Raw genomic sequence first — 56,228 nt, forward strand, 5'->3', positions numbered from 1 at the left:
GTTCCTCCAATGCGAAACCAACATTAGCCGCGTCCCGCGGTCGCGCACCGGGCGGGGCAGTCCTTAGAGACGGCGGAGCCTACGCGCCCTTGGTCTCCGGGCGGTCCATGATGCGCAGCCACGTGCCGTCGGGCTGGCGGCGCGCCACCTGCACGCGGCCGCCGGTGCCGTCGGCCGGGCGGGTCGAAGTCAGCGCAAGGTCGCCGTAGCGCAGCGTCGGCAGGGGTTCCTCCTCTTCGAACCGCGGTGGCTGTTCGAGCATCCGCTCGAACACGGCGAGGATCGCCTCGCGGCCGACCGTGGTCGAGCCGGGCGGGAAGGCGAGGACGGCGTCGGGCGCGTACAGCTCGGCGAGTCCCTTCGCGTCGGCGGCGTTCGCCCGCTCGACGAAGAGGCGGGCCAGGTCTTCGGGTTCGTATGCGGTCATGGCTCCAGCTTGCGACCGGACAGCCCATAAGTCCAAGACCTAGTTGTGCTGCCAGCTAGAATCATTGGTTATGGAACTGCGGCAGCTCGAGTACTTCGTGGCGGTGGCCGAGGAAGGCAGCTTCACGCGCGCGGCCGAGCAGGTGCACGTGGCCCAGCCCGGGGTCAGCGCCCAGATCCGGCGGCTGGAACGAGAGCTCGGGCAGGACCTCCTCGACCGGACCGGACGGTCGGTGCGGCTGACCGAGGTCGGGTCCGCGGTCCTGCCGTACGCCCGCGCCGCGCTCGCGGCCGTCGCCGGTGCGCGCCTCGCCGTGGGCGAGCTGACCGGCTTGCTGCGCGGGCATGTCGCGGTGGGCATGGTGACCTCCCACAACGTCGATCTGCCCGGGCTGCTGGCGCGGTTCCACCGCGATCATCCGGCCGTGGAGATCACGCTCGACGAGGGCGACTCCGAAGACCTGGCCACCGCGCTGCGCGACGGGCGGCTCGACGCGGCGATCATCTCGCTCGGCCCTACTCCCCCGGCCGGTCTGGACCATGTCGTGGTCGCCGACGAGGCGATCACCGCCGCGGTCGCGGTGGACCACGAATTGGCGCGGCACAAGGAGATCACGCTCGCCGGGCTGCGCGAGCACCCGCTGATCTGCCTGCCGGTGGGGTCCGGCATCCGGTCGCATGTGGACACCGCGTTCGCGAAGGCGGGGTTCGCCCCGGCGATCGCGTTCGAGGCGAGCCACCCGCTCACCCTGGCGCAGCTCGCCGCGCGCGGGCTCGGCGTCGCGATGCTGCCGGATTCCGTTGCCCGCAGCCAGGAAGGCCTGCATCCGCTGACCATCGTCAAGCCCCGGCTGCGCGGGCAGCTCGTCTTCGCCTGGCGCGCGGACGGGCCGGCGAGCCCGGCCGCGCGCGTACTACTCGATCTCGCGCGGCGCCACCTCGGTCAGAACTTGATGTAGTCGGTCAGCGGCGGCAGGGTCTGGTTGAGCACCACCGAGCCGACGAAGGCGCTGGTGGCCTCCCGCGGATGGTGCGATCCGGAAGTCCGGGCATTACGCCAGAAGCGATCCAGGCCGTGCGAAGCCGCTGTGCTGCGGGCCCCGGTGAGATCGAACAAATCGGCGGTCACCTGCAGGGCCGCCTGAGTCGCGACGATGTCGGTCTGGACGGCGGTGACGAGGAGTTCCGGGAAGTCGAGCGTTTCCGGGTCCGCGTCCAGGCGCCGGGCGACCGAGAGGGTGAATTCGCGAGCCGCGGTGAGCCGGGCCGCCATCTCACCGATGCGCCGGTGCATGACCGGGTCGGTGGCCGCCGACTCGAACATCGGCATACTCGCCCGGTCGATTCCGCGCAGGTATTCCACTGCGGCGTCGAGGGCACCGGCGCCGATGCCCTGCAGCAGGCTGGCGTTGCCGAACATGGCGGTGACGAGGTACGCGGGGTGGGGCGCCCCCGCCTCGTAGTGCCAGCCGTCCGGTACGAACGTGTTCCGGAAGTGGATCGTCTGGCTGTTGGTCGCGCGCTGCCCCATGTTGTTCCAGTCGCCAGCGGGCTCGACGCCCGGTGCGTCCAGGCGGATCAGGGCCACCCGCGGAGTGATCCGGGTCGGATCGTCATCGTCGATCAAGCCCACGGAAACGTTGGCCAGGTCGCGCCCGCCTCCCGCGGTGTTGGTTCCGAACGTCTTCGTGCCGTCGACGACGATGCCGCCCGCAACGCGCCTGGCCACGGTCGGGGTGGCCGTACCGCGCTCCGAGAAGACATTCGCCAGCCTGCGACCCTCGTGCAGGATCTCGTGCGCCAGCTGGGCACGGGTCTCCTCCGGCAGTCCTTCTTCTCGCAGCAGGACCCGGCTGAGGAAGGCACCGGTCCCCCACATCTGGCCGACCGACCCGTCCCCCGCCGCGATCTCGTGCCACGCTTCGATGAAGGGGGCGACCCCGCCCCACTGCCACTGGGTCAGCAGGCCGCCGTACTCGGCCGGCACGTTGATCGCCTGCACTCCCGAGGCGGACAGCGCGGCCATGATGTCGGCCGGATCGGCTCCGGTCGCGTCGTACTCGGCGCCGCGTGAAGCGATCCACGGCCGAAGGGCCTTGGCCCGGCCCAGCGCTTCGTCGAGCGTCGCCGGCGGCTCGGTCCAGGACGGAGCCACCGAGGCCGGCTCGGTAACAGATGCGGTCGCAGAACTCATGTTTCACCTTCATCGACGGAATCTATGTATGTAGCATTCCGTACAGAAGGCTCGCCACGTCACTCTTCGACACTTCCGGAGGACTTCGGGGCAGTCTTCATGCACTGAAGAGTCAATGGAGAGCGAACCCTGCCGCACCTCGGTCCCGAGCTCGGAAACGGGCTGGCCAAATCGTCGTGCTCAACAACAACTCGACCGGGTCGGCGCGCGGCGCGCTGGCGGCGCCTCCGCGCGAATGCTCGACCTTTCCGAGCCGGACCTGGATTTCGTCGCCCTCAGCCACAGGATGGGAGCTGCCGCGACCCCGGAACCGGGGCCACATCTGATCTTGTCTTGAGAGCCGGTGCGCTCAGCCGCCGGATCGAGGTGTGTCGAGGAGGGTGTGCAGCCGGTCCGGCAGATCCGAGAGCGGCCCGGCGAGCGCGGTGAGGACGCCTTCGCGCAGCGCGGCCATCCGGGCCGAGACGGAGTCCCGCTCGCGGGCGGCCTCGGTGGCGTTCGCTCGGGCCGCGTCCGCGGTGGTCTCCGCGCGGACCTGGGCGCCGGCGAGATCGGCGGTCTCCTGGCGGGCGGCGGCGAGCGCCGCTTCGTGCTCGCGCCGGAGGTCGGTGAGCCGCTGATCGTGTTCGACCTGCAACTGGGCGCGCAGCCGCTCACGGTCGTCGTGGTCGCGGGCCCGGAGGTCGGTGAGCGCCTGGTCGTGGCGGTCGCGTAGCTGGACGACCTCGCTCATGTGGCGCTCCGACAGTTCGCGCAGATCGTTCTCCACATCGCGGGCGCGGGCGTGCGCTGCCTCGGCTTCGCCGGTGCGGGCGGACACGTGGGCGGTCAGTTCCTCGATCCGCTCGGCGGCACGCTCGGCGGCCTCGGTACGCCGCTCGATCTGCTCCTGCAAGGCCTCGGCCTTGCCGAGCGCGGCGATGCGGTCGGCGTGGGCCTGCTGGGCCTGCTGCCGGTCGGCGGCGGCTCGACGCTCGGCCTCAGCGGCGCGAGCGTCGGCGTGCTCGGCACGGTCGGCGGCTTCGTCGGCGGCGGCGCGGGCCGCCTCCGCTCGCACCTCGGCCGCGGTCGCCCGGGTTTCGGCTTCCTCGCGGGCGTGCTCGGCCGTTTCCGCACGGTCGTGAGCCGCCGCGACCTCGTCGTCGAGCCGCTTGTCCAGTGCGATCAGGCTGCGCTGAAGTGGGGTCACCTCGGCAAGCGCGCGCCCGATGTCGCGGCCCAGACCCGCGAGGTCGAAGCCCGGGACCGCGCCGCCGTACGCGGCGTGCGTGACCTGGTCGGCCTCGTCGAGGCGGGCGCAGGTGACGTCGCGTCCCTTTTCGTCGACGGCCCAGACCTGGTCGCAGAAGTCAGCCGTACGTCCCCGGCCGCCCAGACCCCGTCGCGGGTGGCGCCGGCAGTACCCGCACACCCCCGGGTCGAGCGATGGCTCGCGACGCCCGTCGGCATCCCGCCGCGGCGCCGCCGGTACCCGCTCCCCCACTACCCCAGCGCTCTGACCTGCGGTTTCTTTCTGAATCTCCAGCACATCCACAGTCTATCTCATTCCATTTATGATTGATAATGAGCTATTCATATTCATCAATCCATAAGAGCTATCCACCGCGATAATCGCGGTTATCGCGGGTGTAGGATCGGCGGCATGGACTCAGCGCTCGCGCCGTACGAGGCCCGGCCGATGCCCGCTCGACAGCCGGACGAGCCGGAGTTGCGGACGCTGCTCGCGGAACTGGTCGCCGAACTGCCCGCGCTCCCCCGCGAAGACACGGCGGACCGATACGGCGCCCGCGCGGTGACCCGCTCCTGGTTGCAGGGCATGAGCAGCCACCAGACCCGCCGCTCCTACTGGCGCGGGCTGACGCTGTGGCTGTCCTACTGCGACTGGCAGCGTGTCGACCCGCTCGCCGCCCGGCTGGCCGACGTCAAGGACTGGATCGCCGAGCTCGACCCGGCCAGCCCGGTCACCTACAACGCCCGCCTCGCCGCGGTCAGCTCCTGGTACACCGAGCTGATCGACAACCGCGCGCACGACGACAACCCCGCCCGCCTGGTCACCCGGCACAAGCGCACCAAGGAATCCCGGACCCGCGCGCTGGGCTACGAAGAACTGGTCGCGCTGCTGGGCCACGCCCGGGCGAGGGCCGAGCGGCCCGGTACCGAGTCCGCGCTCCGGAACCTCGCGATCCTCGAGATCATGGCCACCACCGGAGTGCGATCCGGCGCCATCCTGCACGCCCGGCTCGGCCACGACCTCGCACTGGACCAGGGGCACTGGATCCTGCGCTACATCAACAAAGGCGGGCATCGCAAGACCGCGGACGTCCTCGGCTTCGCCGAGCGCGCGCTCGCGGACTACCTCGCCGCCCGGGCGGAGCGCGAAGGCAAGCCGGTCCGTGACCTGGAGGGATGGCTGTTCGCCACCCGGACGGGTACCGCGCTCACGTCGCGCGATCTCGGGAACCTGTTCCACGCCACCGCCCGGGCAGCCGGCATCGCCGATCCCGGTGACGTGGTGCCGCACTCGATGCGGCACACGGTGCTGACGCTCGGCTACGAAAACGGTGTCGCCATCGAGGATCTCGCCGACCTCGCCGGGCACGAGAGCACCGCGACGACGCTGCTGTATGTGCGGAGGAGCCGTCGCCGGCAGACCACGCAACTGCTGGCCGACCTCGTCGGCAACGGCCCGGCGCCCGAAACCGCGCCCGCGCGGCATCTCCGCGTGGTCCGCTCCGGCTGACTAGCCTCCGACGAATGCGGATTCTGTTCACCTTCGTCGGCGGCAGCGGGCATTTCCATCCCCTGCTGCCCATCGCGCGGGCGGCCGCCGCGCACACCGTCGCCTTCGCGTGCCCGGGACGGATGACGCCGTCCGTCGAGGCGGCGGGCTTTCCGGTGATGGCGACGAGCAAGCCCCGCAGCCGGCCGGGCGGGCGCTCGCCCCTGTTGGCGCTCGACCCGCGGCGGGAGGAACGGGATCTGCGGGAGCATTTCGCGCGCACCGGTGCGCGGACGCAGGCGGAAGCGCTGCTCGGCATCCTTGCCGAGTGGAAACCCGACGTCGTGGTGCGTGACGAGATGGACTTCGGCGCCGCGATCGCCACCGAGCGCCTCGGCATCCCCTGCGCGACCGTGATCTGTCTCGCCGCGGGCGGGTTCCTGCGGCCGGACGTCGTCGCCGAGCCGCTGCACGAGTTGCGCACGGAGCACGGCCTGCCACCCGATCCGGACCTGGCGATGCTCACGAGCGACCTCGTGTTCGCGCCGTTCCCGCCGAGCTTCCGCGACCCGGGATTTCCCTTGCCCGCCAACGTTTTCTCATTCCGCCCGAACGAGCCCGTGACCGGGTCGGGCGGTGACGCGGTCTATTTCACGCTCGGCACGGAGTTCAACACCGAGTCCGGCGACCTCTTCACGCGAGTGCTGACCGGGTTGCGCGACCTGCCCAACGAGGTCGTCGCGACCGTCGGCGCATCGCTGGACCCGGCCGAGTTCGGCCCGCAGCCGCCGCACGTGCGGGTCGAACGGTATGTGCCGCAAGGGGAACTGCTGCCGCGCTGCGCGGCCGTCGTGTCACACGGCGGCTCCGGGAGCGTCCTCGGGGCGCTCGCGCACGGGGTGCCGTCGGTGCTCCTGCCGATGGGCGCCGACCAGCCGCACAATGCCCGCCGGGTCGCCGCGCTCGGCGCGGGTCTCGCGCTGGACCCGACGACGGTCACCCCCGCGGACATCCGCGCAGCGGTCACCGAGGTGATCGGGTGCCGGCAGGCCGCCGCGTGGATCCGCGACGAGAACAACGCCCTGCCCGGGCCCGAAGCGACCGTGCCGCTGCTGGAAAGTCTCGCTTGATCAGGCCCAGAACCAGGCCAGGTCCGTGGCCTCGCGCAGGCCCTGCTCGTACCCGGCCTTCGCCGCGGGGCCGCGCACTTCGGGATCCAGCAGGTTCGGCCCGAGCGCGGTCTTCGCGGCCTCGTCCGGCCGGACCACCGTCACCTGGGCGCCCCCGGCCCGCAGCCCGGCGAGCTGGTCACCGAGGTCGGGCGAATCGGGAATCTCCATGACCTGGAAGACGAGCACGCGGTCGCTGCCCGCGGCGAGGTCGGCGTTCTCGGCGGAGCGGACGCCACCGTCGATGTAGCGGCGCTCGCCGATCGCGACCGGCGGCCACGTGGCCGGCACGGCACAGCTGGCCGCCACCGCGTCCACCAGGCCGACACCGGAATCCCGGTCGAAGACCCGTTCCTCACCGCTGTGCGCGTCGACGGCCACCACACGCAGGTCGACCGAGGGCCACGTGTGGCGCGGCAGACGGGCGGCGATCACCTCGCGCCGCTGCGGCTCGGGCACAGTCAGGGCCTCCAGCGCGAGCGCGCCGATCCGGCGGCGCATGTCGAGCGGGCTCGTCGCCTCCGCGTACGCCGAACCGAACAGGGCGCCCATCGCCTCGGCGTCCAGGATCGCGGCCAGTTCGGGCGTCTGCAGGGCCGGGTCGACCTGCCGCTGGTAGAGCTCGGGCAGCGGGACACCGCTGGTGACCTGCGCGGCGACGGTCGACCCGGCGGAGGTGCCGAGGAACAGGTCGGCGTCGAGGATCGAGCGGCCCGCTTCGGCCAAACCGGTCAGATATCCCGTCTCCCAGGCGATTCCGGCCACGCCACCGCCACCCAGCACTACCGCGCGTCGAGTCATGCCCTCGACAACCTCGTGCTTCCGACGACTATTCCGTTGATCTCCACGAGCCAGGCCCCGCACGCGCATCGCCGGTACCCGACCCTCCCCTCGACCGTCCGGTGGACGGATCCGGGCAACAACTCGGCGAGGGGGCAACCGCAGTGCGGGCATCGGGTTTCGGGCATGCCGCCAGCATGATGTAATGGTTCAGTGCACTTCAACCCTTACGGCGGTCCGGCGGCGCAGGTCGCGGCCGCCCTGGTGAACCTCGGGCCCGCGCCGGCGAGCACGCTGCTGGCGACGCTCCGGGCCGCGGGCATGACCTTCGCGGAGTTCTCGGACGACGACGCGGCGGTGGTGAACGACTGGCTTCCCCGGCTGCGCCAGGTGTTCGCGGAGAAGGACACCGACACCCTGGTCGACCTGGTCAACCGGCTGCTGGCCGACTCCGCCTGCAAGCCCTACGTCTCCCGGCACGACGGCAAACCCGCGCATCTGCACTACGCGAGCGAGCATGCCGGGGCCGCGCTGCGCGTCCAGGCGTACACGGCGGGCGGTCTCGCGCACCTGGTGTGCGAAGACCCGTCGCGGATCGGGATGTGCGCGAACGACGGCTGCGGCGTCGTGTTCGTCGACACCTCCCGCAACGGGCGGCGGCGGTTCTGCTCGACCCGGTGCGCGACCCGGGTGCACGTCGCGGACCACCGGCAACGCGCGGCTAGTCTTTCAGTATGAGCATGCGCTTAGTTGCCTTGGGCGATTCCTTCACCGAGGGTGTCGGCGACAACGACCCGAACCGCCCGAACGGCGTTCGGGGCTGGGCCGACCGGATCGCCGAGACGTTCGCCGCCCGCGAGCCCGGCTTCCGCTACGCCAACCTCGCGATCCGCGGCAGGCTGCTCGGCCAGGTGCTCTCGGAGCAGCTCGACCCGGCGCTCGCGATGGAGCCCGACCTGGTCACCCTGTACGCCGGCGGCAACGATCTGATGCGCCCGAAGGTCGACATCGACGCGCTCATCGACGAGTACGACAAGGCCGTGGCGCGGCTGGCCGAGACCGGCGCGACCGTGGTGCTGTTCACCGGCGTCGACGGGGTCGAGGACCCGCTGTTCCGCCGGATGCGCGGCCGTACCGCGATCTACAACGAGCACGCGCGGGGTATCGCGGCCCGCTACGGCGCTCTCGTCGTGGACCTGTGGGCGATGCGGCAGCTGCGTGACCGGCGCATGTGGTCGGCCGACCGGCTGCACCTGAACTCGTTGGGGCACAACGAAGTCGCCATCGCGGTGCTCGACGTGCTGGGCGTCCCGCACGAACTCTCCCCCGCCGCACTCGGGCCGCGCCCGTCCGTGCCCCCTCGCCGCGAGCGGGCGGAGAACCTGCGCTGGGCCCGGGAACACGCGCTGCCGTGGCTCGGCCGGCGGCTGCGCGGCGAGTCCTCCGGCGACACGATCAGCGCGAAACGCCCGGTCCTGGCGCCGGTCGAGCTCTGAGAAAGCGCTTCCCGGGACCCCGTGGCGGAAAGTGATTGTCCGCCTGGTCTGGACATCCGGCGGTTTCTCGGCAATGGTGACCTGCAGAGTGATGCCGGTCACTGGAGGCCAGGATGGTTCTGGGACGCAACGAAGCGAACAAGGTCATCGACAAGCAAGCCACCGAACAACGGACCCAGGTCCGCCGTGCCGCGGTCGCCAGCGCGATCGGGACGACGATCGAGTGGTACGACTTCTTCCTGTACAACACGGCGGCGGCCCTGATCTTCCCGCAGCTGTTCTTCCCCGCGTCCAGCACGTACGCGGGCGCGATGCAGTCGTTCGCCACGTACGCGGTCGGGTTCGCGGCCCGGCCGGTCGGCGCGGCGATCTTCGGGTACTGGGGTGACCGGATCGGCCGCAAGGTCACGCTCGTGATCACGTTGCTGTTCATGGGAATCGCTTCCGCGCTCGTCGGTCTGCTGCCCGGCGCGGGCACGATCGGGATCGCCGCACCGCTGATCCTGGTCGCACTGCGCTTGGTCCAGGGCATCGCGATCGGCGGCGAGTGGAGCGGGTCGGTACTGCTCGCGATGGAATGGGGCGACCAGCGCAAACGCGGGCTGCTGGGCAGTTTCGCGCAGATCGGGGTGCCGTTCGGGCTCGTGCTCGGCACCGGCGGCATGACGCTGCTGTCCTTCCTGTTGTCGGACTCGGCGTTCAACTCGTGGGGCTGGCGCATCCCGTTCCTGCTGTCCTTCGTGCTGGTCGGGATCGGCCTGGTGATCCGGCTGCGCATCCTCGAGACGCCGATGTTCGCCGAAGCCGTGGCGAAACAGCAGATCTCGCGCAACCCGGTGGGCGACGCGATCAAGCACCACTGGCGCGAGATCCTGCTCTCGGCCGGGCTGCGGTTCAGCGAGCAGATGCCGTTCTACCTGTTCACCAGCTACGTCCTGGTGTACGTCGTGGCGGAGCACCACTACTCGAAGACGTTCGTGCTCAACGCTGTCCTCGTCGCGTCGGCGCTGGAACTGTTCCTCATACCGTTCTTCTCGCAACTGTCCGACCGGTACGGGCGCAAGACGATCTATCTCACCGGTGCCGTACTGACCGGGGTGCTGGCGTTCCCGTACTTCGCCATCCTGCAGGACGGCGGGCAGGTCGCGATCTTCCTGATCATCATCGCCTCGATGGTCGTGCACGCCATGCAGTACGGGCCGCAGGCGGCGTTCATCGGCGAAAGCTTCCCGACGCACCTGCGCTACGGCGGGGCGGGCCTGGGCTACCAGCTGGCCTCGGTGTTCGCCGGCGGGCCCGCGCCGCTGCTGGCGACCTGGCTGCTGCACGTGACCGGGACGCCGTTCTCCATCTCGGCCTACATCGTGCTGTCCGTGATCGTCACCGTGCTGTGCGGCGCGTTCATCGTCGAACGGTCGCGTTCGGACATCAGCGACCACGCGACCTACGCGCGCTGAAATGCGGTGACACCAAGTAAAAGCCGCCGCCGTGGCCCGCGAGAACGGGCCACGGCGGCGGCTTCGTGAAAGCGCTTACTGACGCGGCGGTTGCTGCTGGCCCGGGTTCTGCTGGCCCGGGTTCCGCGGGGGCTGCTGCTGCGACGGGTACGGGCTGATCGGCGGGTTGCCGTAGTGCTGCCCGGGCTGGCGCGACGGAAGCCCCGACTGCTGGCCACCCTGCGGCGGCGCGGGCGGCTGCTGCTGCGGCGCCGGAGGCGGCGGCGGTGTCGGGGCGACCGGCGGCGCCGCCTGGGCGGACGGCGGGTCGACCGGGCGGGTGATGTCCGGCTCCGGCTCGGGGACCGGTGCCGACGTGGCCGGTGTGGGCGGGGCCGGCGGGGCGGCCGGTGTGGGTGCCGCCGTCCCGCGCAGGATGTTGGCCGCCGGCGAGGACGTCGGGGTACCGAGCGGACCGGGAACCTCCTGGCGCGCGACCTTCTCGGCCTCCCGCACGGCTTCGGCGATCCGCGGGTCGGTGGAGGTGTCGAACCAGCTGGCCACCTCGTCGTCGTCGAGGGTGGGTGGCTGGACGCCGTCGTCGGCCGGCTGCTCGTAGCGGAACACGCCGTCGTCGCCCTGCTTGGCGAACGCGCGGGCGAACTGCTGCAGCGCGTTGCCGTAGTCGCTGGGCAGCAGCCACACCTTGTTCGCGTCGCCCTGTGCCATCAGCGGCAGCGTCTGCAAGTACTGGTACGCCAGCACTTCCGGGGTCGGGCGCCCGGCCTTCACCGCGGCGAACACCTTCTCGATCGCCTTCGCCTGGCCCTGCGCCTGCAGGTAGCGCGCGGCCCGTTCACCCTGTGCCCGCAGGATCCGCGACTGCCGGTCCGCCTCGGCGGCCATGATCGTCGCCTGCTTCTGGCCTTCCGCGGCGAGGATCTGGGACTGTTTCTGCCCTTCGGCCGTCTTGATCGACGCCTCTCGCTGACCTTCGGCGTTGAGAATGATCGCGCGCTTCTCCCGGTCGGCACGCATCTGCTTCTCCATCGAGTCCTGAATGGACGGTGGCGGCTCGATGGCCTTCAGCTCGACCCGGGCGACCCGGATACCCCACCGGCCGGTCGCCTCGTCCAGCACGCCGCGCAGCTGGCTGTTGATCTGGTCGCGCGAGGTCAGCGCCTGCTCCAGGGTCATGCCACCGACCACGTTCCGCAGCGTCGTGGTGGTCAGCTGCTCGACACCGACGATGTAGTTGGAGATCTCGTAGACCGCGGCGCGCGAGTCGGTCACCTGGAAGTAGACGACGGTGTCGATGGAGACGGTCAGGTTGTCCTCGGTGATCACCGGCTGCGGCGGGAAGGTCACCACCTGCTCGCGCAGGTCGATCCGGGCGCGCACCTTGTCCAGGAACGGCATCAGGAAGTTCAGCCCCGGCGACGCCACGGTGCGGAAGCGGCCGAGCCGCTCGATGACGGCGGACTGCGCCTGCGGGACCACCATGATCGCCTTTGCGATCGTGACGATCACGAACAGGGCGACGACCACGACGACTACGATCGCTGCGGTACCCAAGATCTCTCCCGTTGTGCGGTTGTTCGGTTCATGCTTCCGGGGCGACCACGGCCGTGGCGCCCGATATCTGTACCACGGTCACCCGGGTGCCCGGTTCGATCCGCTGGCCTTCGGCGACGCTGCGGGCCGACCACACGGCGCCGTCGAGCTTCACCTGGCCGCCCTCACCGTTCACAGTGGACAGTACGACACCGTGCGTGCCGATGAGTGCCTCCGGGCCCATTTTGATCTCGGGCGTGTGCAGGAAGCGCCGTTTGAGCGCCGGGCGGGCGAGCCACAGCAGCGCAGTCGAGGCCACGGCGAACACGACGACGTCGATGATCGGGTTGCCGGTGAACAGCGCGGCCCCGGCGCCGAAGAGCGCACCGCCGCCGAGCATCAGCAGGACGAGGTCGCCGGACAGAACCTCGGCGGCCATCAATGCGATGGCCACGATCAGCCAGATCAGCGCCGGTGTCATGGCACTCATCGTGGCAGATCGTGACCGGTCGCAGCCAGTGAACACGCGAAAAGGCCCGTGGCCGGACCAGCGGCTCAGTCCTCCGGCAGGGTCACGAAGTCGATCAGCCGCTCGACGGCACCGATGAGCGGGGTCTCCAGGTCGCGGAAGCTGGACACCGCGCCGAGCACCCGCTGCCAGCCTTCCCACGGCTCACCCCAGCCGAGCGCGGCGCAGATGCCTTCCTTCCACGGCAGCCCGCGTGGCACGACGGGCCATTCCCGGATGCCGACGGCGGCGGGCTTCACGGCCTGCCAGATGTCGACGTACGGGTGACCGGTGACCAGCACGTGCTCGTCGGTGATCGCGTCGACCAGCCTCGATTCCTTGCTGCCGGCGACCAGGTGGTCGACCAGGACACCGAGCCGCCGCCCCGGTCCGGTGCCGAACTCGTCGATGCGCCCGGCGAGCACGTCCACCCCGTCGAGCGGTTCGACCACCACGCCTTCGACGCGCAGGTCGTGTCCCCAGACGCGTTCGACCAGCTCGGCGTCGTGCTTGCCTTCGACCCAGATACGCGAGTCGCGGGCGGTGCGCGCCCGGAGGCCTTCGACCCGGACCGAGCCGGACGCGGAGATCGTGCGGGCCGGTTTCGCGACGGCTTGGGGCGGCACGAGCGTCACCGGTTTGCCGTCGAGCAGGAAGCCCGCGCGGCTGAGCGGGAACACCCGATGCTTGCCGCGGCGGTCCTCCAGCACGACGTTCCCGTACTCCAGCCGGACCACGGCGCCGCAGAACCCGCTGCCGGGTTCCTCGACCACCAAGCCGGGTTCGGCCGTGACCTCCGGGATCTTCCGCTTACGCGGCCCGGCGAACACGTCGTTATACGAATGGGAACGCACGATCGCGACGGTAGCGCCGGATTCACGCCCGGGTCGCGCCGCCACGCCGGGGCGCGAACACGAAGACGGCGACCACGGCGCCGGTCGCGACGAGTCCGGCCGCGACCCAGAACGCCAAGCGGTAGCCCGATGTAAGCGCTTCCAGTGAGCCACCGCGGGTCGCGGCCAGCACCGCCAGGGTGGACAGCCCCAACGCGCCACCGACCTGTTGCGTCGTGTTGAACAGCCCGGACGCCAGACCGGTGTCCTCGGGCCGCGCGTCGCTCATGCCCAGCGCCATCAGCGCCGGCATGGCGAGCCCGAAGCCGAATCCCAGCACCAGCATCGCGGGCAGCAGGTCGAGCACGTAGTACCCGTCGACGGGGATCCGGGCCAGCAGCGCGAGACCACCCGCCATCAGGACGAGACCGGTCAGCAGCACGGCCCGTTCGCCGAACCGGTGTGTGACCCGCGCCGACACGGCGAGCGAGACCACCGCGATCACGACGGCCACCGGGAGCATCGCGAGCCCGGTCTGTTCGGCGGAGAAGCCGAGTACCTGCCGCAGATACAGCACGACGAGGAACTGGAAACCGAACGCGGCCGAGACCAGCAGCAGCTGCACCACGTTCGCGCCGGAAAGCGTGCGGGAGGCGAACAACCGCAGTGGCAGCAAGGGGTTCGCCGTTCTGGCCTGCCGGAGGAGGAACGCGGCGAGCAGCACCAGGGACAGCGCACCGAGCAAGACCGAGCGGGCGCCGTCCATTTCGACGATCGCGTACACCCCGAGCATGAGGGCGACGGTGACCAGCGCGGCGCCGAGCACGTCCGCCCCGGCGCGCAGGCCGAGGCCCTTGTCCGCGTCGAGGACGCGGAGCGCGGCGAGGCCGGCCACGATCCCGATCGGCAAGTTGATCAGGAAGATCCAGTGCCAGCTGACCGCCTCGGTGAGCACCCCGCCGGCGACGCTGCCGATCGACCCGCCCGCGGCCTGCACGAAGCTGAACGCGCCGATCGCCTTCGCGCGGGCGCGGGCCTCGGGGAACAGGCCGACGATCATGCTCAGCACCACCGCGGACGAGGCCGCGCCGCCGATGCCCTGCAGGAACCGGGCAGCGATGAGGATCCCGGAGTTCCAGGCCAGCCCGCACAGCAGCGACGCCACGGTGAACAGGGTCATCCCGGCGAGGAACACCCGGCGGCGGCCGGCGAGGTCACCGAGCCGGCCGGTGAGCAGCAGCAGCCCGCCGAACGCGATCAGGTACGCGTTGACCACCCAGGCGAGCCCGGCCTGGCTGAAGCCGAGATCGTCGCGGATCGACGGGAGCGCGACGTTCACTATCGTCTGGTCGAGCACGATCATCAGCGTCTGCGCGCACAGCACGGCCAGCGCGAGCCGTCGCCGCCGTTCGGTGCCGAGCCCTGTTTCAAGCATCTGACCTCCAAGAGGACACGATCTGTAACAGTGCTCATCGTCTGTGCCTGTGCGATGCTGGGGAAGAAGGCAGTTTCGTGTGCCACCGGCACATCGATGTGACCGTCCAGCTCGGGAAGGTGCGCTGTGACCCAGACCACGGTGGAGACCGCGAGCAGGCTCGCCGAGGCCTGCCCGATCGTCGAGGTGCTCGACCACGTCGCGGGCAAGTGGAGCGTCGGCATCATCGTCGCCGCGGCCGACGGGCCGATCCGCTTCACCGAACTGGAGCGCGCGGTCGACGGCATCAGCCGCCGGATGCTGACGCTCACCCTGCGCAAGCTGGAGCGCGACGGGCTGCTCGTCCGCACCGTGTATCCAACGGTGCCGCCGAAGGTCGAGTACACGCTGACCGAGATGGCCCGCGAGCTGTACTCGTCCTTGCGGGGCCTGCTCGACTGGGCCGAACGTCACCGGGGCGAGATCGCGCAGGCGCGTGCCGCGTACGACGTGAAGAGTTAGAGACTCGCGGCGAGCGCGAGCATCCGGTCGGCGTAGTCGGACGATCCGTCGCGGCGCAGCGGGCGGATCGCGAGAAGCACGGCGAGGGCGCGGCACCAGCGGGCGACGCGGTCCGCGGGTTGCGACGGCAGCGCGGCGATGGCGTCGTCGAACTCGCGGTCGGAGCGCAACACCCAGTCCACGGCGTCGAAGGCAGGGTCACCTACGCACGGGCGCGGGTCGATGACGTAGAGACCGTCCGAGCCGGCGAGGACGTTGCCTGGGTGCAGGTCCCCGTGCACGAGCGCGCGCGGGCCGTCGGCCGCCAGCTCCAGCGACGCGGCCCGTGATGCCGCCATCAGACGTGGTTCGATCACGCCTTCGGCCGCGCGGTCGGCGAGGTCGAACATGAAGGTGACGCGGTCGGTGAGGGTCGGGAACCCGTCGGGCGCCGGGACGGCGTGCAACTGCGGCAAGAGCGCGTCGATCTCGGCGTGAGTCCAGCCGCGTTCGGTGAGCGGCGTGCCGGGCTCGACGCCCGCCAGGAGGATCGCGCCCGCGTCGAGATCCGTGTCGAGGACGTCCACCACGCGCGGGCAGTCCCGCCAGGCGCGCAGGGCGGCCGCTTCGGTCGCCGCGATGTCGCGTTCCGGGGTTAGTTTCAGCACCGCCAGCTCGCCGTGATCGTTGCGGCACAACAAGGTCCGGCTGGTGTTTCCGGCGGCGGCCCGTTCGATTCTCAGGCCCCAGCGCCGCGTCAGCTTCTCGACGAGATCGGGCAGTCCGTCGCACCAGGCGCTGACTCCGGGACCGAACCGGTCGACGAGCCGGGCGCGCGCTTCGTCGTCGAGGATCAGAACAGCGGCCACGGGATGGCGCGCCAGTCGTCGCCCGGCTCCGGGAACACTCCCGCCGCCAGCAGGGCCTCGGCGCGGTCCGCGATAGCCTCGATTTCCAGGCCCGTCAGGTGGGTGGCCAGCTCCTCGCCCAGGGAACCGTAGATCTTCTCCGGCAGCGCGCGCAGTTTCTCCACCGCCTCGCCCGGCAGCGGCTCCCCGATCCAGCCCCACAGCACGGTCCGCAGCTTCGGCTCGACGTGCAGGCAGATGCCGTGGTCCACGCCGTAGATCCGGCCGTCGGTGCCGGCGAGCACGTGCCCGCCCTTGCGGTCGGTGTTGTTCGCGATGATGTCGAGGATCGCGAGGTCCCGCACACCGGGGTGGTCGGCGTGGGTCAGCACCGCGGGGTCGCCGAGCCGGTCGTGCGCGTGCAGCACGACGCGCCAGTCCGGCGGCACGTCCGCCGGCGCGCGCACGTCGATCAGCTCCTCCTCGGACGTCTCGATCCACAGCTGCACCATGCCCACGCCGAACGGGCCGTCGCGCAGGACCGTCGGCGGGATGCTGCCGAGACCGGACGCGTCGGACAGCAGGTAGGTCGCGACCTCGCGGCCGGCGAGCGTGCCGTCCGGGAAGTCCCACAGCGGGCGCTCCCCGTTGACCGGCTTGTACACGGCGTTGGCGCACATGCCGTCGAGCTCGACCGAGCAGTACAGGGTGACGTTGGACGCGTCCACCAGCCGGCCCTCGACGTCCAGCTTGCCGTGGGCGATCAGGTGTTTCGCGGCGGGATCGGTGGGCTTCGGGGATTCGGGCACGGCCGCTAGTCCCCGGCCAGGTCGGTCTCGCGGCGGTAGCCGTTCTGCCGCGGGCAGATGTGGCCGGCCGGGTCGAGCGGTTCACCGCACAGCGGGCACGGTTTGCGCCCCGCGTTGACGACCCGGTCAGCGCGCTCGGCGAACGCGCGGGCCGCGGCGGGCGAGAGGAACACACGCACCGCGTCGGGGCCCTCTTCGGTGTCGTCGAGCACGACCGTCTCGTCGACCTCGCCCTCGGTCATCGCGAGCAACTCGACCACGACGGCTTTGCTTTCGGCGTCCCAGCCCAGGCCCATCGTGCCGACGCGGAACTCCTCCTCGACCGGCACGGTGAGCGGGTCGACGTCGACCAGCTCGTCCGGGACCTCGTCGGGCACATCGGCGCCGAACCGGCTGGCCACCTCCTCCAGCAGCGAGGCGAGACGCTCGGCGAGCACCGCGACCTGCTGTTTTTCGATGGTGACGCTGATGGTGCGGACATCCTCGGACGCCTGCAGGTAGAAAGTGCGGTCTCCTGGCTCCCCGACGGTCCCTGCGACGAACCGGTCGGGCTGGCGGAAGACGTGGATTACACGAGCCATGGCACCCTCGACCCTAAGCCACCACACCATGATCGGCATCCGCCGCCCCAAGGAACACATGAATGTCACTTGCTTGCCGGTGCGGGTAGCGGAACCCGAGGCGGCCCCTCGCTCCGGGATCGCCTCCTCATGTATGCCAATACACCACGTCGGCGCTGTCCTCGCGAGGAACCACCTCAGAACCCGCGGCGGTGCAAGGTGACGGCCTGGTGAAAGCGGCTCACGCCGCTGATGTGGAGCCGGTCACCCTCGCCTGCCGACTAGAGTGCGGCTGGTGCCTCGAACCTCACCGTATGGGACCTGGAGCTCACCGATCAGTGCGGCGGACGCCGCGGCGGCCGGGGGCGGTGCGCAGTGGCTCGACGTGGTCGACGGCCAGGTGTGGTGGGCGGAAGCGCGACCGGCCGAGGGCGGGCGGCTCGCGCTGGTCCGGGCCGACGGCACCGAAATGCTCCCCGCACCCTGGAACGCCCGGAACCGCCTGCACGAATACGGTGGCCGCCCCTGGCTGGTGATCGGCCGGTCCCTGTACTTCACGCACTGGGACGACCAGCGCGTCTACCTCCGCGACCTGGACACCGGCGACGTTTCACCCGTAACCCCGGAACCCGCGACACCACAAGGAGTCCGCTTCGGCGACCTCCGCCGCGGCACCGGCGGTGAGGTGTGGGCGGTCCGCGAAACGAGCACCGGGCCGCGGCGTACCGACGTCCGCCGCGATCTGGTCGCGTTCGCGTACAGCGAAATCCGGACGCTCGCCGCGAGCCACCATTTCCTGACCGCACCACAGCTGTCGCCGGACGGGCGGCATGCCGCGTGGCTCGGCTGGAACCATCCCGCGATGCCGTGGGACGAAACGGAACTCTGCGTGGCCGAGGTGCGACTCGACGGCACCTTCGGCCCGCACCGGGTACTCGCCGGCGGCGCCGGGGTTTCGGTGTGCCAGCTGGAATGGGAGTCCCCGTCGAACCTGCTCGCGCTCGCCGACCCGGACGGCTGGTGGAACCTGCACCGCATCGCGCTCGACGGCACCACCGCGAACCTGGCGCCGGTGGCGCGGGAACTCGGTGGCGCGCTGTGGAAGAACGGCTCGCGCTGGTTCGTGCCGCTGGGCGAGGGCCGGTACGCGATCCTCGACTCGGGGCGGCTCGCCGTGCTGGACGAGCACGCGGGCACGGTCACCGGTGGCGCGCCGGAGCTGACGCACTGGGCGCAGGCGCTCGCCGCGGTCGACGGCGGGGTCGCGGGCATCGCGTCCGGCGCGGACCGGGAAACCGCTGTCGTGCAAGTGAATCTCGCGTCCGGCGAGGTCACCACGATCGCCCCGGGCGCGGAGGCGCCGCCCGCGCCGTATCTGCCGACGCCGGAAGAGCGGGTGTTCACCGGCCCGGACGGCGAGCGGATCCCGGCCTACCTCTACCCGCCTGCCAACGCCGATTTCGTGGCGCCGGACGGGGAACTGCCGCCGTATGTCGTGCATGTCCACGGCGGGCCGACCGGCCGCAACTTCCCGGTCCTCGACCTGAACTTCGCGTACTTCACCAGCCGCGGCATCGGGGTGGTGGCCGTCAACTACGGCGGCTCCACCGGGTACGGCCGCGCGTACCGCGAGCGGCTGCGGGAACAGTGGGGCGTCGTCGACATCCGCGACTGCGTCACGGTGGCCCGGGCGCTCGTCGCCGAGGGGCTCGCCGATCCGGACCGGCTGGCGATCCGCGGCGGCAGCGCGGGCGGGTTCACCTCCGCCGCCGCCATGACGACCGAGCGCACGTTCGGCGCGGGCACGATCAAGTACCCGATCCTCGACCTGGCCGGCTGGACCGGTGCGGACGGCGAAACCCACGACTTCGAGTCCCGCTATCTCGACGGGCTCGTCGGGCCACTGCCCGAGACCCATCAGCGTTACGCCGAGCGCTCCCCCATCACCCACGCGCACGAACTCGCCGGGCCGGTGCTGTTCCTGCAGGGCCTCGACGACCAGATCTGCCCTCCGGACCAGGCCGACCGGTTCGTGAAATCCTTGCGCGGCAAGGGAATCCCGCACGCGTACCTAACCTTCGAAGGCGAGCAGCACGGCTTCCGCAAGGCGGAGACGATCATCGCCGCGCTCGAGGCCGAACTGTCGTTCTACGGCCAGGTGTTCGGGTTCGACACCCCGGGCGTGCCGAAGCTGGAGCTGCGCCGGTGAACGCCCTGCACGCCGGGGACACGGTCGCGCTGGTCACGCCCGCCGGTCCGGTCCGGCCGGAGCTGCTGGACCAGGCGACTGCCGCGCTGGAGGGCTGGGGCCTGACGGTCAAGCGGTTCGCGTCGGCCGGGAACCAGCACCCGGTGTTCCGCTATCTCGCCGACACCGACGAGCGCCGTGCGGCCGACTTCCAGACCGCGTGGCTGGATCCCGCGGTGTCCGCGGTGATCTCCGCCCGCGGCGGGTACGGCACGCAGCGGATGCTCGACCTGCTCGACTGGGACGCGTTGCGGGCGGCCGGGCCGAAGGTCTTCACCGGCTCCAGCGACGTCACCGCACTGCATCAGGCGATCGCGGCGCGGCTCGGCCTGCCGACGGTGTTCTCGCCCATGCCCGGCGGTTCCCTGTGGGACGACGGGTCATCCGCTCACCTGCACCGCGTGCTGTTCGACCCGGCGGCACCGGTCGTCGTCCACGCACCGGAAGCGCTGGTCCCGGGAACGGCTGAGGGAACGACCACCGGCGGCAACCTGAGCCTGCTCGCGGCGGGCGTCGGCACCCCCGAACACCGCGCGCCCGCGGGTGCGATCGCGATCCTCGAGGACGTCGCCGAGGCCCCGTACCGCCTGGACCGGATGCTGACCCAACTGCTGCGCGGCGGCTGGTTCGCGGGTGTCACCGGGATCGTGCTCGGCTCATGGACCCGTTGTGGCGACCTGGATGTGGTGCGGTCGGTGATGCTCGACCGGCTCGCGCCGCTCGGGGTGCCGGTGCTGTGGGAGGCCGGGTTCGGGCATCTGCCCGGCTCGGTGACCATTCCGCTCGGCGTGCCCGCCACCATCGACGGCCGGACGCTGACCTGTGGATCCTGAAACCCGGTTCGCCGCCGCCCGCGTCGCGCGGCTCGCCACCGCCGACGCCGCGGGCGTGCCGCATCTGGTGCCGGTGACGTTCGCACTCGACGGCGGCGAGATCGTGTTCGCGGTCGACCACAAACCCAAGCGCGGCACCGACCTCCGGCGACTGCGCAATATCGCCGCCAACCCGGCGGTCAGCTTCCTCGCCGACTTCTACGACGAGGACTGGGCGCGCCTGTGGTGGGTCCGCGCCGACGGCGTCGCCCGCATCCTCGACTCGTCACCGGGCGCGGTGGAAGCCTTGCGGGCCAAGTATTCCCAGTACCGCGAGCGCCCACCGGAAGGTCCGGTGGTGCGCACCGCGGTCACGTCGTGGCGGAGCTGGTCGGGGGCGTGACCACACCACCCTCGGCAACCGAGGCCGGTTCCGCGGTCTGCCGCCGCCAGGCCCCGATCAGGCCCAGCGGGTCCGGGCGCAGCAGCGACGCGGCGGCGTACACGCCGAGCGCGATCGTCAGCGCGACGTACCACCAGTCGTAGACGGCCTGCTCGCCCGTCGGGTAGTAGGCCATCACCAGGAACACCGCGACCCCGACCACGATCGCCAGATGCCGGCGACGCCACGGGAACGCCGAGAGGACCACGAAACCCCAGGTGAGATACCAGGGCAGGGTCGGCGGCGCGAGGATCGCGGTGGCCAGCAGCGTCATCGCCATCCGGAAGATCGCGTCGTTGCCGCCGAAGCGCGCCTTCCACCACTGCCACACCCCGAACGCCGCGAGGCCCACCCACGCGATGTCGCGGGCGACCGTGATGAACGGGGACACCGGCGCGTTGATCACCAGGTGCACCATGGTGTGGAAGATCTGGCCGACACCGGTCGGGAAGTTCACCCAGTTCGTCACCAGCGTCGGCGCCTGCAGGCCGGTGACCCAGCCGAGGTTGAACGAGCCGAGCGACACCCAGGTGCCGGCCACGAACACGACCACGAAGAGCCCGACCGAGATCGCGCCGGCCTTCAGGAAGTTCCGGGTCCGGCTCTCGCCGGGCAGGTGGTTGGCCCAGACCCAGACCAGGAACGGCAGCGCGACCGCCGCGGTCGGCTTGATCAGCATGCCGAGGGTGACCAGCACGACGGCGAGCGCGTGCTTGCGTTCCAGCGCGGCGAGCACGCCGACGGTGAGGAAGCCGAGCATCATCAGGTCGTTGTGCGGGCCGCCGACGAGGTGGATCACTGTCATCGGGCTGGCCACGGCGAGCCACAGCGTGATCGGCAGCTTGCCGCCGAGGTGGCGCACCAGCCGCGGCAGGGCCCACACCATCGCGCCGAGGCCGAGCAGCAGGACCAGCCGGGTGACGATCACCCCGGCGATCACGTTGTCGCCGGTGAGCGCGACGATTCCCTTCGCCACCAACAGGAACAGCGGGCCGTAGGGGGCCGGCGTGGTCTGCCACACCGGGTGCACGTTCTGCACGATGTCGGGCAGGATCTCCAGCTCCGCCGGGCCGTGCGCGTACGGGTCGAGCCCGTGCAGCAGCTGCGCGCCCTGGCCGAGATAGGAGAAGACGTCGCGGGTGAACAGCGGCGGCGAGATCAGCAGCGGGCCCATCCAGCAGGCCGCGGCGATCAGGATCGGACGGCTGCCGATCCGCCCGGCGAGCATGTACCGGCCCAGCCGCACCCACGCCCAGACCACGAGCCCGAACCCGGCGTAGAGCACGGCGTTCGCGAGCATCCGGCCGTGCCCGTAGCGCAGCCAGGACAGCGGGCCGGTGCCGATGACCGGGTCGCGGATCAGGATGCCGCCCGCGCCGAGGGCGCCCAGCAGGAGCAGCACACTGCCGATGGTCCCCATCGAGATCGTGCGATAGGGAAAGCGTGAGGGCACGCGCGACGTTGCCGGGGGCGCCTCGGCGGGCGCCCCGGTGGCCAGCGGAACGTCCGGCGCGGGGTCAGTGGTGGTCGCCATTTCGCCTTCGGAGATTACACACCGCGCCGGGACGGATTCGCGGCGGCGGCGGTTTGGCTCTGCCGTCAGGTACCGAGCCGGCCGACAGTCACGGCCATCGGCGAAACGTAGGCCAGCTGCCGGTTGATCGGTTCTGCCTACTTTTCGGCCGGCTCGGTAGCGCCCGGCAACGCGGCGAGTAAAGCCTTTGTGTAGTCGTGCGCCGGAGTGAGCAGGACCTCCTCGACCGTGCCCACCTCCACCAGCTCCCCGCGGTACATCACCGCGACCCGGTCGGCGATGTTCCAGGCGAGCCCGAGATCGTGTGTGATGACCAGTCCGGCCAGGCCCAGCTCGCGGCGGAGGCGCAGCAGCAGGCCCAGGATCTCGCCGCGGACCGACGCGTCGAGCGAGGCCACCGGCTCGTCGGCGACGAGCACGCTCGGCCGCAGCGCGAGCGCGCCGGCGATCACGACGCGCTGCCGCTGCCCGCCGGACAGCTCGTGCGGCAGGCGCGACAGGAACCGCTCCGCCGGGCGCAGCTCCGCCGATTCCAGCGCGTCGATGACGATCTGGCGTTCGTCGCCGGGCAGGCCGTGGATGCGCGGTCCTTCGGCGACCGCCTCGTACACGGTGTGCCGCGGATTGAGGGCGCTCGCCGGATCCTGCAGCACGAGCTGCACCTGGCGGCGGTACGCCTTGAGTCCGCGCGCGGTCAGCGGTGTGCCTTCGAACAGCACCTGGCCCGAGGTCGGTTTCTGCAGTCCCAGCAGCGTGCGGGCCAGGGTCGTCTTGCCCGAGCCGGACTGGCCGACGAGCGCGACGATCTCGTTGCGCCGCACCTCGAGATCCACCCCGGCAACGGCGTGCAGGGTGCCGTAGCTGACCCGCAGGTCCCGCGCCGCGAGCAGCACGTCCGGCGCGGGCGGGGTCTCCGGCTCCGGCGGCAGCGGCGTGCTCGTCGCCGGGGCGAAGCGCGAGACCGGATCGCCGACCGTCGGGAACGCGGCCGCGAGCGCGCGGGTGTGCTCGTGCTTCGGCGCGGCCATCAGCTCCTTGCCGGGGCCTTCCTCCACGACCTCGCCCTGGTACATCACGGCAATGCGCGCGCAGGTCGCGGCCAGCACGGACAGGTCGTGGCTGATCATGACCAGCCCGAGCCGCTGCTCGGCGACCAGGCGGCTCACCAGGTCCAGCACCTGCGCCTGCACGATGACGTCCAGCGCGGTGGTCGGCTCGTCGGCGATGATCAGCCGCGGCCGGCAGGCCAGCGCCATCGCGATCATCACCCGCTGTTTCTGCCCGCCCGACAGCTCGTGCGGGTACGCCCCGGCGCGCGCGACCGGCAGATCCACCTGGTCGAGCAGGTCCGCCACGCGTGCGCCGACTTCGGCTTCGGACAGCGGTTTCTCCGCGTGCAGCCGGATCGGCTCGGCGATCTGCGCGCCGATCCGGCGGACCGGGTTGAGCGCGTGCATGGCGCCCTGGAACACGATCGACGCCTCGGCCCAGCGCACGGCGCGCAGCCGGCCCCAGCGCATCGTGGTCACATCTTCGCCGTCGAGCAGGATCTCGCCGGACACGCGCGCGGACTTCGGCAGCAGCCGCAGCACGCTCATCGCGACCGTCGACTTGCCCGAGCCCGACTCCCCCGCCACACCGAGCGTGTCGCCGGGCTCCAGACGCAGGTGCACGTCGCGAACGGCCTCGATCTCACCGCTGCCGGTGCGATAGGTGACGCCGAGATTCTTCAGTTCCAGCAAGGGACTCATGAATGTCCCTTCAGGCGCGGGTTCACGACGGTCTCCAGTGCGCGGCCGACGAGGGTGAAGCACAGCACGATCACCACGATCGCGAGCCCGGGCGGCAACAGGTACCACCACGCGCCGCCGGTCACCGCACCCGAGGACAGCGCGCGCTGCAGCATCGAGCCCCAGGACACCGCGCTCGGGTCGCCGAGGCCGAGGAACGACAGCGTCGACTCGGCGATGATCGAGTTGCCGACCACGAGCGTGGTGTTGGCCAGTACCAACGGAAGCACGCCGGGCAGCACGTGCTTGCCGACGATGTGCAAGTGCCCGCCGCCGAGCGCTTTCGCGCGCTCGATGTAGGGCCGGCTCTCGATGGTCAGCGTCTGCGCCCGCACCAGCCGGGCCGTGGTGGGCCAGGACGTCACGCCGACGGCGAGGATGATCGTCGCGATCCCTTGCGGCAGCACGGTGGACAGCGCGATCGCCAGCACCAGCGAGGGCAGCACGAGGAAGAAATCGGTGAGCCGCAACAGGATCCCGGCCACCCAGCGACCGAAATGCCCGGCCGCGATGCCGACGATCGTGCCGATCAGCACCGACAGGATCGTCGCGGCGAACCCGACGAGCAGCGAAACCCTGGCACCCCACAGGGTCAGCAACAGCACCGAGCGGCCGTCGATGTCGGTGCCCAGCGGGAATCGCCCGCTCGGTGGCTGGAGCGGGCGGCCCGGCGCGTTCGTCACGTCGAGGCCGGACGGGTCGGTGATCACCGGCGCCAGCACGGCGAGCAGCACGATCACCGCGAGGATCACGAGACCGGCCAGTCCCCCGCGGTTCGCGGCGAACTCGCGCCACACGCCCGCGGCCGCCGCGCGCCGGCGCTGCCAGACGATCGCCGCGGTCACCGGGCACGCACCCGCGGGTCGAGCACCCGGTAGAGCACCTCGGCGATCAGGTTCATCACGATCACCGAACCGGCCAGCACCAGGAAGACTCCTTGCAGCAGCGGGAGATCCGGCACCCGCAACGCCTCGTAGGTGAGCAGCCCGAGGCCGGGCCAGGAGAACACGGTCTCCACCGTGACCGTGCCCGACACGACCATGCCGAACTGCAGGAACACCAGCGTGACCGTCGGCAGCAGCGCGTTGGGCACCGCGTGCCGGCGGCGCACCAGGTCGTCGCGCAGCCCCTTCGCGCGCGCCGTCGTCAGGTACTCGGCGTCCATCTCGCCCAGCAGCGACGAGCGCATCACCAGCATGTACTGCGCGTACAGGACCGCCAGCAGGGTCACGCACGGCAGCACCAGGTGGTAGGCGATCGTGCCGGCCTGGGCGAAGAACCCGGGCCCGGCGTCGGGCGAACGCATGCCACCGCTGGGGAACAGTCCGTGCGTCGCGATGAGTAGCAGCAGGCCGAGCCAGAACTGCGGCACCGACCACAGCGTCAGCGCGATCCCGGTCTGCGTGCGGTCGAACGCGCTGCCCCGCCGCCACGCCGCGCGCACCCCGAGCCACAGGCCGATCGTGACCGCCAGCAGCGTGGCTGTGCCGACCAGCAGCAGCGTCGGCCAGAACCGTTCGGCGATCAGGTCCGCGACCGGCCGGTTGTAGCCGAACGAGGTGCCGAGGTCGCCGCGGGCGAGACCGCCGACGTAGTCCAGGAACTGCTGCCACAGCGGCTTGTCCACGCCGAGCCGGGCCCGCAGGTCCGCGATCTGCTCGGGGCTGGTCGGCCGGTCCTTGGTCAGCGTCGAGACCGGATCGCCGGGGATCAGGCGGAACAGCAGGAAACCCAGCGCGGCGACGAGCAGCAGGCTGGTGACCGCCCCGCCGAGCTTGCCCAGCAGGAACCGCGCGGTGCCGGTTCTCCCCGGACGCTCGTCGGGGTCGATCAGCTCGGCGGCGGCGAGCGTGTCCGTCACACCTACTCCTGGTCGTCGGCGGACTTCTTGCGCCGCGACAGCCCGACCCCGGCGCCGATCACGACGATCACCGCGGCGCCGATCCCGACCCAGGCACCGGCGGGCAGCCCGCCGCTATCGCTGCCGCCGTCGGCGGGTGTCGCGCCGTAGAAGCCCCAGTAGCCGCTCTGCTCCATGATGTTGCCGGAGCCGGCCGGCTGCTTCGGGAAGCTCGTGAACCGGTCGGTGCGGAAGGCCTCCAGCGGGTTGTCGTAGTCGATCACGACGCTGGGCACCTGGTCGTAGTAGCGGGCCTGCGCCTGCTTCACCAGATCCGCGCGCTTCGCCGGGTCCAGCTCGGTGCTCTCCTGCTGGTAGAGCGCGTCGAACTGCGGGTCGCAGAAGAACGAGGCGCTACTGCTGCTGCCCGCGGTCGCCGGCAGGGCACCGCAGGACTGCTTGCCGAGCGTGTAGTCCGGGTCGGGGCTGGTGCCCCAGCCGGAGAACGCGAGATCGTAGGTGCCGGCGTTGCTGCGGTCGTCGACCTCGTTGTCCGACACCAGCTGTTTGGTGACCTTGATGCCGATCGCGCCGAGCCAGCTGACGACGTAATCGGAGCCGCGCTGGGCGAAGTCCTCGCTCGCGCGGCCGAGCAGCCGCAGTTGCAGGGGCTTGCCGTCCGGCCCTACGCGCGTGCCGTCGGCGCCCTTCGGGTAGCCGGCGGCGTCGAGCGCGGCGTTGGCCGCGGCCGGGTCGAACTTGTAGCGCTGCGCGTCGCTGGGGTCCCAGTGGTACTTCGGGTAGGAGGTGGGCAGCAGGCCTCCGCCGAGTTCGCCGTAGCCGCCGAGGACCTTGTCGATCAGCGTCCTCGGGTCGATCGCCTGCGCGATCGCCTTGCGCACGCGGACGTCCTTCAGCGCCGGGTTGCCGTCACCGATGGGCTGGTGGTCGAGGTTCTGCGCGCCCGGGTTGATCAGCAGCTCGCGGTAGCGGCGGCCGGTGGCCTTGTTGGTGGTGATGTTCGCTTCGCCCTGGAGCGCGTCGAACTGGGTCGAGGTGAGCCGGTTGACCAGGTCGACCTCGTCGTTGCGCAGCGCGTTCACCGCGGCGTCGGCGTTCTTGTAGCTGATGAACTGCAGCTCGTCGTACTTCGCCTTGCCACGCCAGTAGTCCGGGTTCGCCTTGAGCCGCACGAGCTCGTTCGGACGGTATTCGGTGATCAGGAACGGGCCGTCGCCGACCCCCACCACGGGCACGCCGTCGGTCTTGGCGTCGTCCATGTCGCTGATCCCGGCCCAGATGTGCTCGGGCACGATCGGCACGTCGATCGCGGTCATGCTCGCCTGCGGCACCTTGGTCCTGATGACCAGCGTGTGGTCGTCGGGCGCGGTGACGCTCGCGAAGTTCTCGACGTACGTGCCGTTGGCCTCCTGCGCCTTCTTGTCGGTCATGATCCGGTTGAACGTGAACGCCGCGTCCTTCGCCGTCACCGCCTGGCCGTCGGACCACTTCACGCCCTGGCGGATCTGGTACGTCCAGGTCAGCTTGTCGTCCGACGTCGTCCACGACGTGGCCAGGCCCGGGCTGGGCGTGTTGTCCTCGGCGGAGGGCAACGTCAGGAACTCCCACGCGAGCCGGCCGACCATGGTGCTCGACGCGAACGAGGCGAGGAACGGGTTGAGGTGGTCGACCTCCTGCACCAGCGCGACCCGCAGCACCTTGCCGCCCTGCTGCTGCGCCTGCGCCGGCGCCACGAACGGCCCCGCGACCAGCATCGCCGCGAGCAGCGGCACACCCACCCGCCATGATCTGAACATCGAAAATCGCACCAGGTCCCGCCTCTCCGTGGATCCCCCGAGGCGGAAAAGTAACCACATAGGCGTCTATCAGCGCAATATCTGACAACTGTTCGTTACATCGAGGTCTGAACCATTCACCGCCGCACCCGGTAGCGGAGATGCGTGACGTCGGGCGCCCGCAACTGCCGGACCAGCTCGAGCTCGATGTGCTGCGCGCCGAGGTTTTCGAACAGCCGGCGGCCCTCGCCGAGCAGGACGGGAATCAGGTGGATCTCCATTTCGTCGAGCAGCCCGGCGCGCAGCAGGCTCTGTCCGGCGCTCGCACCGTGCACCATCACGGCGCGATCACCCGCCGCGGCGCGTGCTTGCGCGGCGCAGTCCTCGACGCTGGTGACGAACCGAGCGCTGCCGGGCGGTACATCGCCGTCGTCGACGTGATGCGTGAGCACGAAGATCGGCACGCCGTCGTGGTGATCACCCTGCCAGCGCCCGGCGAGCTCGAACGTGCGCCGCCCGCTGATCACGGCACCGGTGGCCAGCGCCTCGCGGAACACCTGCCCGCTCGGGCCGTCCGACATCCGGTCGTCGAGCCACGACAACACCCGCCCGCCGCCCCGGCCGAGCGGGTGCTCGGGGCCGTCGTCCGGGCCGGTGACGAAACCGTCGAGCGACATCGTCATGTACAACACGATCCGTGCCATGGGGAGTGATCCAGTCATGGCGTTACGACCGCGGCGGCCTCACGAACTCATCGGCGGCGGCGCTGCTCGGGCAGTGGCGGCGGCGGATAGCCGAACTCCAGCACGGCTTGTGGGTTGACCTGGCCACCGAGGAAGCCGCGCAACTCGGGCCGCGCCTTCTGGGCCGCCTCCGGCCGCAGCAGGATCGCCACCGGGGCGCCCTGGACGCTGCTGGTGAGCAGCACCCGCTGCAGCGCGCGGCCGGTCTGCACCTGGCCGCGCACGGTGTCGGTGCGCGAGTTCAGCACGCCGAGCAGCCCGCCGGTGGGGCCGCCGGTCAGCCAGCCCGCCTCGGTCAGCCGGCGTTCCAGCGTGCCCACTTCGGCGGACGGGTCCAGCAGCACCAGCTCGCCCTCTTCCCGCGCCGCGGCCTGCACCAGCGCGTTCCGGACGCTCAGCGGCACCGTGCCATCCGGCAGCGGGCGGTGATGTTCGTGCCGCGCCGGGATGGCCCGCGCCAGCGCCCGCTCCCGCGCGTTCGGTGTGCAGGTGGCGCGGATCCACACCACGGCCACCAGCTCGGGCCGGGTGCGGTCGGGGAACAGGTCCACAGTGGCGGCGTGCCCGGCCGCCCGCAGCGCCAGCTGCATGTTGAGCACGGCGGCGCCGCACGCGGCCAGCGCCTCGCGGTCGCCGTCGTCGAGGAGCACGTCGATCCGGCCCCGGGCGGGCTCGGCCCGGAACGGGTGCTCGCCCTCGGGAAAAGCCCGTTCGGCGGCGGCGATCGCGGACCTGACGTAATCGGGTTCCGACAAAGTTCTGGGCATTGGGATACTGCTCTCTGAACGGAAGATCTGTGCGGTAATGCTCGCGCGCGCCGGCGGCGGCGCGGAAGTCCACGGCGTCCCTGCCTACGGGGTCTTTCTACTCTCTCCCGTGCCGTGGCTCCAGACCCTAGTCTGAGCGAATGTTCTTCAGCGACGGGAGGTCCGGTGACCCACGAGGCCGCCATCTTCGACTGTGACGGGCTGCTCCTGGACACCACCGCCGCGTGGGAACGGGCATTCCACGCGACCGCCGCCGAATTCGGGTTCGAACTTACCGCCGCGCACCTCGCCGCGCTTGTTGGCGCCTCGGTCGACAGCGGCGCCCGGCAGATCGCGGAATGGGCCGGCGCTCCCGCTGATTCGGGGCGCGACACGCTCGAGACCGCGTTGTCGGCGAGCCTGCGCGCGGGCCCGCCGGCCACCCTTCCCGGCGTCGCCGCGTTGCTGAACGAGCTGCACACCCGGCTGCCGCTCGCCGTGGCGTCGAACGCACCGGCCGGGATCCTCGTCGACGTGCTCAGCGGGGCGGGGCTGCTCTCCGCGTTCTCCGCCGTCGTCAGCGCCGCGGAAGCCGGGCAGCCGAAACCCGCGCCGGACGTGTATCTCGCGGCGTGCGACCGGTTGCGGGTCTCGCCCGGCCACGCCGTCGCGCTGGAGGACTCGTTCGCGGGCGCGACCGCGGCGCGGCGGGCGGGGCTGTCCCTGGTCGTCGCGACGCACGACGACTGGCCTGTCCGCACCCCGCTGCCGTGGCCGGGCCCGCCCGTGCTGTACGTGACGGGTCTCGATCACGCGGCGGTGCGCGGGCATCTGCTGGCGTGACTTTCCGTTGCCGCGGCGGGATGATGCGGGTTCACCGGAGGTGAGGCGAATGTCCTTTGTGTCCCGTGGTTTCACCGGCCGCCGCAGATCCGGGCCGCCTGGGCGGCTGCCACCCGGCCAGTACGACGCCGGCAAGGCGTTCCCCGTGCTGTCGGCGGGCCCGGTGCCGCGCCGGCACCTGGACGCCTGGGACTTCGCGGTCCGCGGCGAGATCGACGATCCCCTTTCCTGGACGTGGCCGCAGTTCCAGCGGCTGCCGCACGTCGATGTCACGGTCGACATCCACTGCGTGACCGGCTGGTCGAAGTTCGACACCCGCTGGTCGGGGGTCAGCGTCGACACCGTGCTCGGCGAGGTCGAGACGGCCGCCGAGTACGTCGTGGCGTTCTGCGACGGCGGGTACACCACGAACCTGCCGCTGGAGGACGTGCTCGACGGCAAGGCGTGGGTCGTCGACACCTACGACGGAGAGCCACTCGCGCCCGAGCACGGCGGCCCCGCGCGGCTGCTGGTACCGCACCTGTACTTCTGGAAGTCGGCGAAGTGGGTGCGGGGGCTGCGGCTGAGCCTCACCGACGAGCCCGGGTTCTGGGAGAACTTCGGGTACCACAACTACGGCGACCCGTGGCAGAACCAGCGCTACGCCGGCGACTGAGGAGAATCCCGTGACCACAGACGACCGCCGGCTCGACGGGAACGCGCTCGCCGGGCCGCTGTCCGAGCTGTTCGCGCTCGACCTCGCGGCGGCGACGATCACCTGCGCGCACTGCGGCGCCAGCGGCCCGCTCGGCGCCCACCACCTGTACTCGGACGCGCCCGCACACGTCGTGCGCTGTCCCACTTGCACGGGCGTCGTGCTGCGCTTCGCGTCGGACAGCCGCGGGCTCCGGTTCGAGATGACCGGAACCCGCTTGCTGACCGTCGCTACGTGACCAGTTTCGCGTACACGATGATGTTGTCGAGGTAGTTCCGGTCCGCCGCGTCGAACGCGCCGCCGCAGGTGATGAGGCGCAGCTCCGGGTCGGCGGTGTTGCCATAGACCGCGTCGGTGGGGAATTCCTTTTTGGCCACCTGGTCGACCTTCGTCACCGTGAACGTCAGCGTGCCGCCGTTCGCCTGCCCGACCTGGACCTGGTCGCCGGTCTTCATCTCGTGCAGCCGCCAGAAGATGCCCTTCTGGCGGTTGCCGTCGATGTGCCCGAGGATCACCGCCGGCCCGGCCTGGCCCGGTGGCGGGCTGTACTGGTACCAGCCGGCCTGCAGTGGCTGGTCGACCGGCGGCACCTGGACGGTCCGGTCCGCGTTGAGACCGAGCGGCACCAGACTCGAGCGGGCGCCGATGCTGGGCAGGTTCACCCAGGTTGGCGCCGCCACCGGCGGGGTGGCCGGCGGCGGCGCCGGTGTGAGCGGCGCGGCCGGGGCCGCCGCATCCGCTCCGCACCCGGCGAGCAGCGCTGTCGCGAAGATCGCGAACAGCACCGCCGCCCAGCGCCGGAAACCGTTGCGCCGCATCACTTTTCGATGAGCGTCGCGAGGCTGCCGTCGCCGGTCTGCGGGGCTCCGGCCGGGACGATGCTCACCTGGCCGAGGCCGGCTGCCGTCGCGTTCGGCGAGGCCGGGGTCGACGGCGCGTCCGGTGTGCCCGGCGCGTCCGGCGGGGTGGTGGCCTTGCCGCAGGTCGCGGACGCGAGCACGATGTCACCGCTGCCGAGCGCGCCGGTGAGCTGACCGCCGAGGAGCTTGATGTGCAGCGCGTTCACGGTGAGGCTGCCGTCGTCGTGGTGGATCTGTTCGTTGACGATCACCTGCACGATGCCGGGCAGGCCCAGCGCGGTGTTCGGCGCGGCCGCGACGGGCACCGTGCCGAGCTGGCCGAGGTCGAGCCCCACGACCTGCGAGCTGCCGGTGACGCCGCTCGCCGTCGAGGCGCACTTCGCGGCGATCACGCTCGCGCTGGGGGTGCCGCCGGTGAGCCCGGCGAGTACCGGCAGCGTCGCGTCGACGATCGACGCGTTCGCCTCGACCTGCCCGGTCGAGGTGGCGTGCTCGGCCGCGCTGGTGATGGCCCTGGCGGTGACCAGACCGCGCAGCGGCACGTCGGCGACCGACGCGCTCGCCGGGCCGGCGGTGCTGGACGCGGCGAGGGTGCCGGTGTCCACGGTCAGGCCGCCCTGGCCGAGCACGCCGGGCAGCAGCGACACCTGGGCCGACGCACCGTAGGCGGACCCCTCACCGGGCGCGGTGGCCGCGGTGGCCGGGGTGAGCGCGCCGGCGAGCAGCGCGCCGGCCGCGAGGCCGAGCACACCGGAAGAGCGCAGCACTGTAACCCGCATGAAAACATCCCTTCGAAGCTTGGAAAACGCTGCCCGCGCAAGCGAAACCGGTCCCCCGACACGGTGTGCTGCACCAACGGAAGCAGCGGGCGTCAGGGAAGCTACCAAGCGCGGGCGCGCCGCCCAAACGCTGCCGATTTCGGTTGTGCGCCAACGAATGTTCTGAGTAGCGAGCGCCTACCCGGGCCTCACCCGGTCGTGTGAAACACGGTCAGGCGCGTCCCGGGGTGGCCGTGACGGACCGTATCGGTTCGGGGGATTCATCGCGGGTTTGCGCACAGACCCCACCTGGAGAGGTGATCGTTCAGTCGGCGCGCCGAAAACACGCTCCGCGACCTGGCGGCTACCGCTGCAAGCGGATTTACCCGAGTTCGCGCGCCATGCGGAGTCCTTCGGTATGCACGAAGCCGTTACGGCGATACAGGCTCTCCGCGTGGCGGTTGTGGTCGAACACCCGCAACACGATCCGGCGCGCGCTTTGGTCCTCCGCCCAGCGTGCGACCGCGGCGATCAGCGCGTCGCCGACGCCGCGGCCGCGAGCGGCGGGCGCGACCCACATCGAGATCAGCTCGACCGTGCGTTCGGTGTCCAGGGCAGTACCGCTGACCATGCCCACCGGGGTATCTCCGATCTCGGCGAGCGCGTTGAACGGAACATCGATCAGCCGCTGCCGCCAGCGTGGCTCGTCCTCGTGGACCCAGTCGGCCAGCTTCGCGCCGAACGCGCCGGGCGCCTCACGCAGCGCGGCCAGCCTCAGTTCGCGCCACGCCGGCCAGTCGTCGGCCGCAAGCACGCGCAGCCTGATCATGCGGGTTCCCATGAAAGAAGCCTCGGCTTGCCGTTCGGGATTCGGCAAACCGAGGCGGTCAGAGGGTCGGCGCGGCGGTCGCCTCTCGGCGAAAGGCACGAACGCGGCTCCAGCCGGACTGGTGTTCCGCGACGGCAACAGGGATGAGGCCCGGGGGACACGGACCGCACCGACCTCTCCTCTCAACCGCCCGCCCCGGTGGTCTATTCCTTCGACAGCTGGTCCACCCAGTCCGGCAGCGGGACCGAGCGCCAGTCGTGCACGTACAGCACGTGGCGGTGCCCGTCCGGGGTGTGCTCCTGCCCCGGCACGGGCCGGAAGTCGACGTAGCTGATCAGCGGCTGCCAGAACTCCGGGTCCGGCCACACCGTGTAGCTGAGCTTCAGGCCCCGCGCGCGCACCAAGTCGGCCAGCAGGTTTTCGAGGATCATGTCCATCGCCGGGGACGGGCGCCGTGGCGCGGCGGGATCGATGCGGAACCGCATGAGGCTCAGGTATTCGCCCTCGGCCAGGCCGCCGTTCTGCTGGCAGTGCGCCCATGCCGCCGCGAGCATCGGGTCGGCAGCGCACTCGGCGGGCCGCACGGTCTCGAACTCCAGCAGGGCCATGAACGCCCGGGGCTGCCCGGTGTCCGCCCGGCGGTAGACCCGGATGTTCTGCGGCTGGTGGCCGAGCCAGAACTCGACCAGGCGCGCGGTCTCCTTTCCTTCCGCCTCGTGCGCCATCGAGACCAGTGCCGCCCGGTCCTCGGGCCGGTAGGTGTCCTCGTACAGCCACCCGTCGGACCTGAACGTCAGGTAGCGCCGCTGCCCGTTGTCCATGCTGCAGATGTACTCCAGGGCGTCGCCGACGGCGAACGGGTCGGCACCGCCGCGGACCTCGGCCACGAGATACCGCAGGATGCGCCGGTGCATGTCCCGGTTCTCCGCCGAACCGGTCTGGCCGGCGTCCAGCGCCTCGCGGACCGCCTCGTGCGGGTATAGCCCCCGCCGGTTGGACCGGACGAAAGGTAAGCCGCGCAACCATTCGTACACCGCGTCGGCGTCGTCGTCCGGCAGCGCGGCGCGCACGAGCCCGCGGGTGACGGTCCGGACGCGCCGGAACATGCTGAGGGCGAGCCGGTACGCGGGTGCGGGCACCTCGCCGGTGAGCGTCTCCACCAGGTCGCCCGCGATGTCGCCGGTGGGGCGCCAGTCCCGGTCGCGCACCGCCAGTTCGGACGCGAACGTGAGGGCCAGCGGATGCCCGCCCGCCGCGGCGAACACAGTCGGCCGGACCTCGCCGGGGACGCCGCGCGCGTCCAGCAGCGCGTCCGCGTCCGGGAACGGGAGCTCGCCGAGCGCCATCGTGCGCAGGAGCGGGAAGAACCAGCCCGGATCGGACCGCCACTGCGGGTCGAGCGGCCGCCGCCCGGCGATGACGATGAGCGCGCGCTCGGGCAACCGGGGCAGGAACCTGGTGCGCAGCCACGTTTCCAGGCCCTGGCAGCCCTCGAACCCGTCCACCAGCAGCAACACCCGGTCCTGATCCAGCGCGGCCTCGGCTTCGGCCTCGAACGCGGCCGGGCGGGCGCTGATGCCATGCCCGTCCACCTCGACGACCGGCCGCCCGTCGGCCCTGGCCTCCTCGGCGAACCGGCGCAGCAACGCGGTCTTCCCGATCCCAGCCGGACCGTGCACGTACAGCATCACGGGGGCGGCCGGGCCGCCGGCGAGCGCCTGCCGGAAGGTCACCAGCTCCGCGACGCGTCCGACAAGCGTTTTCTCGCGCACGCTGAGGGTGTCCGGCATGAGCGCCAGCATAAGCATCGCCAGGACCCCGGCTGCGGGAACAAATACCGTCAGCACGGAAGGTTGGGCCGCTCGGGCGCCGCCCGGTGCCCTTTCGTTCCGGCGCCGGGTCGCGCCGAAAATGGCGGCGGCTCGCGACGCTGCCCGGCCGGTTACAGTGCTGATCATGCGCTTCGGACTGTTCGTGCCGCAGGGTTGGCGGCTGGACCTCACCGGGATCGAGCCGGTGGATCATTGGGACGCGATGCTCGGGGTCGCCAGGATCGCCGAGGACGGGCCGTTCGAGTCCGTCTGGGTCTACGACCACTTCCACACCAGGCCGGTGCCCACCGATGAGGCCACCCACGAGGCGTGGGCCCTCATGGCGGCGCTGGCCGCGTCGACGAGCCGGGTGCGGCTCGGCCAGATGTGCACCTGCATGGCGTACCGGAACCCGGCCTATCTCGCGAAGTTCGCCGCCACCACGGACATCGTGTCGGGTGGCCGGGTGGAGATGGGTATCGGGGCCGGCTGGTACGAGCACGAGTGGCGGGCCTACGGCTACGGGTTCCCGTCCGCGGGTGAGCGGATCGGGCGGCTCGACGAGGGTGTGCAGATCATGCGGCAGCTGTGGACGGAGGGGAAGGCCACCTTCGACGGGCGGTACTACCAGGTCGACGGCGCCATCTCGCGCCCGCTTCCCTTGCAGGACGGTGGGATTCCACTGTGGATCGCCGGTGGCGGAGAGAAGAAGACGCTGCGGATCGCGGCACGGTACGCGAACTACACCAACTTCTCGGGTGAGCCGGCCGAGTTCGCGCACAAGTCCGAGGTCCTCGCCGCGCACTGCGCGGATGTCGGCACGGACTTCGGCGCGATCGTCCGCTCGTCGAACTACAACGTCGTCATCGGCGAGACGGAGAACGACGTGCGGGACCGGCTCGCATGGATCCGCTCGCACTACGAACCGCACGTGCCGGCCGACGTGCTCGAGTCGTCGTACCAGAACTTCGCGAGCGGGCCGCTCGTCGGGACCCCGGAGCAGATCGTGGAGCGGCTCACGGAGCTGCGGGGCCTCGGCCTGTCCTATGTGATCTCGTACTTCGCGGAGGCGGCCTATGACAGGTCCGGTATCGACCTGTTCGCCCGGAAGGTGATCCCGGAGCTCGCGGACTGAGCCCTGTCGTGGCGCGGGAGCGGGGTCGTGCCAGGATGGCCCGTGGGCTGGAGGAGAAAGGGCTTTCCGGTGCGGAGCAAGGTAATCTGGTGCGCACTCGCCGTGGTGGGTTTGACCGCCTGTTCGACGCCGGTGTCCGGTCATCCGCACGGTGCGACCTCGCCGTCCGGCTCGAACACCACCCCCGGCTCGGCGATCACCGTCGGTACCATGCGCGTCACGCTGCTGGACGGCATGCGCTACACCCAGACCGGGTCGTCGGGCGCCCTCGACGGTTGTGTGTCGGCGACCTCGATCCCGTGCGCCGCGCAGATGCTGGACCTGCGATCCGCTTCGGCCGGTGGCCAGTTCAACACCCCCAGCACGGCGCGGCAATACGGCTGGTACACCGGCACCGACGTGCCCCCGTGCATCACGCCGATTGCCACCCCCGGCGCCCCCGCGACCGGCAGCACGGTGGTCGAACACGGCTTCGCCCCGATCGGCGCCAAGAAGGCCGAATACGGACGCTTCCAAGTCACCTGCACCGACCCGGCACAGGACAGCCAGGTCCGCATGTGGTGGCTCCCCACCAGCAAAATCCTCGTCGTCGAGTACGCGAGCACCCCGGCATTGGACGGTCAGGTAGACCAGGTACTGGCGAGCGCCACGTTCGGTTAAGGCGACGGCAGCAGCAGCGGCGCGACAGCGCAGCAGTGCGCCGAGTTGGGTGGTCATCCCGTCGCCTGACACAGGAACGATCACTTTTCGTCAGGGCCGCAACATCCGTACCCGGCGTGCAGCCGATAGACCAAAGCTTGCGGCCCTGAGGAAAAGTGATACTCGAAACCGCAGGCGACGGGATGACCACCCAACTCAACCACCTCGAAAAGGTGAGATCCCCTGGGCCCCTCATCCCGGAGCCAGCCCGCCGGCGAGGCATCTTTTGATCTTTGTCTTTGAACCCTGCGGCAAGCGCCCTACCGGACCCACGGGAACCGGGCGCAAAGCGCCCTCGACCCAGCGTTAGCCCTCCCCCGCCCCGATCTTTTAGTGTTCGCGGGAAGCGGGGTGGGGGAGGGAGTGGGCGGTGGCGGTGCTGGGTTTTGTTGCTGGGCGGCGGTTTTTTGGTGGTGCTAGCCCTCGTTGACTACGATCACGTGTAGTTTTCTGGGGCCGTGTACGCCTTCTACTCGGTTCAGCTCGATGTCGCTTGTGGCGCTGGGGCCGCTGATCCAGGTCTGCGGGCGCGCTGGGTCCAACCGTGCCACTGCTTGCGCTACCCCGCCGACGATCTGGTTTTCCCACAGTACGCACACGTGCACGTCCGGCACTAGGCTCAATGCCCGCCTGCCCTGGCCTGGGCCGTGGTCGAGCACGATGGTGCCGGTGGTAGCGATGCCCAGCGCAGCCGTGGTGACGACGGCATCGTAGGAGTCTAGGTCATCCGCATCGGGCACACCATCGAGTTCCACCGGAAACCCTTGTGGGACAAGTATCTTCGAGGCCGAACCGAGCGCCGCGCGAATGGTCGAGACCAAATCGTCCGGCGTGCAACGCGCGAACGAGGCACGGTAGTCGACGACGCGTTCCTCGAAGAGTGCCACGATGTCCCCCGACGCATGGGCAGACCGGTAATCGCGCGGGACGTCGAGCTCTGAGCGATCCGCATCGCGCAGGGCGACCCGGACGGCGGACAGGATCTCGTCACGGGCGCTCACGGCCGGCCTCCCTTGCGCCACCACGCACGGAACGATTCCGCAGGCGGCGCCGGGACATCCCGGGCGTTCGTCCACAGTGAACCCGGCCACGGCAAACGACCCAACGCACGACGGCCACCGGGCAGGACGCGGCGGCCCACCCGGTCCAGGACCTTCGACGCCACACCGAGACCGCGTTCGGCGAACCCGAGACGCCGCGCGTCGGACAGCACCCACGACGCGGACTTCATCGCCACCGCTTCGGCCTTCGGCGGGCCTTCCCGGTGCGCGTCGACGACCTTCGTGCGCAGGTGTACCAGGACCTCGGGGATGTCGATCCGCACCGGGCACGCGTCGAAGCACGCCCCGCACAGGCTGGACGCGTACGGCAGCGAGTCGGTCTGTTCGTCCACGCCGACGCCCTTGAGCAGCGGGTTCAGGATCGCGCCGATCGGCCCCGGGTACACCGAACCGTAAGCGTGGCCGCCGGTGCGCTCGTAGACCGGGCAGACGTTCAGGCAAGCCGAGCACCGGATGCACCGCAATGCCTGCCGTCCCACGTCGTCGGCGAGCGCGCGGGTGCGGCCGTTGTCCAGCAGCACCACATGCATCTCTTGCGGCCCGTCGCCGGGCGCGATACCCGTCCAGGTGGAGGTGTAGGGGTTCATCCGCTCCCCCGTGCTCGACCGCGGCAGCAGCTGCAGGAACACGTCGAGATCGGCGAACGTGGGCACGACCTTTTCGATACCCACCACGGAAACGAGGACTTCCGGCAGGGTCAGGCACATCCGCCCGTTGCCTTCGGACTCGACCACGACGAGCGTGCCGCTCTCGGCGACCGCGAAGTTCGCGCCCGACACGGCCATTTTCGCGCGCAGGAACTTCTCGCGCAGGTGCAGCCGGGCGGCAGCCGCGAGTTCGGCCGGTTCGTCGGACAGGTTCTCCGGTGCGGGCCGACCCGCCGCGGCCATGCGGCGCCGGAAGATCTCCCGGATCTCCGCGCGATTGCGGTGGATCGCGGGAACCAGAATGTGGCTCGGCAGGTCGTCGCCGAGCTGCACGATCAACTCGGCGAGGTCCGTCTCCCACGCGACGATGCCCTGCGCGGCGAGCGCCTCGTTGAGCCCGATCTCCTGCGTCACCATCGACTTGACCTTGACGATCTCGTCGACCCCGTGCGTCTGCGCGATCCGGGCGACGACGTCACAGGCTTCGCGCGCGTCCCGCGCCCAGTGCACGGTCACGCCACGCGCCTGCAACGACTCCTCGAGCTGCAGCAGGTATTCGTCGAGATGCAGTAGCGTGTTGTCCTTGATCGCCGCGCCGGCCAGGCGCAGTTCCTCCCACTCGTCGACCTCGCCGACGACCGCGGCCCGCTTCGCGCGGATGGTGTGGGTGGCGTGTTCGAGGTTGCGGCGTAGCTGCGAATCGGCCAGCGCCTCCCGCGCCGCGACGGGAAAGGCAGGCATGCCCACGAAAGTCGCGCTCACGCGTCCTCCTCGGTCGAGGCCAACACGTCGGCCAGATGCATCACGCGGACTCCGGTGCGTTCCCGTGACAGCATGCCGCCGATGTGCAGCAGGCACGAGTTGTCGCCCGCCACGAGCACTTCGGCGCCGGTCGCGCGGACGTGCCGGGCCTTGTCCGCGCCAATCGCTGTCGAGGTCTCCGCGTTCTTCACGGCGAACGTCCCGCCGAAACCACAGCATTCCTCCGCGGCGGGCAGTTCGATCAGATCCAGCCCCCGCACCGCGCGCAGCAACCGCAACGGCTTCTCCCCCACCCGCAGCATGCGCAGCGAGTGGCACGTCGGGTGATAGGTCACGCGGTGCGGAAAGTAGGCGCCCACATCGCTCACGCCGAGCACGTCCACGAGGAACTCGCTCAGCTCGTACACCCGCGGCCCCGCCTCGGCGAGCCGCTCGTCCCCGGCGCGGCGCGCGACGATCGCGTGCTGGTGCCGCGCCGAGCCCGCGCACGAACCGGACGGGGTGACGATCGCGTCGTAGCCGGCGAAGGCGTCGACGAACGTCCGCACCACCGGCACGGCTTCGTCGAGGTAACCGGTGTTGACCATCGGCTGCGCGCAGCAGGTCTGGGCCTCCGGGAAGTCCGCGTCCACCCCGAGCCGCCGCAGCAACCGGAACACCGACTTCCCGGTATCCGGGAACATCGAGTCGTTGATGCAGGTGACCATGACGGCGACCTTCATGCCACATCCCTCGCGTCGCTCAACCGCGCCTCCGCGGCGGCCCAGTCGCCGCCGCTAGGACGGTACCTCCGCAGCGGCTGGGTGCGCCGGACGAGGGCACGCATCGCGGCCAGGTCCGGAAGGTCCGCGCCGAGCGCGCGGGCCTGCACGAGCACGTTGCCGAGCGCGGCCGCCTCCACCGGGCCGGCGAGCACCGGCACGTCGCACGCATCGGCAGTCAGCTGGCACAGCAGTTCGTTGCGGGCGCCGCCGCCGACCACGTGCACGACGTCAACCGTCCGCCCCGCCACCTCCGCGGCCTGCCGCACCGTGCGGCGGTAGGCGAGCGCGAGACTGTCCACAATGCATCGAACGATCTCCGCCCGGCTCTCGGGCGGTCGTTGCCCGGACGCCTCACACGCCCGCCTGATCCGCGCGGGCATGTCGCCGGGCGGGAGGAATTCGGGCGCGTCGATGTCCACGACGGCGGCGAGCGGTGGGGCGTCGGCGGCCTCTTTCAGCAGCGAGGCCAAGTCGCCGGTGGCCCAGGTGCGCAGTGTTTCGGTGAGTACCCACAGGCCCATCACGTTGCGCAGGAAGCGAATCGTGCCGTCGACGCCGCCCTCGTTGGTGAAGTTCGCGGCCCGCGCGGCGTCGCCCAGTTCCGGCTCGTCGAGTTCGAGGCCGACGAGCGACCAGGTGCCGGACGAGATGTACGCGAAGTTCGCGCCCGGCTCGGCCGGGACCGCGACCACGGCCGACGCCGTGTCGTGCGAGCCGACCGCGATCACCGGCACCTCGGGCAGACCGAGATCAGGTCTCACCGTGCCGAGCACCGAGCCCGGATCCCGCAGCGGCGGTAGCAGGCGTGGCGGGATGCCGGCCCGTTCGGCGAGCCCGGTCGCCCAGGCGCGGGAGCGGACGTCGTAGAGCTGGGTGGTCGAGGCGTTGGTGCGCTCGCCGCCGACACTCCCGGTGAGCCAGTAGCCGAGCAGGTCCGGGATCAGCAGCATCGTCCCGGCCGCCGCCAGTCTGTCCACTTCGGACACGAGCTGGTACAGCGTGTTGAACGGCAGCTGCTGCAACCCGGTGAAGTCGTACAGCTCGCGCTCGGGGACCTTTTCGACCACTCGCGCCAGCACCCCGTCGGTGCGGGAATCGCGGTAGTGCACCGGGTTTCCCAGCAACCTGCCCGCCGGATCGAGCAGACCGTAGTCGACGGCCCACGAGTCGATGCCGATCCCCTCGATCGGCCCGGCTTCGGCGATCCCGGCGAGCATCTCGCGGTAGATACCGAGGATGTCCCAGTACAGCGTCCCGCCCGCGCGCACGCCGCCGTTCGGGAAGCGCCGGATCTCTTCCAGCGCCAGCTGATCCGCGCCCACGGACCCGGCCATCACGCGCCCGCTGGTGGCGCCGAGGTCGACCGCCGCCAGCCGTATCACACCTTCACCAGCTCGAGCCCCAGCAGGTCGGCCACCGCGGTCAGCTCGGCCACCCGGTGGCCGGTGCCGAGCGCCCAGTGGTGGTCGACGCCGGTGGCCGACCACTCGTCCGTCCATTCGCCCGGGTCGCGGCCGAAGTCGACGCGGGACGTGGTGTTCCCGATCTGCAGCAACGGTCCCGGCACGACCTCACCCTCGGACGCGACGAGGATGAACGTCCCGTCGCGCAGCTGGCCGAGCCCGCACAGTGTCACCGGCCCGTGCTGGACGTCGAACTCGACCGAGACGCCCCAGCCGCGCTTGCCGTGGTACACGCCGAGCCCGCGCAACAACGGTTTCCGCGCGCTGATCGCGAGATGCGCGGGCCCGTCGTGGCCCATCTCGACGACGTTGTCGCGGAAGTTCAGGGCCTGCAACTCCGTGAACGAGCCGCCCGCGCCGAGCCGGTCCAGGACGAGCATGGCGAGCGACGCGCGCAGTTCGTACTCACCGACCGTCGGAATACCACGCGCGGTCAGCAAAGAAGCGCCGAGGATGAACCCGGCGCCGACCCGCTCGTGCGTCTCACCGTCGAGGCCGCGGTGGTAGTAGGCCAGCGAGTCGAGCGCGAAGTCCGCGACGAGCCGGTCCAGCGCGACGGAAACCTTGGCGCCCCAGGCGAAATCCTCGTCCGCCACGGATGAGTCCACAGTGAACACTTCCCGGGCGAGGGTCATCCTGTCCTTGGTTTCGGCGTCGGTGACCTTCTCCACCCGCACGCGCAGGTCGTCGATCTCCAGGATCTCGACCTGCCCGCCGAGCTGCGCGGACACCAGCGTCGGGTCGGTCGAGACGTCCATCATGCCCGGGTAGAGGTGTCCCAGCAGACCGTGGCGGCCGTGCCGGAACGCCGCCCGCACCCCGGCGGCCTTGATCCAGCGCCCGATCCTCACCCAGGCCCGCTCGTCCTCCAGGTAGCCGGAGACCGAGCGGAAGTCCACACCGAGGCGGCGGAACGTGTTCGCCATATCCGGCAGCGGGCAGGCACCGCAGTAGGCGAGCCAGGCGCCGGTGTCGAACGTGGCGTGATCCATCGCCTCGGTGGGTTGCAGGTTGATCAGCAGCACGGGCGAGCCGCTGCGCTGCGCGATCGGCGCGAGCATGCTGGACGTGAGGTACGTCGTGAGGAACCCGATGATCAGATCGCAGTCCGCGACGCGCAGTTTCTCCGCTGCCGCGGCGCCTTCGCGCTCGTCGGAGACGAACCCGGTGTCCACCACCTCACAGTCCATTGCAGACAGTCGCTCGGCGACCCGCGTGGCCGACGCCCGCAACTGCGGCAGCAGCTCCGGGAACTGCGGCCAGTACGCGCCGAGGCCACCGGCGACGAGCCCGACGCGTGTGCGGCGCGGGGTGATGCGGTCGAAGGTCACAGTTCCCTCCTCAGCGAAGGAAAGCGGCAGCAACACCGGCGTCGACGGGCACGTGCAGGCCGGTGGTGTGGGTTAGGTCGCCGGCGGTGAGCGCGAACACGGCGGCGGCGACGTGCTCGGGCAGCACCTCGCGCTTGAGGATCGTGCGCTTCGCGTAGAACGCGCCCAGATCCTCCTCCTGCACACCGTAGACAGCGGCGCGCTGAGCGCCCCAGCCCCCGGCGAAGATCCCCGAGCCGCGCACCACGCCGTCCGGATTGACGCCGTTGACGCGGATCCCGTGCTCGCCCAGCTCGGCGGCGAGCAGCCGGACCTGGTGCGCCTGGTCGGCCTTCGCGGCGCCGTACGCGACGTTGTTGGGGCCCGCGAACACCGAGTTCTTCGAGGAGATGTAGACGATGTCGCCGCCCACGCCCTGCGCGATCATCGCCTTGGCCGCGGCCTGCGAGACCAGGAACGAGCCCTTGGCCATCACGTCGTGCTGCAGGTCCCAGTCCTTCTCGGTGGTCTCCAGCAGCGGTTTCGAGATCGACAGGCCCGCGTTGTTGACCACCAGGTCGATCCCGCCGAACGCGAGCACGGTCGCGTCCACCGCGGCGGCCACTTCCGCGACGTCGGTGACGTTGGCGGCCACCGCGACGGCTTTGTCTTTGCTGCCAATGCCTTCCGCGGCCTCGGTGGCCGCGTCGGCGTTGAGGTCGGCGATGGCGACACAGGCGCCTTCAGCCGCGAGCCGCTGCGCGATGGCCTTGCCGATGCCCGACCCGGCGCCGGTGACGAGCGCGATCCGCCCTGCCAGGGGCTTGGGCTTCGGCATCCGCTTGAGCTTCGCCTCTTCCAGCGCCCAGTACTCGATGCGGAACTTCTCGCTCTCCGGGATCGGCGCGTAGGCCGACACCGCCTCGGCGCCGCGCATCACGTTGATCGCGTTGACGTAGAACTCGCCCGCGACGCGCGCGGTCTGCTTGTCCTTGCCGTAGGAGAACATGCCGACGCCGGGCACGAGCACGATCGCCGGGTCGGCGCCGCGCATCGCGGGGCTGTCCGGGGTCGCGTGCCGCTGGTAGTAGGCGGCGTACTCCTCCCGGTACTCGGCGTGCAGCTCCTTCAGCCGCGCGATCGCGTCCTCGATCGGGGCGGTGGCCGGGAGATCGAGCACGAGCGGACGGACCTTGGTGCGCAGGAAGTGATCCGGGCAGGACGTGCCGAGCGCCGCCAGCGGCGCGAGCTTCTCACGGGCGAGGAAGTCGAGCACGACGTCGCTGTCCGTGTAGTGCCCGACCTGGCGCTGGTCGGTCGACGCGAGACCGCGGATGACCGGCGCGAGTGCCGCGGCCCGCGTGTGGCGATCCTTTTCGGACAGTGCCTCGAACCCGGGCACGATGGCGCCGAACGGTTCGGCCTTGCCGCGTCCGGCGAGGAACTGCTCCGCGGTGCGGATGATGTCGAGCGAATTCCGCTGACATTCCTCGGAAGTGGCACCCCACGCGGTGATGCCGTGGCCGCCGAGGATGACGCCGATCGCCTGCGGGTTGGCGTCCTTCACCGCGGCGATGTCCAGGCCCAGCTGGAACCCGGGACGACGCCAGTCGACCCACGCGACGCGGTCGCCGAAGCACTCCTTGGTCAGTGCCGCCCCATCGGCCGCGGTCGCGAGCGCGATCCCGGAGTCGGGGTGCAGGTGATCGACATGCGGGGCGTCGACGAGGCCGTGCATGGCGGTGTCGATGGACGGGACCGCGCCGCCGCGGCCGTGCAGGCAGTAGTCGAACGCGGCGACCATCTCGTCCTCGCGCTCGACGCCCGGGTACACGTCGACGAGCGCGCGCAGCCGGTCCAGCCGTAGCACGGCGAGGCCGGCCTCGGTGAGCGTGCCGAGGTCACCGCCGGATCCCTTGACCCACAACAGTTCCGTGGGCTTCGCGGTGACCGGGTCTACTGTGGACCCCTTGGCGGAGGTGTTTCCCCCGGCGTAGTTGGTGTTGCGCGGATCGGCGCCGAGCGTGTTGCTGCGGGCGACGAGTTCTTCGGGCACGGTCATGATTTCTAGGCTCCCCATCCGGCCTGCCGGCCACCGGCCCGCTCTGCCTCGATCCGCTCCTGGTAACCGCTGCGCTGGTAGGCCCCGACCGGGTCCGGGTCGAGACCCGCGTCGGCGCGGACCTCGGCCAGGATCGGCCGGACATCGGTGTTGTAGGCGTCCATCAGGACCGCGTTCGCGCCCAGCACATCACCGGCGGCCTGGGCCGCGCGCAGGGCGTCGCGGTCCACCAGCAGGGCCTTGGCGGTGGCCTCCTGCACGTTCATCACCGAGCGGATGATCGCCGGGATCTTCTTTTCGATGTTGTGGCACTGGTCGAGCATGAAATTGATGCCGTACGACGGGTCGAGCGCGTCACCGCGGACGATCTCGTACATGATCCGGAACAGCTGGAACGGGTCCGCCGCGCCGGCCATCAGGTCGTCGTCGGCGTAGAAGCGCGAGTTGAAGTCGAAGGCGCCGAGCTTCCCGGCGCGCAGCAGGAACGCGACGATGAACTCGATGTTCGTGCCCGGCGCGTGGTGGCCGGTGTCGATGCACACCGTCGCTTGTGGACCCAGCTCGAGGCAGTGCGCGTAGGAGGTGCCCCAGTCCGGGATGTCGGTGGCGTAGAACGCGGGCTCGAACAGCTTGTACTCCAGGAGCATCCGCTGGTGCTCGCCGAGCCGGTCGTAGGTCTCGCGCAACGCCTCGGCCATCCGGTCCTGGCGGTCGCGCAGGTCGTCCTGGCCGGGATAGTTGATCCCGTCGGCGAACCACAGCTTCAGATCGCGCGAACCCGTGGTGTCCATGATGGAGATCGCTTCGAGCAGGTGGTCGGTGGCCTTGCGCCGGATGCCGGGGTCGGGATTGGTGACCGAGCCGAGTTTGTAGTCCTCGTCCTGGAACACGTTCGTGTTGATCGCGCCGATCCGGACCCCGAGGTCCCTGGCGTGTCTGGTGAGCGCGCCGAAGTCGTCGACGCGGTCCCACGGGATGTGCAGGGCGACGCTCGGCGCCACGCCGGTGAACCGGTGCACCGTCGCCGCGTCCGCGATCTTCTCCTCCGGCGTGCGCGGCACACCCGGCTGTCCGAACACCTTGAACCTGGTGCCGGAGTTGGCATATCCCCACGACGGGGTCTCGATCCGCTGCGCCCGCAGGGCTTTCTTCACGGCCGTCAAGTCGGTCAACACGATCACTTTCCTTCTTCGAGGTGGAAGACCTCTTCGAGCACCAGGAACCCTTCGTCGGGGCCGCGTCCGTCCAGGCCGGTGAAGAACTCCGCCATCTCCGCCTGCCAGCGTGCGTTGACACCGGTCCGCGCCATGGCCGCCTGCGCGGCTTCGAGATCATCGGCCTCGACGTAGCCGATCAGGAGGCCGTCTTCGCGCAGGAACAACGAGTAGTTACGCCATCCGGTTTCCCGCAGGGCGTCCCGCATTTCCGGCCATACCGTGCGGTGCCGTTCGGTGTACTCCGCGATCCGGCCGGGCTTCACCTGCAGGCAGAAGCAGTACCTGTTCATCATCTGTCCTTTGTGGAGCCCGGCCGGCAGCCGCGTCAGAAGTTGTACTGGTCGATATTCTTCGCGTCGAACACGGTGGGCGGGCCGAGCACGATCTCGCCGTTCGCGCCGATCGTGTAGTCACCCAGCTTGCCGGCCTTGAACTTCTGGCCCTGGGTGCCGGTGATCTGGCCCGACGACAGGGCGACACCCGCATACGCGGCGAGATAGCCGATATCGGCCGGGTTCCAGAGCGCGAACTCCTTCGCCGTGCCGTCCTTGACGTACTCGCGCATCTGGTTCGGGGTGCCCAGACCGGTGACCGCGACCTTGCCCTGGTAGCTCGAAGAGCTGACATAACGGGCCGTCGCCGCGATGCCGACAGTGGTCGGCGAAACGATGACCTTCAGGTTCGGGAACGACTGTAGCAGGCCCTGGGCCTCCTGGAACGACTTCTGGTCGTCGTCGTTGCCGTAGGCGATCTTGTCCAGCTTCAGGCCCGCGTTCTCCGGCTTGGCCAGTTCCTGCTTCATCACGTCGATCCAGGCGTTCTGGTTGGTGGCGTTGGGCGTCGCCGACAGGATCGCGATCTCACCCGAGCCGCCGGCCAGCTCACTGGCCATCTTCACCAGCTGCTGCCCGATGCCCTCGGTGCTGGCCTGGTTGATGAACACGTCACGGCAGTCCTTCGCCGCGTCCGAGTCGAACGCCACGACCTTGATCCCGGCACTGCGCGCCTGGTTGAGCGACGGGCACACCGCGTTCGGGTCGTTCGCGGCGATGCCGATCACGTCCTGCTGCTGCTGGATCAGCGTGTTGATGTAGCTGACCTGCGACGAGGCGCTGGCGTCGTTCGGGCCGACCAGCTTGTACTCGCCCTTCAGCTCGTCCAGCGCTGCCTTGCCGCCGCTGACCTCGATATCCGAGTACGGGTTGTTCAGCTGCTTCGGCAGGAACGCCATTTTCACGCCGGACTTCGTCGGCGCGTCCGGGTTCGCCTGCGCCGTGGACTGGCCGCCACCACCCGAACTCGAAGCGTCGTTCTTCGTGGTGCCACCGCACGCGGCCAGCGTCAGCACCAGGGCCGCCGACACCGCGCCGGCGAGGAGTCGTTTGGACATGGATCCGCCCTTCTATACGGTCGCCCGGCGCCTGAAACGGGCCCGGGTTCGGGTGACGATGTTCGGCAGGAGCACCGAGATGATCAGCAGCACGCCGGTGACGATGTTGAGCGCCTCGTTCGACACGTCCTGCAGGCGCAACGCGTTCTGCAGGGTGCCCAGCAGCACGACCCCCGCGAGCACACCGGGCAGCGTGCCCTTGCCGCCGAAGATGGACACCCCGCCCAGCAGCACGGCGGCCACCACGGCGAGCTCCAGCCCGAACCCGTTGTCGGCGCGGGCACTGGAATAGCGCAGTGTCCACAGCACACCGGCCAGGCCCGCGACCGCGCCGCTGACCACGTACAGCCAGAACTTCAAGCGCCCCACCCGGATCCCCGCGAACCGGGCCGCCTGGTCGCTCGCCCCGGCGGCGAAGACCGCGCGTCCGATCGGGGTCGCGTGCAGCACCACGCCGAAGATCACCGCCAGGATCATCAGTGGGATCAGCAGGTTCGGGATCGGGCCGCCGCCGATCGTGCCGGTGACCCAGGTCGTGTAGTCACGCGGGAAATCGGCGACCGCGTTGTCGCCGAGCACGACGAACGCGAGCCCCCGGTAGAGCGCCAGCGTGCCGATCGTGACCGCGAGCGAGGGCAGTTTCAGGACTGTCACGAAGAAACCGTTCAGCGCGCCGAGCACCGCGCCCAGCACGACACACAGCGGCATGATCGACTCGATCGTCATGCCCTTGTCCCACAGGTCGCCCATCACGGCCGAGGTGAGGCCGAGCGTGCTCGCGACCGAGAGGTCGATCTCGCCGGTGACGATCACGAACGTCATCGGCAGCGCCACCAGCGCGATCGGCAGCAGATCCAGCAGCAGGAAGGTGAAGTTCCGGCTGGTGCCGAAGTTCTCCACGGTGCCCGACGCGATCACCAGCACCAGCACCGTGATCACGATGACGGCGGCGTCCCAGCTCGCCAGCCGCGACAGCCACGCGGGGCGAATCCCTTTGTCAGACATGGGAATCCCTCTTCTTCAGTGCCCTCTGGACGCGGACCGCGACGAGCCGGTCGGCGCCGATGGCGAGCAGGATCAGCGCGCCGACGATCGCCTGCTGCCAGAACTGGTTGATGTCGAGCACCGCCAGCGCGCTGCCGATCACGGTCAGCAGGAGCGCGCCGAGCCCGGCGCCCCATACGGTGCCGCTGCCGCCGAACACCGCGACCCCGCCGACCACGGCGGCCGCCACGACGTTCAGCTCGTACCCGTTGCCCGCGGCGGCGTCGATCGTGCCGAACCGGGCGGCGAACAGGACCCCGGCGAGCCCGGCGAGGCCGCCGCTGACGAGGAACGCGGCGATCGTGTTCCGGCCGACCTTGATCCCGGCGAGTTCCGCGGCCTGCGGGCTCGAGCCCATCGCGTACAGTTCGCGGCCCGCGCGGTAGTTGCGCAGCACGATCCCGGCCACCACCAGGACGATGACCGCGATCAGCACCAGCCAGGGGACGCCCGCGATCGAGTCGTGCCCGAAGGACAGGAACGAGCCCGGCAGCTTGTCCGCGTTGATCTGCTGCCCGCCGGCCCAGAAGTAGATCACCCCGCGGTAGGCGTAGAGCGTGCCGAGGGTGACCACGAGCGCCGGCACCTGGCCGAACCGCACGAGCACCCCGTTGAGCAGCCCGCACACCGCGCCCACGCCGAGCCCCGCGAGCAGTGCGACGATCACCGGCAGGCCCTGGTTGTCGCGCAGCAGCGAACCGACCGTGAACGCCGACAGGCCCAGCACCGAGCCGACGGACAGGTCGATGTTGCGGGTGATCATCACGACCGCCTGCCCGACGGCCAGCACCGCCAGGATCGCGGTGCCCAGCAGGATGTCGCGAATGCTCTGCCCGGACAGGAATCGCGAGTTCTGCGTCGCGGTGAACACGATCAGCACGACGAGCGCGAGCACGATGCCCGACTCGCGGGCCTTGAACACGGTCCCGAACACCGAACGCCCTCCCGGAGCCGTCGCCTTGCGGGGCGCGGGCGTCGCCACCTTCGTCGCGTTCACGCCGCCTGTCCCATCGCCGCGAACATCACGGAGTCTTCGGTCGCGCCGGCGCGCGGGATCTCCGCGACGATCCGGCCTTCACGCATCACCAGCACGCGGTCGGCCATGCCGAGGACCTCCGGCAGTTCGGACGACACCATCACGACCGCGACACCTTCGGCCGCGAGCGAGGACATCAGCCGGTGCACCTCGGCCTTGGTGCCGACGTCGATCCCGCGTGTCGGCTCGTCCACGATCAGCACTTTCGGCGCCATGGCGAGCCATTTCGCGAGCACGACCTTCTGCTGGTTGCCGCCCGAGAGCGTGGCGACCGGGTCGCCGAGGCGGCGGTACCTGGTGTGCAACCGCTCGGTCCACCGCCGCGCCTCGCGCCGTTCCCCCGGCCCGAACAGGAAACCGAGCTTCGCCAGGGCGCGCGAGCGCGGCAGCGTCACGTTCCGCTCGATCGACAGGTCCATCACCAGGCCCTCCTGGCGGCGGTCCTCCGGGACGAGCGCCATACCGGCGGCCATCGAGGCCCGCGGCGCGCCCGGTTTGAGGCGTTTCCCGTTGAGCTTCACGGTGCCCGCGTCCCGCTGGTCGACGCCGAACACCGCCTGCACGACCTCGGAGCGGCCGGCGCCGACGAGCCCCGCGAACGCGACGATCTCCCCTGCCCGCACGGAAAACGAGATATCGCGGAAGGCGCCTTCGCGGGTGAGACCAGCCACCTCGAGCACGACCGCGCCCGGTTCGACGTCCTGCTTGGGAAAGAGCGTGCCGAGCTCGCGGCCGACCATGCGGCGCACCATCTCGTCCACGGTGAGGCCGGCCATCGGGTCGGTGGACACGTGCCGGCCGTCGCGCATGATCGTGACGCGCTGGCAGAGCTGGGTGATCTCCTCGAAGCGGTGGGAGATGAACATGATCGCCGCGCCCGCGTCGCGCAGCGTCCGCGCGACCGAGAACAGCCGCTCGACCTCGACGAGGCTCAGCGCGGCGGTGGGCTCGTCCATGATCAGCACCCGCGCGTCCGCGGAAAGCGCTTTCGCGATCTCGACGATCTGCTGGTCGGCGATCGAGAGCCCGCGGGCGGGGCGCGACGGGTCGATCCGCACGCCCAGCCGGGCGAACAGCTGCTCGGCCTCGGCCCGGATCGCCGCCCGGTCGATCATGCCGAGGCGGCCGCGCGGATGCCGGCCCATCACGATGTTTTCGGCGACCGACAGATCCGGGAACAGCGTGGGTTCCTGGTAGATCACCGCGATCCCGGCCGCCTTCGCGTCCGCCGGCGTGGCGAACTCGACCGGTTCGCCGTCCACCAGCAGCGTTCCGCTGTCCGGGCGGTGCACACCGGCCAGCATCTTGACGATGGTCGACTTGCCCGCGCCGTTCTCCCCCACCAGGGCGTGTGCCTCGCCGGCATACAGCGGGAACGACACCCCGGCCACGGCGGCCACCGCGCCGAACGATTTCGTGACCCCGCGGACCTCCAGCAACGGCACCGAGCCCTCGTCGTGCCGCGTCATTGCGACCTCCGAATTGAAAGGTTTCACAAACCTGGCGCGGTGACGCTACTATGCATGGGATCACACTGTCAATGAACCGAAAAGCACCAAGGCCAGAAGGGGTTCGCGGGTCAGCAGTCGCTGGGTGCGACAATCGTCCACGCAGTGTTACGTTTCAACGGAGGCAACCCCATGGCGGTCCCGGATTCCCACGAGGCTGCGCCGGCCGAGGTCCGCGCGCCGGGTGTCAAAGATGTCGCGGCGGCCGCCGGCGTCTCGCTCGGCACGGTGTCGAACGTACTCAACCGGCCGGACCGGGTCAGCCCGCGCACCCGGGCGAAGGTCGAAGCCGCCATGGCCGAGCTGAAGTTCGTGCGCAACGAGTCGGCCCGGCAGCTGCGCGCCGGGCGGAGCCGGGTGATCGGATACGTCATGCTCGACGGCCGCAACCCGTTCTTCACCGATGTCGCGGCCGGGATGGAGGACGCGGCCGACGAGAGCGACCTGTCGCTGTTCCTGTGCAACAGCGACAACCGGCCGGAGCGCGAAAGCGCTTACCTGAACCGCCTCGAACAGCAGCGCGTGCAGGGAATCCTCGTCACCCCCGTCGATCCCGACGCGTCCACTTTGGACGAAACGGCGCTGCGCGGAACGCCGGTGGTGATCGTCGACCGCACCCGCGACGCCGCCACGCACTGCTCGGTCGCGGTGGACGACGTCCACGGCGGGCGGATCGCGGTGCAGCACCTGCTCGAGATGGGGCACGAGCGCATCGCGTTCATCGGCAGCCCGGTGACGCTCGGCCAGGTGCGTGACCGGCGCGAAGGGGCGCTACTCGCGCTGCAAGAGGCGGGGCTGTCGCCGGACCACCTCGTCGACCTGACCACCGCGGCCCTGACCGTGGCGGACGGCCGCAACGCCGGCGAGCGCCTGGCGGGCCTGCCCGCATCGACGCGCCCGACCGCGGCGTTCTGCGTCAACGACCTGATCGCGCTCGGGCTGCTGCAAACGTGCGTGAGCCTGCACCTGCGTGTCCCGGACGATCTGGCGATCGTCGGCTACGACGACATCGACTTCGCCGCGGCGGCCGCCGTGCCGCTCACCTCGGTCCGCCAGCCGCGCCGCGCGCTCGGCCGAACGGCCGCGGAACTGCTGCTGCAGGAGGCGACCGATCCCGCGCACGAGCACCAGCAGGTGATGTTCACCCCGGAGCTGGTGGTGCGCGCGTCGACCCGCTCGGCGTCCTGAAGTCACCAACCCGGCAACCGGAACCGTTCGAAACACAACCGACAAACTGCGGAAACAAGTGGTTTAGTCCTGTTTGCTCGATTTCGCGGACATGGAATTGTTCGATCGGGCAGGTTATTCGGTCCTGATGGCCGGCGGCGGTCACAATTGCGCTTCGAACCATCACGCCATCTGGTCTTGACCACTCCTGGAGCAGAGGCTGTCCGGGATTCGCCCGTCGTTCAGCCGGACGGACGAACCCGTGTCACACCGGCGAAAGGAGTCGAAGCGGATGGCAGCTCCGCTGGACATGTCCTCGACCGAAGCGCAGCCCGAATCCGTCGTCACCGGAATGGGCAAAGCGATCGAGGGGCGTTCCCTGGGTCAAATCGCATGGCTCCGGCTGAAACGGGACAGATGGGCGATGGCCGGCGCCATCGTGGTCGTGGTGCTGATTCTCGGCGCGCTCGCCTCGCTCGTGCTCGACGCGACCGGTGTGCTGCAGCCGAACACGTATCACCCCGACCTGATCGACGCGACGTACGGCCGTCCGACCGGCGCCTTCGGCGGGATCAGCTGGGCGCATCCGCTCGGCGTCGATCCGTCGAACGGGCGCGACCTGCTGGCGAGAATCCTGGTGGGTTCCCAGTTTTCGCTGCTCATCGCCGCCGGCTCGACGCTGCTGTCTGTCGTGATCGGGGTCGCGCTCGGGCTCGTCGCCGGGTTCGCCGGCGGCTGGGTGGACACCCTGATCAGCTGGCTGATGAACGTGTTCCTCGCGTTCCCGTTGCTGCTGTTCGCGATCGCGCTGTCCGGTGTCGTCCAGCAGTCCGCGTTCGGGCTGTCCGGGAACGCCCTGCACGTGGCCGTGCTGATCTTCGTGATCGGCTTCTTCAACTGGCCCTACATCGGCCGTATCGTGCGCGGGCAGACGCTTTCCTTGCGGGAGCGCGAGTTCGTCGAGGCGGCCCGCAGTCTCGGCGCGCGCGGCGGTTACATCCTGCGCCGCGAACTGCTGCCGAACCTGTTCGCCCCGATTCTGGTCTATACCACGCTGCTGATCCCGACCAACATCCTGTTCGAGGCCGCGCTGTCCTTCCTCGGCGTCGGCCTGCACCCGCCGACCCCCAGCTGGGGCGGGATGCTCTCGGACGCGGTCAACAACGGTTCGTACTCGGCCGATCCGGAGTACGTGCTGGTGCCGGGCATCGCCATCTTCATCACCGTGATGGCCTTCAACCTGCTCGGCGACGGTTTGCGCGACGCGCTCGACCCGCGGGCGAGATAGCGCTTTCTGAGTTTCTCCCTTCCCCACCTGAGTACGAGGAGCGTGGTACCGCGATGAAACGGCGGAATCTGATCGGCATGGCACTGGCCATGACGGGGCTGAGCCTGGTCTCGGCCTGCGGTGGCGGCGGAACGAGCGGCGGCAGCGCCGGTAGCGCGGCCTACAGCGCGGGCAACACCTCGGTGGTCAACGCCTCCGAGGCGACCGGCGGCACGCTGAACTACGGCATGACCAACACGCCGGACTCGCTCGACCCCGGCAACACCTACTACGCCTTCATGTGGAACTTCTCGCGGCTGTATGCGAGCCCGCTGCTCACCTACAACCCCGTGCCGGGCGCCGACGGGCTCAAGCTCGTCCCGGACCTGGCCACCGGCCTCGGCCAGGTCAGCGACAACGGGCTGACCTGGACCTATCACATCAAGTCCGGGATGACGCTGTCCGACGGCGAGCCGATCACGACCGCGCAGATCAAGTACGCCGTCGAGCGCGGCAACTTCGCGAAGGACGTGCTGCCCAACGGCCCGAGCTACTTCCAGCAATACCTCGCGGACCCGGCGAAGTACCAGGGCCCGTACAAGGACAAGTCACCGGGCGGGCTGTCGTCGATCGAGACCCCGGACGACACGACGATCGTGTTCCACCTGGCGCAGCCGTTCGCGGACTTCGACTACCTGGTGACCAGCCCGCAGACCGCGCCCGTGCCGCAGAGCAAGGACACCGGCGCCAACTACCAGTCCGAGCCGGTCGCCTCGGGCCCGTACATGATCAAGCCGGGCTCGTTCAACCCGAACACCGGCGTCACGCTGGTGAAGAACCCGAACTGGAAGCAGTCGGACACCCCGACCGTGAAGCAGTACGCCGACCAGATCAACCTGACCTACAACATCTCCGGCGACGACCTGGACAACCGGCTGCTGGGCGGCTCGATGGACCTCGACGCCTACGGCACCGGGCTGCAGACCGCGGCGCGGGCGAAGGTGCTGAACAACGCGACGCAGAAGAAGAACGCGGATGCCGCGCTGTCCGGTTTCCTGTGGTACTTCCCCATCAACACACAGGTGATCGACAACGTCGACTGTCGCAAGGCGATCGAGTACGCGGCGGACAAGACGCTGTTCCAGAACGCCTACGGTGGCGCGGAAGCCGGTGGCGACATCGCCAGCACGGTGCTCCCGCCGAGCGTGGTCGGCTACCAGAAGTTCGACGACTACGAGGCCACCACACAGCCCACGGGCGACCTCGCGAAGGCGAAGGACGAGCTGACCAAGTGCGGCAAGCCGGACGGGTTCTCCTTCAACATCGCCGTCCGCGGCGACCGCCCGAAGGAGGTCCAGACCGCGCAGGCGCTGCAGCAGTCACTGCAGAAGATCAACGTCAAGACGGACATCCTGCAGTACCCGACCGGCGACTACGGCACCAGCTTCGCGGGCTCGCCGCAGTTCATGAAGGACCACAACATCGGCATGAACACCTACGGGTGGGCCGCGGACTGGCCGGAGGGTTTCGGCTTCCTGTCCCAGATCTCCGACGGCCGCGCGATCCGCTCGGCGGGCAACTCGAACATGGAGATGCTCAACGACCCGCAGGTGAACCAGCTGCTGGACCAGGCGGCCGCGGCGCCGGACGCCGGTACCCGCAACGGGATCTACGGCCAGATCGACAAGATCATGATGGACCAGGCCGTGATCCTGCCGGAGCTGTACGCCAAGTCGTTGCTGTACCGGAACCCGAGCCTGACGAACGTGTTCGTCACGGAGGCCTACGGAATGTACGACTACACCCAGATCGGCAAGAAGTAGGTGAAGGCACCGGTGGCCGGCGGTGACCCCGCCGGCCACCGCCGCCGTCCAGTGTGATCACGTTCAGCCTCCGCCGGCTGATCTCGGCCGTGATTCTGCTGCTCGTGGTGAGCATCGTGACGTTCGGCATCTTCTTCGTGGTGCCGCGCCTCGCCGGGCAGACCACCGACCAGCTGGCCGCCAACTTCGTCGGCAAGAGTCCCAATATCCAGGTCCTGCACGAGATCGAGGCGCGCCTCGGGCTCGACCAGCCGCTGTACGAGCAGTACTGGCATTTCGTGAAGGGCGTCGTCGCCGGTGAGGACTACGACACCGGCACGCAGATCGTGCACTGCTCCGCACCGTGCTTCGGCTACTCGTTCAAGAGCCAGCTGCCGGTGTGGCCGCAGATGCTCGACGTGCTGCCGGTGACCGTGTCGCTCGCGATCGGCGCGGCGATCCTCTGGGTCGTCACCGGGGTCGGCGTCGGCGTGCTTTCCGCGCTGCGCCGTGGTTCCTGGTTCGACCGGGCCGCGATGACCACGGCGCTCGCCGGGGTTTCGCTGCCGGTGTTCTTCACCGCGCTGATCTGCCTCGCGCTCTTCCGTGACACCATCCCGATCTTCCCGGACGCCGGCACCTACATCGCGTTCGCGGACAACCCGGGCCGCTGGTTCTGGGCGCTCGTGCTGCCGTGGGTGACGCTCGCTTTCCTGTACGCGGCGCTCTACGCGCGGCTGACCCGCGCCGGCATGCTCGAAACCCTCGGTGAGGACTTCATCCGCACCGCGCGGGCGAAGGGGCTGCCGGAGCGGACGGTCGTGGTCAAGCACGGCCTGCGCGCCACCCTGACCCCGATCCTGACGATCTTCGGTCTCGACCTCGGCCTTCTGCTCGGCGG

53 protein-coding genes (1 of these 53 cut by a window edge) are annotated in these 56,228 nt (G+C 70.3%); 19 read left to right on the forward strand and 34 right to left on the reverse strand.

Features of this window, described 5'->3' with window-relative positions:
- Nucleotides 1–79: 79 nt before the first annotated feature.
- On the reverse strand, nucleotides 80–427 hold the full coding sequence (locus LOZ83_RS20465; RefSeq protein WP_236792459.1) for a nuclear transport factor 2 family protein: 348 nt from the start codon (nucleotides 425–427) through the stop codon (nucleotides 80–82).
- A 70-nt stretch (nucleotides 428–497) separates the two neighbouring features.
- On the opposite strand from LOZ83_RS20465, the gene LOZ83_RS20470 reads away from it, so the two are divergent.
- Complete coding sequence (locus LOZ83_RS20470; RefSeq protein WP_236792460.1) at nucleotides 498–1,385, forward strand: LysR family transcriptional regulator; 888 nt, start codon at nucleotides 498–500, stop codon at nucleotides 1,383–1,385.
- Here the strand turns inward: LOZ83_RS20470 and LOZ83_RS20475 are convergent.
- The gene (locus tag LOZ83_RS20475) at nucleotides 1,370–2,620 is read right to left on the reverse strand and encodes an acyl-CoA dehydrogenase family protein (RefSeq protein WP_236792461.1); all 1,251 of its coding nucleotides are present in this window, start codon (nucleotides 2,618–2,620) and stop codon (nucleotides 1,370–1,372) included. The genes LOZ83_RS20470 and LOZ83_RS20475 overlap by 16 nt on opposite strands.
- Nucleotides 2,621–2,969: 349 nt before the next feature.
- Nucleotides 2,970–4,148, reverse strand: coding sequence for a hypothetical protein (locus LOZ83_RS20480; protein WP_236792462.1), 1,179 nt, complete (start codon nucleotides 4,146–4,148; stop codon nucleotides 2,970–2,972).
- A 114-nt stretch (nucleotides 4,149–4,262) separates the two neighbouring features.
- Between LOZ83_RS20480 and LOZ83_RS20485 the strand changes: the two genes are divergently transcribed.
- Nucleotides 4,263–5,360, forward strand: a complete 1,098-nt coding sequence (locus LOZ83_RS20485; RefSeq protein ID WP_236792463.1) for a tyrosine-type recombinase/integrase — start codon at nucleotides 4,263–4,265, stop codon at nucleotides 5,358–5,360.
- Between the two features lie 14 nt (nucleotides 5,361–5,374).
- Nucleotides 5,375–6,469 carry a glycosyltransferase gene (locus LOZ83_RS20490; protein ID WP_236792464.1) on the forward strand — a complete coding sequence of 365 codons (1,095 nt, stop codon included), beginning with the start codon at nucleotides 5,375–5,377 and terminating at the stop codon, nucleotides 6,467–6,469.
- Here the strand turns inward: LOZ83_RS20490 and LOZ83_RS20495 are convergent, their stop codons facing one another.
- Nucleotides 6,470–7,309, reverse strand: coding sequence for a patatin-like phospholipase family protein (locus LOZ83_RS20495; RefSeq protein ID WP_236792465.1), 840 nt, complete (start codon nucleotides 7,307–7,309; stop codon nucleotides 6,470–6,472).
- Between the two features lie 192 nt (nucleotides 7,310–7,501).
- Here LOZ83_RS20495 and LOZ83_RS20500 point away from each other — a divergent pair, with 192 nt between their 5' ends.
- The 3 genes from LOZ83_RS20500 (at nucleotide 7,502) to LOZ83_RS20510 (ending at nucleotide 10,241) form a co-directional block, all read left to right on the forward strand.
- Nucleotides 7,502–8,026, forward strand: a complete 525-nt coding sequence (locus tag LOZ83_RS20500; protein WP_236792466.1) for a CGNR zinc finger domain-containing protein — start codon at nucleotides 7,502–7,504, stop codon at nucleotides 8,024–8,026.
- Nucleotides 8,023–8,784: an SGNH/GDSL hydrolase family protein gene (locus tag LOZ83_RS20505; RefSeq protein ID WP_236792467.1), complete on the forward strand. Its 762-nt coding sequence runs from the start codon at nucleotides 8,023–8,025 to the stop codon at nucleotides 8,782–8,784. Before LOZ83_RS20500 ends, LOZ83_RS20505 begins: the two co-directional genes overlap by 4 nt.
- 113 nt (nucleotides 8,785–8,897) lie before the next feature.
- Nucleotides 8,898–10,241, forward strand: coding sequence for an MFS transporter (locus tag LOZ83_RS20510; protein WP_236792468.1), 1,344 nt, complete (start codon nucleotides 8,898–8,900; stop codon nucleotides 10,239–10,241).
- Nucleotides 10,242–10,316: 75 nt separating this feature from the next.
- On the opposite strand, the gene LOZ83_RS20515 is transcribed toward LOZ83_RS20510, so the two are convergent.
- From LOZ83_RS20515 to LOZ83_RS20530, 4 genes are all read right to left on the reverse strand, one after another.
- Nucleotides 10,317–11,723, reverse strand: coding sequence for an SPFH domain-containing protein (locus LOZ83_RS20515; RefSeq protein WP_374202693.1), 1,407 nt, complete (start codon nucleotides 11,721–11,723; stop codon nucleotides 10,317–10,319).
- Nucleotides 11,724–11,823: 100 nt separating this feature from the next.
- Nucleotides 11,824–12,255, reverse strand: a complete 432-nt coding sequence (locus LOZ83_RS20520) for an NfeD family protein (RefSeq protein WP_236793499.1) — start codon at nucleotides 12,253–12,255, stop codon at nucleotides 11,824–11,826.
- Nucleotides 12,256–12,329: 74 nt separating this feature from the next.
- Nucleotides 12,330–13,136, reverse strand: coding sequence for a DUF3097 domain-containing protein (locus tag LOZ83_RS20525; RefSeq protein WP_236792470.1), 807 nt, complete (start codon nucleotides 13,134–13,136; stop codon nucleotides 12,330–12,332).
- 22 nt (nucleotides 13,137–13,158) lie between these two features.
- The gene (locus LOZ83_RS20530; RefSeq protein WP_236792472.1) at nucleotides 13,159–14,550 is read right to left on the reverse strand and encodes a DHA2 family efflux MFS transporter permease subunit; all 1,392 of its coding nucleotides are present in this window, start codon (nucleotides 14,548–14,550) and stop codon (nucleotides 13,159–13,161) included.
- Between the two features lie 126 nt (nucleotides 14,551–14,676).
- On the opposite strand from LOZ83_RS20530, the gene LOZ83_RS20535 reads away from it, so the two are divergent.
- Nucleotides 14,677–15,051 carry a helix-turn-helix domain-containing protein gene (locus LOZ83_RS20535; protein ID WP_236792474.1) on the forward strand — a complete coding sequence of 125 codons (375 nt, stop codon included), beginning with the start codon at nucleotides 14,677–14,679 and terminating at the stop codon, nucleotides 15,049–15,051.
- Here LOZ83_RS20535 and LOZ83_RS20540 read toward each other — a convergent pair.
- Genes LOZ83_RS20540 through LOZ83_RS20550 form a run of 3 tightly spaced genes read right to left on the reverse strand, consistent with a single transcriptional unit; the run spans nucleotide 15,048 to nucleotide 17,268 of the window.
- On the reverse strand, nucleotides 15,048–15,899 hold the full coding sequence (locus LOZ83_RS20540) for an aminoglycoside phosphotransferase family protein (protein ID WP_236792475.1): 852 nt from the start codon (nucleotides 15,897–15,899) through the stop codon (nucleotides 15,048–15,050). The genes LOZ83_RS20535 and LOZ83_RS20540 overlap by 4 nt on opposite strands.
- A complete protein-coding gene (locus LOZ83_RS20545) occupies nucleotides 15,884–16,687 on the reverse strand; it encodes an SCO1664 family protein (RefSeq protein ID WP_236792476.1) in 804 nt (267 codons plus the stop codon). The genes LOZ83_RS20540 and LOZ83_RS20545 overlap by 16 nt, the downstream gene beginning before the upstream one ends.
- Nucleotides 16,688–16,692: 5 nt before the next feature.
- Nucleotides 16,693–17,268, reverse strand: a complete 576-nt coding sequence (locus tag LOZ83_RS20550) for a DUF3090 domain-containing protein (RefSeq protein WP_236792477.1) — start codon at nucleotides 17,266–17,268, stop codon at nucleotides 16,693–16,695.
- Between the two features lie 274 nt (nucleotides 17,269–17,542).
- Here LOZ83_RS20550 and LOZ83_RS20555 point away from each other — a divergent pair, with 274 nt between their 5' ends.
- Genes LOZ83_RS20555 through LOZ83_RS20565 form a run of 3 tightly spaced genes read left to right on the forward strand, consistent with a single transcriptional unit; the run spans nucleotide 17,543 to nucleotide 20,710 of the window.
- Nucleotides 17,543–19,456: a prolyl oligopeptidase family serine peptidase gene (locus LOZ83_RS20555; protein WP_236792478.1), complete on the forward strand. Its 1,914-nt coding sequence runs from the start codon at nucleotides 17,543–17,545 to the stop codon at nucleotides 19,454–19,456.
- Nucleotides 19,453–20,328, forward strand: a complete 876-nt coding sequence (locus LOZ83_RS20560) for an LD-carboxypeptidase (RefSeq protein ID WP_374202679.1) — start codon at nucleotides 19,453–19,455, stop codon at nucleotides 20,326–20,328. The genes LOZ83_RS20555 and LOZ83_RS20560 overlap by 4 nt, the downstream gene beginning before the upstream one ends.
- Complete coding sequence (locus tag LOZ83_RS20565; RefSeq protein WP_236792479.1) at nucleotides 20,318–20,710, forward strand: TIGR03668 family PPOX class F420-dependent oxidoreductase; 393 nt, start codon at nucleotides 20,318–20,320, stop codon at nucleotides 20,708–20,710. Before LOZ83_RS20560 ends, LOZ83_RS20565 begins: the two co-directional genes overlap by 11 nt.
- On the opposite strand, the gene mptB is transcribed toward LOZ83_RS20565, so the two are convergent.
- The 7 genes from mptB to LOZ83_RS20600 all read right to left on the reverse strand — a co-directional run bounded on the left by mptB (nucleotide 20,679) and on the right by LOZ83_RS20600 (nucleotide 29,219).
- On the reverse strand, nucleotides 20,679–22,283 hold the full coding sequence (gene mptB / locus LOZ83_RS20570; RefSeq protein ID WP_236792480.1) for a polyprenol phosphomannose-dependent alpha 1,6 mannosyltransferase MptB: 1,605 nt from the start codon (nucleotides 22,281–22,283) through the stop codon (nucleotides 20,679–20,681). The two genes, LOZ83_RS20565 and mptB, sit on opposite strands and share 32 nt — an antisense overlap.
- A 137-nt stretch (nucleotides 22,284–22,420) precedes the next feature.
- The gene (locus LOZ83_RS20575; protein WP_236792481.1) at nucleotides 22,421–24,034 is read right to left on the reverse strand and encodes an ABC transporter ATP-binding protein; all 1,614 of its coding nucleotides are present in this window, start codon (nucleotides 24,032–24,034) and stop codon (nucleotides 22,421–22,423) included.
- The gene (locus LOZ83_RS20580; protein WP_236792483.1) at nucleotides 24,031–24,918 is read right to left on the reverse strand and encodes an ABC transporter permease; all 888 of its coding nucleotides are present in this window, start codon (nucleotides 24,916–24,918) and stop codon (nucleotides 24,031–24,033) included. Before LOZ83_RS20580 ends, LOZ83_RS20575 begins: the two co-directional genes overlap by 4 nt.
- Nucleotides 24,915–25,934, reverse strand: coding sequence for an ABC transporter permease (locus tag LOZ83_RS20585; protein WP_236792484.1), 1,020 nt, complete (start codon nucleotides 25,932–25,934; stop codon nucleotides 24,915–24,917). The genes LOZ83_RS20580 and LOZ83_RS20585 overlap by 4 nt, the downstream gene beginning before the upstream one ends.
- Nucleotides 25,935–25,936: 2 nt before the next feature.
- On the reverse strand, nucleotides 25,937–27,730 hold the full coding sequence (locus tag LOZ83_RS20590; protein WP_236792486.1) for an ABC transporter substrate-binding protein: 1,794 nt from the start codon (nucleotides 27,728–27,730) through the stop codon (nucleotides 25,937–25,939).
- A 116-nt stretch (nucleotides 27,731–27,846) separates the two neighbouring features.
- The gene (locus LOZ83_RS20595; protein ID WP_236792487.1) at nucleotides 27,847–28,413 is read right to left on the reverse strand and encodes a dihydrofolate reductase family protein; all 567 of its coding nucleotides are present in this window, start codon (nucleotides 28,411–28,413) and stop codon (nucleotides 27,847–27,849) included.
- A 47-nt stretch (nucleotides 28,414–28,460) separates the two neighbouring features.
- Complete coding sequence (locus LOZ83_RS20600) at nucleotides 28,461–29,219, reverse strand: hypothetical protein (protein ID WP_236792489.1); 759 nt, start codon at nucleotides 29,217–29,219, stop codon at nucleotides 28,461–28,463.
- Between the two features lie 165 nt (nucleotides 29,220–29,384).
- Here LOZ83_RS20600 and LOZ83_RS20605 point away from each other — a divergent pair, with 165 nt between their 5' ends.
- Genes LOZ83_RS20605 through LOZ83_RS20615 form a run of 3 tightly spaced genes read left to right on the forward strand, consistent with a single transcriptional unit; the run spans nucleotide 29,385 to nucleotide 30,973 of the window.
- Nucleotides 29,385–30,041, forward strand: a complete 657-nt coding sequence (locus LOZ83_RS20605; RefSeq protein WP_236792491.1) for an HAD family phosphatase — start codon at nucleotides 29,385–29,387, stop codon at nucleotides 30,039–30,041.
- Between the two features lie 49 nt (nucleotides 30,042–30,090).
- Nucleotides 30,091–30,696 carry a sulfite oxidase-like oxidoreductase gene (locus LOZ83_RS20610; protein WP_236792493.1) on the forward strand — a complete coding sequence of 202 codons (606 nt, stop codon included), beginning with the start codon at nucleotides 30,091–30,093 and terminating at the stop codon, nucleotides 30,694–30,696.
- A gap of 10 nt (nucleotides 30,697–30,706) precedes the next feature.
- Nucleotides 30,707–30,973: a DUF6510 family protein gene (locus tag LOZ83_RS20615; RefSeq protein WP_236792495.1), complete on the forward strand. Its 267-nt coding sequence runs from the start codon at nucleotides 30,707–30,709 to the stop codon at nucleotides 30,971–30,973.
- Here the strand turns inward: LOZ83_RS20615 and LOZ83_RS20620 are convergent.
- The 4 genes from LOZ83_RS20620 to LOZ83_RS20635 all read right to left on the reverse strand — a co-directional run bounded on the left by LOZ83_RS20620 (nucleotide 30,966) and on the right by LOZ83_RS20635 (nucleotide 34,972).
- A complete protein-coding gene (locus tag LOZ83_RS20620) occupies nucleotides 30,966–31,553 on the reverse strand; it encodes a class F sortase (protein ID WP_236792498.1) in 588 nt (195 codons plus the stop codon). The genes LOZ83_RS20615 and LOZ83_RS20620 overlap by 8 nt on opposite strands.
- Nucleotides 31,553–32,374 (reverse strand): choice-of-anchor P family protein, encoded by an 822-nt coding sequence (locus LOZ83_RS20625; protein ID WP_236792499.1) that lies wholly within the window; start codon nucleotides 32,372–32,374, stop codon nucleotides 31,553–31,555. Before LOZ83_RS20625 ends, LOZ83_RS20620 begins: the two co-directional genes overlap by 1 nt.
- 361 nt (nucleotides 32,375–32,735) lie before the next feature.
- Nucleotides 32,736–33,194: a GNAT family N-acetyltransferase gene (locus LOZ83_RS20630; RefSeq protein WP_236792501.1), complete on the reverse strand. Its 459-nt coding sequence runs from the start codon at nucleotides 33,192–33,194 to the stop codon at nucleotides 32,736–32,738.
- Between the two features lie 191 nt (nucleotides 33,195–33,385).
- Nucleotides 33,386–34,972 (reverse strand): ATP-binding protein, encoded by a 1,587-nt coding sequence (locus LOZ83_RS20635; RefSeq protein WP_236792503.1) that lies wholly within the window; start codon nucleotides 34,970–34,972, stop codon nucleotides 33,386–33,388.
- A 166-nt stretch (nucleotides 34,973–35,138) separates the two neighbouring features.
- Between LOZ83_RS20635 and LOZ83_RS20640 the strand changes: the two genes are divergently transcribed.
- Both LOZ83_RS20640 and LOZ83_RS20645 read left to right on the forward strand, forming a co-directional pair.
- Entirely contained in the window at nucleotides 35,139–36,128 is a 990-nt protein-coding gene (locus LOZ83_RS20640) for an LLM class F420-dependent oxidoreductase (RefSeq protein WP_236792505.1), read from the forward strand.
- Between the two features lie 69 nt (nucleotides 36,129–36,197).
- On the forward strand, nucleotides 36,198–36,788 hold the full coding sequence (locus tag LOZ83_RS20645) for a hypothetical protein (RefSeq protein ID WP_236792507.1): 591 nt from the start codon (nucleotides 36,198–36,200) through the stop codon (nucleotides 36,786–36,788).
- 455 nt (nucleotides 36,789–37,243) lie between these two features.
- Here LOZ83_RS20645 and LOZ83_RS20650 read toward each other — a convergent pair whose 3' ends face one another.
- From LOZ83_RS20650 to LOZ83_RS20705, 12 genes are read right to left on the reverse strand one after another with little or no spacing between them, the layout of a single operon-like run.
- Nucleotides 37,244–37,828, reverse strand: coding sequence for an LUD domain-containing protein (locus LOZ83_RS20650; RefSeq protein WP_236792511.1), 585 nt, complete (start codon nucleotides 37,826–37,828; stop codon nucleotides 37,244–37,246).
- Complete coding sequence (locus LOZ83_RS20655; RefSeq protein WP_236793503.1) at nucleotides 37,825–39,276, reverse strand: lactate utilization protein B; 1,452 nt, start codon at nucleotides 39,274–39,276, stop codon at nucleotides 37,825–37,827. Before LOZ83_RS20655 ends, LOZ83_RS20650 begins: the two co-directional genes overlap by 4 nt.
- 17 nt (nucleotides 39,277–39,293) lie before the next feature.
- Entirely contained in the window at nucleotides 39,294–40,019 is a 726-nt protein-coding gene (locus LOZ83_RS20660) for a (Fe-S)-binding protein (protein ID WP_236792513.1), read from the reverse strand.
- Complete coding sequence (locus LOZ83_RS20665; RefSeq protein WP_236793505.1) at nucleotides 40,016–41,434, reverse strand: rhamnulokinase family protein; 1,419 nt, start codon at nucleotides 41,432–41,434, stop codon at nucleotides 40,016–40,018. The genes LOZ83_RS20660 and LOZ83_RS20665 overlap by 4 nt, the downstream gene beginning before the upstream one ends.
- Nucleotides 41,435–41,439: 5 nt before the next feature.
- Nucleotides 41,440–42,855: an L-fucose/L-arabinose isomerase family protein gene (locus LOZ83_RS20670; protein ID WP_236792515.1), complete on the reverse strand. Its 1,416-nt coding sequence runs from the start codon at nucleotides 42,853–42,855 to the stop codon at nucleotides 41,440–41,442.
- Between the two features lie 10 nt (nucleotides 42,856–42,865).
- Nucleotides 42,866–44,896, reverse strand: coding sequence for a bifunctional aldolase/short-chain dehydrogenase (locus tag LOZ83_RS20675; RefSeq protein ID WP_236792517.1), 2,031 nt, complete (start codon nucleotides 44,894–44,896; stop codon nucleotides 42,866–42,868).
- 5 nt (nucleotides 44,897–44,901) lie between these two features.
- Entirely contained in the window at nucleotides 44,902–46,077 is a 1,176-nt protein-coding gene (gene rhaI / locus LOZ83_RS20680; protein WP_236792519.1) for an L-rhamnose isomerase, read from the reverse strand.
- Nucleotides 46,074–46,403: an L-rhamnose mutarotase gene (locus LOZ83_RS20685; RefSeq protein ID WP_236792521.1), complete on the reverse strand. Its 330-nt coding sequence runs from the start codon at nucleotides 46,401–46,403 to the stop codon at nucleotides 46,074–46,076. Before LOZ83_RS20685 ends, rhaI begins: the two co-directional genes overlap by 4 nt.
- 35 nt (nucleotides 46,404–46,438) lie before the next feature.
- Nucleotides 46,439–47,503: a rhamnose ABC transporter substrate-binding protein gene (gene rhaS / locus LOZ83_RS20690; protein WP_236792523.1), complete on the reverse strand. Its 1,065-nt coding sequence runs from the start codon at nucleotides 47,501–47,503 to the stop codon at nucleotides 46,439–46,441.
- Between the two features lie 12 nt (nucleotides 47,504–47,515).
- Nucleotides 47,516–48,508, reverse strand: a complete 993-nt coding sequence (locus LOZ83_RS20695; protein WP_236792526.1) for an ABC transporter permease — start codon at nucleotides 48,506–48,508, stop codon at nucleotides 47,516–47,518.
- The gene (locus LOZ83_RS20700) at nucleotides 48,501–49,544 is read right to left on the reverse strand and encodes an ABC transporter permease (protein ID WP_374202680.1); all 1,044 of its coding nucleotides are present in this window, start codon (nucleotides 49,542–49,544) and stop codon (nucleotides 48,501–48,503) included. The genes LOZ83_RS20695 and LOZ83_RS20700 overlap by 8 nt, the downstream gene beginning before the upstream one ends.
- Complete coding sequence (locus LOZ83_RS20705; RefSeq protein WP_236792527.1) at nucleotides 49,541–51,052, reverse strand: sugar ABC transporter ATP-binding protein; 1,512 nt, start codon at nucleotides 51,050–51,052, stop codon at nucleotides 49,541–49,543. The genes LOZ83_RS20700 and LOZ83_RS20705 overlap by 4 nt, the downstream gene beginning before the upstream one ends.
- Before the next feature lie 171 nt (nucleotides 51,053–51,223).
- Here LOZ83_RS20705 and LOZ83_RS20710 point away from each other — a divergent pair, with 171 nt between their 5' ends.
- The 4 genes from LOZ83_RS20710 to LOZ83_RS20725 all read left to right on the forward strand — a co-directional run.
- Nucleotides 51,224–52,279, forward strand: coding sequence for a LacI family DNA-binding transcriptional regulator (locus LOZ83_RS20710; protein ID WP_236792529.1), 1,056 nt, complete (start codon nucleotides 51,224–51,226; stop codon nucleotides 52,277–52,279).
- A gap of 271 nt (nucleotides 52,280–52,550) precedes the next feature.
- Nucleotides 52,551–53,546 (forward strand): ABC transporter permease, encoded by a 996-nt coding sequence (locus LOZ83_RS20715; RefSeq protein ID WP_236792531.1) that lies wholly within the window; start codon nucleotides 52,551–52,553, stop codon nucleotides 53,544–53,546.
- A gap of 53 nt (nucleotides 53,547–53,599) precedes the next feature.
- On the forward strand, nucleotides 53,600–55,348 hold the full coding sequence (locus LOZ83_RS20720) for an ABC transporter substrate-binding protein (protein ID WP_236792533.1): 1,749 nt from the start codon (nucleotides 53,600–53,602) through the stop codon (nucleotides 55,346–55,348).
- Nucleotides 55,349–55,401: 53 nt separating this feature from the next.
- Nucleotides 55,402–56,228, forward strand: partial view of an ABC transporter permease gene (locus tag LOZ83_RS20725; RefSeq protein WP_236792535.1) — the 5' portion only. 187 nt of this gene lie beyond the right edge of the window; 827 of the gene's 1,014 nt are visible here — the first part of the coding sequence; its start codon is at nucleotides 55,402–55,404; its stop codon lies beyond the right edge, outside the window.

This window comes from Amycolatopsis sp. GM8 (assembly GCF_021653975.1).
GTDB lineage: Bacteria > Actinomycetota > Actinomycetes > Mycobacteriales > Pseudonocardiaceae > Amycolatopsis_E.

What these genes read in the sequence shown, in the direction of transcription:
- LOZ83_RS20685 (WP_236792521.1), bottom strand. Translation starts at nt 46,403, where the DNA reads ATGAACAGGTACTGCTTCTGCCTGCAGGTGAAGCCCGGCCGGATCGCG.
- LOZ83_RS20505 (WP_236792467.1), top strand. Translation starts at nt 8,023, where the DNA reads ATGAGCATGCGCTTAGTTGCCTTGGGCGATTCCTTCACCGAGGGTGTC.
- LOZ83_RS20475 (WP_236792461.1), bottom strand. Translation starts at nt 2,620, where the DNA reads ATGAGTTCTGCGACCGCATCTGTTACCGAGCCGGCCTCGGTGGCTCCG.
- LOZ83_RS20630 (WP_236792501.1), bottom strand. Translation starts at nt 33,194, where the DNA reads ATGGGAACCCGCATGATCAGGCTGCGCGTGCTTGCGGCCGACGACTGG.
- LOZ83_RS20485 (WP_236792463.1), top strand. Translation starts at nt 4,263, where the DNA reads ATGGACTCAGCGCTCGCGCCGTACGAGGCCCGGCCGATGCCCGCTCGA.
- LOZ83_RS20705 (WP_236792527.1), bottom strand. Translation starts at nt 51,052, where the DNA reads ATGACGCGGCACGACGAGGGCTCGGTGCCGTTGCTGGAGGTCCGCGGG.
- LOZ83_RS20720 (WP_236792533.1), top strand. Translation starts at nt 53,600, where the DNA reads ATGAAACGGCGGAATCTGATCGGCATGGCACTGGCCATGACGGGGCTG.
- LOZ83_RS20520 (WP_236793499.1), bottom strand. Translation starts at nt 12,255, where the DNA reads ATGACACCGGCGCTGATCTGGCTGATCGTGGCCATCGCATTGATGGCC.
- rhaS (WP_236792523.1), bottom strand. Translation starts at nt 47,503, where the DNA reads ATGTCCAAACGACTCCTCGCCGGCGCGGTGTCGGCGGCCCTGGTGCTG.
- LOZ83_RS20610 (WP_236792493.1), top strand. Translation starts at nt 30,091, where the DNA reads ATGTCCTTTGTGTCCCGTGGTTTCACCGGCCGCCGCAGATCCGGGCCG.
- LOZ83_RS20495 (WP_236792465.1), bottom strand. Translation starts at nt 7,309, where the DNA reads ATGACTCGACGCGCGGTAGTGCTGGGTGGCGGTGGCGTGGCCGGAATC.
- LOZ83_RS20660 (WP_236792513.1), bottom strand. Translation starts at nt 40,019, where the DNA reads ATGAAGGTCGCCGTCATGGTCACCTGCATCAACGACTCGATGTTCCCG.
- LOZ83_RS20470 (WP_236792460.1), top strand. Translation starts at nt 498, where the DNA reads ATGGAACTGCGGCAGCTCGAGTACTTCGTGGCGGTGGCCGAGGAAGGC.
- LOZ83_RS20575 (WP_236792481.1), bottom strand. Translation starts at nt 24,034, where the DNA reads ATGAGTCCCTTGCTGGAACTGAAGAATCTCGGCGTCACCTATCGCACC.
- LOZ83_RS20675 (WP_236792517.1), bottom strand. Translation starts at nt 44,896, where the DNA reads ATGACCGTGCCCGAAGAACTCGTCGCCCGCAGCAACACGCTCGGCGCC.
- LOZ83_RS20655 (WP_236793503.1), bottom strand. Translation starts at nt 39,276, where the DNA reads ATGCCTGCCTTTCCCGTCGCGGCGCGGGAGGCGCTGGCCGATTCGCAG.
- LOZ83_RS20695 (WP_236792526.1), bottom strand. Translation starts at nt 48,508, where the DNA reads ATGTCTGACAAAGGGATTCGCCCCGCGTGGCTGTCGCGGCTGGCGAGC.
- LOZ83_RS20635 (WP_236792503.1), bottom strand. Translation starts at nt 34,972, where the DNA reads ATGCCGGACACCCTCAGCGTGCGCGAGAAAACGCTTGTCGGACGCGTC.
- LOZ83_RS20510 (WP_236792468.1), top strand. Translation starts at nt 8,898, where the DNA reads ATGGTTCTGGGACGCAACGAAGCGAACAAGGTCATCGACAAGCAAGCC.
- mptB (WP_236792480.1), bottom strand. Translation starts at nt 22,283, where the DNA reads ATGGCGACCACCACTGACCCCGCGCCGGACGTTCCGCTGGCCACCGGG.
- LOZ83_RS20515 (WP_374202693.1), bottom strand. Translation starts at nt 11,723, where the DNA reads ATGGTGGTCCCGCAGGCGCAGTCCGCCGTCATCGAGCGGCTCGGCCGC.
- LOZ83_RS20640 (WP_236792505.1), top strand. Translation starts at nt 35,139, where the DNA reads ATGCGCTTCGGACTGTTCGTGCCGCAGGGTTGGCGGCTGGACCTCACC.
- LOZ83_RS20595 (WP_236792487.1), bottom strand. Translation starts at nt 28,413, where the DNA reads ATGGCACGGATCGTGTTGTACATGACGATGTCGCTCGACGGTTTCGTC.
- LOZ83_RS20715 (WP_236792531.1), top strand. Translation starts at nt 52,551, where the DNA reads ATGGCAGCTCCGCTGGACATGTCCTCGACCGAAGCGCAGCCCGAATCC.
- LOZ83_RS20530 (WP_236792472.1), bottom strand. Translation starts at nt 14,550, where the DNA reads ATGCTTGAAACAGGGCTCGGCACCGAACGGCGGCGACGGCTCGCGCTG.
- LOZ83_RS20600 (WP_236792489.1), bottom strand. Translation starts at nt 29,219, where the DNA reads ATGCCCAGAACTTTGTCGGAACCCGATTACGTCAGGTCCGCGATCGCC.
- LOZ83_RS20710 (WP_236792529.1), top strand. Translation starts at nt 51,224, where the DNA reads ATGGCGGTCCCGGATTCCCACGAGGCTGCGCCGGCCGAGGTCCGCGCG.
- LOZ83_RS20590 (WP_236792486.1), bottom strand. Translation starts at nt 27,730, where the DNA reads ATGTTCAGATCATGGCGGGTGGGTGTGCCGCTGCTCGCGGCGATGCTG.
- LOZ83_RS20490 (WP_236792464.1), top strand. Translation starts at nt 5,375, where the DNA reads ATGCGGATTCTGTTCACCTTCGTCGGCGGCAGCGGGCATTTCCATCCC.
- LOZ83_RS20465 (WP_236792459.1), bottom strand. Translation starts at nt 427, where the DNA reads ATGACCGCATACGAACCCGAAGACCTGGCCCGCCTCTTCGTCGAGCGG.
- LOZ83_RS20625 (WP_236792499.1), bottom strand. Translation starts at nt 32,374, where the DNA reads ATGCGGGTTACAGTGCTGCGCTCTTCCGGTGTGCTCGGCCTCGCGGCC.
- LOZ83_RS20550 (WP_236792477.1), bottom strand. Translation starts at nt 17,268, where the DNA reads ATGGCTCGTGTAATCCACGTCTTCCGCCAGCCCGACCGGTTCGTCGCA.
- LOZ83_RS20620 (WP_236792498.1), bottom strand. Translation starts at nt 31,553, where the DNA reads ATGCGGCGCAACGGTTTCCGGCGCTGGGCGGCGGTGCTGTTCGCGATC.